Origin of the sequence: Pseudomonas sp. 31-12 (assembly GCF_003151075.1) — a bacterium.
In the GTDB taxonomy this organism is placed as follows: Bacteria; Pseudomonadota; Gammaproteobacteria; order Pseudomonadales; family Pseudomonadaceae; genus Aquipseudomonas.
In genome coordinates, this window is the sequence record NZ_CP029482.1 from 5602493 (window position 1) to 5660163 (window position 57671).

General features: G+C 58.7%; 41 protein-coding genes (1 of these 41 cut by a window edge). 19 read left to right on the forward strand and 22 right to left on the reverse strand.

Features of this window, described 5'->3' with window-relative positions:
• Positions 1–862, forward strand: partial view of an ATP-binding protein gene (locus DJ564_RS26410; RefSeq protein ID WP_109634518.1) — the 3' portion only. The gene continues 545 nt to the left of window position 1, outside the view; only the last 862 of its 1407 coding nucleotides appear in the window; its start codon lies off the left edge, out of view; the stop codon is at positions 860–862.
• A gap of 123 nt (positions 863–985) precedes the next feature.
• On the opposite strand, the gene DJ564_RS26420 is transcribed toward DJ564_RS26410, so the two are convergent.
• Positions 986–2311, reverse strand: a complete 1326-nt coding sequence (locus tag DJ564_RS26420) for an APC family permease (protein ID WP_109634520.1) — start codon at positions 2309–2311, stop codon at positions 986–988.
• A gap of 241 nt (positions 2312–2552) precedes the next feature.
• Positions 2553–3374, reverse strand: a complete 822-nt coding sequence (locus DJ564_RS26425; protein WP_109634521.1) for a carbon-nitrogen hydrolase family protein — start codon at positions 3372–3374, stop codon at positions 2553–2555.
• Between the two features lie 124 nt (positions 3375–3498).
• On the opposite strand from DJ564_RS26425, the gene DJ564_RS26430 reads away from it, so the two are divergent.
• Both DJ564_RS26430 and DJ564_RS26435 read left to right on the forward strand, forming a co-directional pair.
• Entirely contained in the window at positions 3499–4299 is an 801-nt protein-coding gene (locus DJ564_RS26430) for a helix-turn-helix transcriptional regulator (protein WP_109634523.1), read from the forward strand.
• Positions 4300–4510: 211 nt separating this feature from the next.
• Positions 4511–6130, forward strand: coding sequence for an FMN-binding glutamate synthase family protein (locus DJ564_RS26435; RefSeq protein WP_109634525.1), 1620 nt, complete (start codon positions 4511–4513; stop codon positions 6128–6130).
• A gap of 50 nt (positions 6131–6180) precedes the next feature.
• Here DJ564_RS26435 and DJ564_RS26440 read toward each other — a convergent pair whose 3' ends face one another.
• Both DJ564_RS26440 and DJ564_RS26445 read right to left on the reverse strand, forming a co-directional pair.
• Positions 6181–6555, reverse strand: a complete 375-nt coding sequence (locus DJ564_RS26440; protein ID WP_109634526.1) for a GtrA family protein — start codon at positions 6553–6555, stop codon at positions 6181–6183.
• Between the two features lie 118 nt (positions 6556–6673).
• Complete coding sequence (locus tag DJ564_RS26445) at positions 6674–8179, reverse strand: glucosyltransferase domain-containing protein (RefSeq protein WP_109634528.1); 1506 nt, start codon at positions 8177–8179, stop codon at positions 6674–6676.
• 249 nt (positions 8180–8428) lie between these two features.
• On the opposite strand from DJ564_RS26445, the gene DJ564_RS26450 reads away from it, so the two are divergent.
• Positions 8429–9553 carry an OpgC family protein gene (locus tag DJ564_RS26450; protein WP_109634529.1) on the forward strand — a complete coding sequence of 375 codons (1125 nt, stop codon included), beginning with the start codon at positions 8429–8431 and terminating at the stop codon, positions 9551–9553.
• A 136-nt stretch (positions 9554–9689) separates the two neighbouring features.
• Here DJ564_RS26450 and DJ564_RS26455 read toward each other — a convergent pair whose 3' ends face one another.
• The 3 genes from DJ564_RS26455 to DJ564_RS26470 all read right to left on the reverse strand — a co-directional run bounded on the left by DJ564_RS26455 (position 9690) and on the right by DJ564_RS26470 (position 13433).
• Entirely contained in the window at positions 9690–10409 is a 720-nt protein-coding gene (locus DJ564_RS26455; protein ID WP_162556243.1) for a peptidase E, read from the reverse strand.
• An 11-nt stretch (positions 10410–10420) separates the two neighbouring features.
• Positions 10421–11416 carry a ThiF family adenylyltransferase gene (locus tag DJ564_RS26460; RefSeq protein WP_162556244.1) on the reverse strand — a complete coding sequence of 332 codons (996 nt, stop codon included), beginning with the start codon at positions 11414–11416 and terminating at the stop codon, positions 10421–10423.
• 595 nt (positions 11417–12011) lie between these two features.
• Positions 12012–13433: an amino acid permease gene (locus DJ564_RS26470; protein WP_109634535.1), complete on the reverse strand. Its 1422-nt coding sequence runs from the start codon at positions 13431–13433 to the stop codon at positions 12012–12014.
• 675 nt (positions 13434–14108) lie between these two features.
• Between DJ564_RS26470 and DJ564_RS26475 the strand changes: the two genes are divergently transcribed.
• The 3 genes from DJ564_RS26475 to DJ564_RS26485 all read left to right on the forward strand — a co-directional run bounded on the left by DJ564_RS26475 (position 14109) and on the right by DJ564_RS26485 (position 23240).
• Positions 14109–14567 carry a transposase gene (locus tag DJ564_RS26475; RefSeq protein WP_109634536.1) on the forward strand — a complete coding sequence of 153 codons (459 nt, stop codon included), beginning with the start codon at positions 14109–14111 and terminating at the stop codon, positions 14565–14567.
• A 329-nt stretch (positions 14568–14896) separates the two neighbouring features.
• Positions 14897–18013, forward strand: coding sequence for a transglycosylase domain-containing protein (locus DJ564_RS26480; protein WP_109634538.1), 3117 nt, complete (start codon positions 14897–14899; stop codon positions 18011–18013).
• A 151-nt stretch (positions 18014–18164) separates the two neighbouring features.
• Positions 18165–23240, forward strand: coding sequence for an NEL-type E3 ubiquitin ligase domain-containing protein (locus DJ564_RS26485; protein ID WP_109634539.1), 5076 nt, complete (start codon positions 18165–18167; stop codon positions 23238–23240).
• A gap of 49 nt (positions 23241–23289) precedes the next feature.
• On the opposite strand, the gene DJ564_RS26490 is transcribed toward DJ564_RS26485, so the two are convergent.
• The 6 genes from DJ564_RS26490 to DJ564_RS26515 all read right to left on the reverse strand — a co-directional run bounded on the left by DJ564_RS26490 (position 23290) and on the right by DJ564_RS26515 (position 29258).
• Positions 23290–24546: a hypothetical protein gene (locus tag DJ564_RS26490; protein ID WP_256597458.1), complete on the reverse strand. Its 1257-nt coding sequence runs from the start codon at positions 24544–24546 to the stop codon at positions 23290–23292.
• Positions 24547–24554: 8 nt separating this feature from the next.
• Complete coding sequence (locus tag DJ564_RS26495) at positions 24555–25055, reverse strand: CS1 type fimbrial major subunit (protein WP_109634541.1); 501 nt, start codon at positions 25053–25055, stop codon at positions 24555–24557.
• 3 nt (positions 25056–25058) lie between these two features.
• A complete protein-coding gene (locus DJ564_RS26500) occupies positions 25059–25799 on the reverse strand; it encodes a pilus assembly protein (protein WP_109634543.1) in 741 nt (246 codons plus the stop codon).
• 43 nt (positions 25800–25842) lie between these two features.
• On the reverse strand, positions 25843–26109 hold the full coding sequence (locus DJ564_RS26505) for a hypothetical protein (RefSeq protein ID WP_109634544.1): 267 nt from the start codon (positions 26107–26109) through the stop codon (positions 25843–25845).
• 31 nt (positions 26110–26140) lie between these two features.
• Complete coding sequence (locus tag DJ564_RS26510) at positions 26141–28663, reverse strand: TcfC E-set like domain-containing protein (protein WP_109636206.1); 2523 nt, start codon at positions 28661–28663, stop codon at positions 26141–26143.
• A 109-nt stretch (positions 28664–28772) separates the two neighbouring features.
• Positions 28773–29258: a CS1 type fimbrial major subunit gene (locus DJ564_RS26515; protein ID WP_109634546.1), complete on the reverse strand. Its 486-nt coding sequence runs from the start codon at positions 29256–29258 to the stop codon at positions 28773–28775.
• Between the two features lie 509 nt (positions 29259–29767).
• Between DJ564_RS26515 and DJ564_RS26520 the strand changes: the two genes are divergently transcribed.
• On the forward strand, positions 29768–30346 hold the full coding sequence (locus DJ564_RS26520) for a PadR family transcriptional regulator (RefSeq protein WP_109634547.1): 579 nt from the start codon (positions 29768–29770) through the stop codon (positions 30344–30346).
• A complete protein-coding gene (locus DJ564_RS26525; protein WP_109634549.1) occupies positions 30343–31125 on the forward strand; it encodes a siderophore-interacting protein in 783 nt (260 codons plus the stop codon). The genes DJ564_RS26520 and DJ564_RS26525 overlap by 4 nt, the downstream gene beginning before the upstream one ends.
• A 199-nt stretch (positions 31126–31324) precedes the next feature.
• Here DJ564_RS26525 and DJ564_RS26535 read toward each other — a convergent pair whose 3' ends face one another.
• Both DJ564_RS26535 and DJ564_RS26540 read right to left on the reverse strand, forming a co-directional pair.
• Positions 31325–31981 carry a Pr6Pr family membrane protein gene (locus DJ564_RS26535; protein ID WP_109634553.1) on the reverse strand — a complete coding sequence of 219 codons (657 nt, stop codon included), beginning with the start codon at positions 31979–31981 and terminating at the stop codon, positions 31325–31327.
• Between the two features lie 2 nt (positions 31982–31983).
• On the reverse strand, positions 31984–32214 hold the full coding sequence (locus tag DJ564_RS26540; RefSeq protein WP_007903672.1) for a VF530 family DNA-binding protein: 231 nt from the start codon (positions 32212–32214) through the stop codon (positions 31984–31986).
• Between the two features lie 283 nt (positions 32215–32497).
• On the opposite strand from DJ564_RS26540, the gene DJ564_RS26545 reads away from it, so the two are divergent.
• From DJ564_RS26545 to cmoB, 8 genes are all read left to right on the forward strand, one after another.
• Positions 32498–33880, forward strand: a complete 1383-nt coding sequence (locus DJ564_RS26545; RefSeq protein ID WP_109634555.1) for a carbohydrate porin — start codon at positions 32498–32500, stop codon at positions 33878–33880.
• Between the two features lie 213 nt (positions 33881–34093).
• Positions 34094–36505 carry a glucose/quinate/shikimate family membrane-bound PQQ-dependent dehydrogenase gene (locus DJ564_RS26550; protein WP_109634557.1) on the forward strand — a complete coding sequence of 804 codons (2412 nt, stop codon included), beginning with the start codon at positions 34094–34096 and terminating at the stop codon, positions 36503–36505.
• 495 nt (positions 36506–37000) lie between these two features.
• Positions 37001–37378: a DUF6124 family protein gene (locus DJ564_RS26555; RefSeq protein WP_109634558.1), complete on the forward strand. Its 378-nt coding sequence runs from the start codon at positions 37001–37003 to the stop codon at positions 37376–37378.
• An 845-nt stretch (positions 37379–38223) separates the two neighbouring features.
• Positions 38224–40641, forward strand: coding sequence for an endopeptidase La (gene lon / locus DJ564_RS26565; RefSeq protein ID WP_109634562.1), 2418 nt, complete (start codon positions 38224–38226; stop codon positions 40639–40641).
• Between the two features lie 214 nt (positions 40642–40855).
• Entirely contained in the window at positions 40856–41248 is a 393-nt protein-coding gene (locus tag DJ564_RS26570; RefSeq protein ID WP_109634564.1) for a protease inhibitor I42 family protein, read from the forward strand.
• 2 nt (positions 41249–41250) lie between these two features.
• Positions 41251–41880, forward strand: coding sequence for a lysoplasmalogenase (locus tag DJ564_RS26575; RefSeq protein WP_109634566.1), 630 nt, complete (start codon positions 41251–41253; stop codon positions 41878–41880).
• Between the two features lie 212 nt (positions 41881–42092).
• The gene (gene cmoA / locus DJ564_RS26580) at positions 42093–42872 is read left to right on the forward strand and encodes a carboxy-S-adenosyl-L-methionine synthase CmoA (protein ID WP_178082324.1); all 780 of its coding nucleotides are present in this window, start codon (positions 42093–42095) and stop codon (positions 42870–42872) included.
• Positions 42869–43825 (forward strand): tRNA 5-methoxyuridine(34)/uridine 5-oxyacetic acid(34) synthase CmoB, encoded by a 957-nt coding sequence (gene cmoB, locus DJ564_RS26585; RefSeq protein WP_109634569.1) that lies wholly within the window; start codon positions 42869–42871, stop codon positions 43823–43825. The genes cmoA and cmoB overlap by 4 nt, the downstream gene beginning before the upstream one ends.
• 131 nt (positions 43826–43956) lie before the next feature.
• Here cmoB and tadA read toward each other — a convergent pair whose 3' ends face one another.
• The 7 genes from tadA to treP form a co-directional block, all read right to left on the reverse strand.
• Entirely contained in the window at positions 43957–44454 is a 498-nt protein-coding gene (tadA, locus tag DJ564_RS26590) for a tRNA adenosine(34) deaminase TadA (RefSeq protein ID WP_109634571.1), read from the reverse strand.
• Complete coding sequence (locus tag DJ564_RS26595; RefSeq protein WP_109634573.1) at positions 44454–45830, reverse strand: multicopper oxidase family protein; 1377 nt, start codon at positions 45828–45830, stop codon at positions 44454–44456. Before DJ564_RS26595 ends, tadA begins: the two co-directional genes overlap by 1 nt.
• Positions 45831–46125: 295 nt before the next feature.
• Positions 46126–46425 (reverse strand): PTS transporter subunit EIIB, encoded by a 300-nt coding sequence (locus DJ564_RS26600; RefSeq protein WP_109634574.1) that lies wholly within the window; start codon positions 46423–46425, stop codon positions 46126–46128.
• Between the two features lie 2 nt (positions 46426–46427).
• Positions 46428–48962, reverse strand: coding sequence for a phosphoenolpyruvate--protein phosphotransferase (gene ptsP / locus DJ564_RS26605; RefSeq protein ID WP_109634576.1), 2535 nt, complete (start codon positions 48960–48962; stop codon positions 46428–46430).
• A gap of 62 nt (positions 48963–49024) precedes the next feature.
• Positions 49025–50248: a carbohydrate porin gene (locus tag DJ564_RS26610; RefSeq protein ID WP_109636208.1), complete on the reverse strand. Its 1224-nt coding sequence runs from the start codon at positions 50246–50248 to the stop codon at positions 49025–49027.
• Positions 50249–50353: 105 nt separating this feature from the next.
• Positions 50354–52000 carry an alpha,alpha-phosphotrehalase gene (gene treC, locus DJ564_RS26615; protein ID WP_109634578.1) on the reverse strand — a complete coding sequence of 549 codons (1647 nt, stop codon included), beginning with the start codon at positions 51998–52000 and terminating at the stop codon, positions 50354–50356.
• 118 nt (positions 52001–52118) lie between these two features.
• On the reverse strand, positions 52119–53561 hold the full coding sequence (gene treP / locus DJ564_RS26620; protein WP_109634579.1) for a PTS system trehalose-specific EIIBC component: 1443 nt from the start codon (positions 53559–53561) through the stop codon (positions 52119–52121).
• Between the two features lie 236 nt (positions 53562–53797).
• Here treP and treR point away from each other — a divergent pair, with 236 nt between their 5' ends.
• Entirely contained in the window at positions 53798–54502 is a 705-nt protein-coding gene (gene treR, locus DJ564_RS26625) for a trehalose operon repressor (RefSeq protein WP_109634581.1), read from the forward strand.
• Positions 54503–54602: 100 nt separating this feature from the next.
• Complete coding sequence (locus DJ564_RS26630; RefSeq protein WP_109634583.1) at positions 54603–57650, forward strand: membrane-targeted effector domain-containing toxin; 3048 nt, start codon at positions 54603–54605, stop codon at positions 57648–57650.
• Positions 57651–57671 lie beyond the last annotated feature (21 nt).

Genomic DNA, 57671 nt, shown 5'->3' on the forward strand with positions numbered 1-57671 from the left:
CAAACAGGCCAGCGTGGCGTTGCAGCGCGAAATCGACGAGCGCAAACAGCTTGAATCGCAACTGGTGCAATCGGAAAAACTCGCTTCCCTGGGGCAATTGGCGGCCGGTGTCGCCCATGAGATCAACAACCCCATCGGCTTCATTTCCTCCAACCTCGGCAGCCTCGACGGCTACTTCAAGCAACTGCAGGAAATGCTCGACGCCTATCGCGAGGCCGAAGAGGCGATTGCGTCGAGTGAGGTGATCGAGCGGCTTGGGCAGTTACGTGAGCGGATCGAACTGGAGTTTCTGCGCGACGACATTCCGTTGCTGATCAAGGAATCCAAGGAGGGCATCAACCGCGTCGGGCAGATCGTCAAGGACCTGAAGGACTTCTCCCGCGTGGACTCGAACCTGGAATGGCAGTGGACCAATCTGCAACAAGGCATCGAATCGACCCTGAACATCGTCGCCAATGAACTCAAGTACAAGGCCGATGTGGTGAAGGTGTATCAGCTGCTGCCCGACATCGAATGCCTGCCGTCGCAAATCAATCAGGTGATCATGAACCTGATCGTCAACGCATCCCAGGCGATGGGCCCACAACGGGGCACCATCACCCTGAGCACCGGGGTTGAGGGTGAACGGGTGTGGATTGAAGTGGCAGACACCGGGTCCGGCATTGCGCCGGACAGCCTGCAGAAAATCTTCGACCCGTTCTTCACCACCAAACCGGTGGGCCAGGGCACAGGGCTTGGGTTGTCCCTGTCCTATGGCATTGTGAAGAAGCATCGGGGGGATATTTCGGTGCGCAGTGAGGTGGGCGTGGGCACTACGTTCCGGGTCGAGTTGCCGGTGCACCAGACACACTCCGCCGCCTGAACACCTATCAACTGTGGGAGCGGGCTTGCCCGCGATGACGGAGTCACATCCAACATACATGCTGGCTGACCCAACGCTATCGCGGGCAAGCCCGCTCCCACAGGTTGCTCAACAGTCCAGAGGTCAGGTGGCCTCCTGGAAATCCATCTCCGGTGGCTGGCGGCGGAATCCACCGGTCAGCACCGCCAGATACACCACGCCAATCGCCAGCCAGCTCAGGCCCAGATAAATCGCCAGGTGATCGAGGCTGACCATCAGCCACAAATCGGCCGCCAGGCCAATGAACGGGAACAGCAGGAACAACACGAACTCACGCAGGCCTTTGTTCTCGCCGCCGATCCAGTAATGAAAGATCACCGACAAATTCACCAGGCTGAACGCCAGGAACGCGCCGAAGTTGATGAACGAGGTTGAGGTGGTGACGTCCAGTTTCAACGCCAGCAACGCGACCACAGCGCACAACAGGATGCTGTTGACCGGTGTGCCAAAGCGCTCATGCAGGCTGCCGAAAAACGATTTTGGCAGCACGCCGTCGCGCCCCATCGCGAATAACAGACGCGAGCCGCTGGCCTGAGCCGACAGGCCCGAGGCGAACTGGCCGACGATCAAGCCGATCAGGAAGATCGTCACAAACAGGTCGCCACCGATGTTGCGGGCGATTTCATAGGCTGCCGAGTCAACGCTGTCGAACTGGAACGAGGGATGGGCGATCTGCACGAAGTACGAGACGCTGACGAAGATCAGCCCGCCGATCAGGGTAATCAGCATGATCGCCCGCGGGATGGTGCGGCGTGGGTCGCGGGTTTCTTCAGTCAGGGTGCTGACCGCGTCGAAACCGAGGAACGAGTAACAGGCGATGGCCGCGCCGCTCATGATCAGCGGCATCTGCATGTCACCGTTGAAGAACGGCTTGATCGACCACAATGGCGTGCTCGCATCGCCGCCGACGTAATGGATGCACAATGCGACGAAGGCGATCAGCACAAGGAACTGCACGAGCATCAGCATGGCGTTGATGCCGTTGGCCAATTTCAGACCGACGATGTTGATCGCGCTGGTAATGCCGATGAAGGCCAGCACCCAGATCCACTGCGGCACAGCCGGGAATGCGGAGTTGAGGTAGGCGGCGCCGATCAGCCAGATCGCCATCGGCAGGAACAGGTAGTCGAGCAGCACTGCCCAGCCGGCGATGAAGCCGAGTTTCGGGCTGATCGCCTTGCGTACATAGCTGTAGGCGGAGCCGGCGACGGGGAACGCCGAGGCCATTCGTCCGTAGCTCATGGCGGTGAAAAACATCGCCACCAGCGCCGCCAGATACGCGGCCGGAACCATGCCGGCGGTGGATTGAGCGAGGATGCCAAAGGTGCCGAGCACGATGATCGGCGTCATGTAGGCGATGCCGAACAGCACCACCGAACCCAATGACAGGGTGCGTTGCAAACGAGCCATGAGCGACTACTCCGAATTTATTAGATTTATGGCAGAGCCGAGTTCGGCGTTAAATTTCGGGTGTTTCGTTGTTGTTTTTGGTTCATGGGCAAACAGATGTGTTGCCTGCAAGGCCGTCATCGCGAGCAGGCTCGCTCCCACAGTTGGTTTCTGTCGTTCACACATTTAGTGTCCGCTGAAGATCCCCTGTGGGAGCGAGCCTGCTCGCGATGGCGTCAGCCCGGACGACACAGAATCCGGATCAACGCGAAGGAATCAGCAACTCCCGCACGCCAGAAGCCTGCTCGACGATTTCCCCCGGCAACTTCAAACGCTGATCATCCAGATACCGATAGTCCTTGCGTGCCGCCTCCAGCCGGCTGAAATCCAGTTCAACCGCAAACTGCCCTTCATCGCGCCCGGCCTCGAACAACAAGGTGCCCAGCGGATCCACCAGTGCACTGCCACCGGCAAACACCAACCCGTCATCGCTCTCTTCCACGCGGTTGACCATCAGCGCAAACGCTTGGTTTTCCTGGGCGCGGGCCATGATCGCGGTGCGGTGAGTCGGGCCGTAGGGGTCCATGTTGCCGTTGGTGACGATCAGCAATTCGGCGCCCAGTTGCGCCAGGGCGCGGGCGGTTTCCGGGAACTCGATGTCGTAGCAAATCAGCAGACCGACCCGCACGCCGTTCCACTCGCAGGTGGCGTAACGGTCGCCCGCTTCGAACACCCCGCGATCCGACGCCCACAGGTGCGTCTTGCGGTATTTCAGGGCGATGCCATCCGGAGTAATCAGCAGCGTGGTGTTGTAGAAGCGGCCGTTGTCGTTCTCGGCCATGCCGATCACCACGGCGATGTTGCGTTCGCGGGCAGCCGCCACGATGGCGCTGACGGTGGGTCCGTCCAGCGGTTCGGCGGTCTGGGCCACGGTGGCGGCGGACGGAAAGCCCATCAGGTGGGTTTCCGGGAAGACGATCAGCTGCGTGTCAGCCTTGCAGGCAGCGATGGCCGCCAGGGCGCGTTCAAGGTTGTACGCTGTGCCGTTGTCACGGCCCGCCAACTGGGCGAGTTCGACTTTCATGAGTAGTCCTTGTTATGGGCCGGGCGGCAGAAAGATTGCCCGGTCTGTGTCTGTGCGCCAGTATGCGCAGCAAGCCACCGGCCGGGGAATCACGCCGCTGGGGTAACCCGATAGGGGTAGAGGCATGACACTTTCATTAGACGATATCGCTTGGCACCGCTCGGTCGGGCAACTGATCGACGCCCTGGACAAGCCCAATTTCTGGACGCAGCTGGTGCGCCTGCTGGACCAGTACGTGACCTTCGACAGCTGGGTGGCGCTGCTTTTCAGCGCGGACCAGCACCCGCAAGTGTTCGCCGAATGCCCGGGCGAGGGCGGCAGCCCCGACCAGTTGTTCCAGGATTATCTGCGTGGGCTCTATTTGCTAGACCCGTTCTACATCGCCTGCCGCGAGCAATCGCGCACCGGCCTGTATCGCCTGTCGGAAGTGGCGCCGGAGCATTTCGAGCTGACCGAGTATTACCAACGCTACTTTCGTCTGAATGTGGTGGCCGATGAAATTCAGTTCAATTGCCAGCTCGAAGGCGATCGCACGCTGTGCCTGTCGCTGGGCAGCAAGCAGCGTTTCAGCGGCCAGCAGATTGCCTTGCTGTCGCTGATCCAGCCGTGGGTGCTCGGCCTGTTGCGCCAGCGCCTGCCCTACGAAATCAACGAAGTCGTGGCGCTTGCACCGGCACCGGTCCAGGGCGATTGGCGGGTGCAGCTGGAGGCGTCGGTGCAGCAACTCAAGGGCGCGCAATTGACCGCCCGGGAGCTGGATGTCGGGCGCTTGATGCTCAGCGGTTGCTCCAGTAAAGAAATCGCCCGTAAGCTGGAAATCTCTGCTGAAACCGTGAAAGTCCATAAGAAACACATGTACAGCAAACTGGGGATCAAATCCCAGTCGGAGCTGTTTTCGATATTTCTCCAGGCGCAAAATGCCTGACTGCTGTTGCAGCGCCGCAGACTTCTGTGGCGAGGGAGCTTGCTCCCGCTGGACCGCGAAGCGGTCCCCATACAGGCACCGCGTTCAGTCAGACAGAGCCCGTCAGCCGGTTTTGCGACTGCTGCGCAGCCGAGCGGGAGCAAGCTCCCTCGCCACAAAAGCCAAATGCAGCATTGCCAAAACATAACCGAGTCCGAACCAAGGAACCCGTATGAGCCTGTCACTCCTGAGCCGCTACGCCTTCTTTGCCGCTTGCGTGATCTTCACCCTCGCCAGCCTGCCCTTCCTCGAACACGACTGGCTCTGGCCGATCACCGCGGTAACCGGCGTCTTGAGCCTCGTGGGCCTGTTCGATCTGCTGCAAAGCCCTCACGCGGTGCGGCGCAACTACCCGATCCTGGGCAATATCCGTTATCTGGTGGAGGGCATTCGCCCGGAGATCCGCCAGTACCTGCTCGAATCCGACAGCGACGCCCTGCCCTTCTCCCGGGCCCAGCGTTCGCTGGTCTATTCGCGGGCCAAGAATGAAAGCGCCGACAAACCCTTCGGCACCCTGATCGATGTGTACCAGTCGGGTTTCGAATTCATCGGCCACTCGATGCGCCCGGCGCCGTTGAGCGACCCGAGCAGTTTCCGGGTCATCGTCGGCGGCCCGCAGTGCACCCAGCCGTACTCGGCCTCGGTGTTCAACATCTCGGCCATGAGCTTCGGCTCGCTCAGCGCCAACGCCATTCGCGCGTTGAACCAGGGCGCCAAACTCGGCAACTTCGCCCACGACACCGGCGAAGGCAGCATCAGCGCGTACCACCGGGAAAACGGCGGCGACCTGACCTGGGAACTGGGCAGCGGCTACTTCGGTTGCCGCACCGCAGACGGACGCTTCGATCCGGAACGCTTCGCCGCACAAGCGCAAACGCCACAAGTGCGGATGATCGAAATCAAGATGTCGCAAGGCGCCAAACCTGGTCACGGCGGCATCCTGCCCAAGCACAAGGTCACCAAGGAGATCGCTGAAACCCGCGGCATCCTGATGGGTGAAGACTGCATCTCGCCGTCGCGACACAGCGCGTTTTCCACGCCGATCGAACTGATGCATTTCATCCAGCAACTGCGCGAGCTGTCCGGCGGCAAACCGGTGGGTTTCAAGTTCTGCCTCGGTCATCCGTGGGAATTCATGGGCATCGCCAAGGCCATGCTGGAGACCGGCATTCTCCCCGACTTCATCGTGGTCGACGGCAAGGAAGGCGGGACCGGCGCCGCCCCTGTGGAATTCACCGACCACATCGGCGTGCCAATGCGCGAAGGCCTGCTGTTCGTGCACAACACGTTGGTCGGCCTGAACCTGCGCGACAAAATCAAACTCGGCGCCAGCGGCAAGATCGTCAGTGCCTTCGACATCGCCAGCGTCCTGGCCATCGGCGCCGACTGGGCCAACTCGGCACGCGGCTTCATGTTCGCCATCGGCTGCATCCAGTCGCAAAGCTGCCACACCAATAAATGCCCGACCGGCGTCGCCACTCAAGACACCCTGCGCCAGCGTGCGCTGGTGGTCCCGGACAAGGCCCAGCGCGTCTTCAACTTCCACCGCAACACGCTCAAGGCGCTGGCGGAAATGCTCGCGGCGGCCGGCCTTGATCATCCATCACAGCTGTCGGCCAAGCATCTGGTGCGGCGTATGTCAGCGACCGAAATCAAGTTGTTCTCGCAGTTGCATGTGTTCCTGAAACCGGGGGAATTGCTCACCGGTGAGGTGAACGGCGAGTTTTACTCGCGGATGTGGCAGATGGCGCGGGCGGACAGTTTTGAGCCTAATGAGGTGGTTGCCGCGTAAAAATTGTCCTGCATGCCAGCCTTATGGGAAGGCTGGCATCAGCGACACTTTCACGCTTCGCGCTCTCCATACAGGACAAATCCCGAAAAGAAGAGCCCGCAGATCATACTCAACAACGAGAACGACCCTACGGTCACCAGCCCGTGGATTTTCCATACATCGGCGTAATGCCCGACCACAAAACTCATGACCCCCACAAAGAACACATACAACAGATAACGAAGGACCGATGCCCCGGCCTCAAACGTGTAAAGCGCATGCACATAGAATGAGAAGGTCGCGGCCACACAAAACGCAGCAAAATTACTGGCGGCCTGACTCAGCTCGGCGGCGACGGTGAGTACGTAAAAGATCTGCCAGTGAATCAGCGTATTGGCCACGCCAACGACCGCATAGGTGGAGAATGCTTTCCATAAGGCTTTCATGTCCGTTCCTTGAACTGTTCCCGTTTCAGGTGCGGTTCAAACCTAAAGTCGGAGACCGTTGCGCGTCTACTGTAAGAACTAACAGGTAGCGCGGCATTCCAGACCAACGGTCATGGGTTCACCACTGCAGCGAGGGGACGCGGACGGGTTCTTTGATAACGATAAAGCCGTAATCCCCCAGCAGATAAATGCGATAGAACAGGCTGTCCACCAGCGGTGGATAACCCTGGTATCCCACTCGCGTGGCGTTGCGCCGTTCCTTTTCCCTGACCACATTGGTAATGCCTGCCTTGGGCAGGTTTTCCGCGAGCATGTAAAAGTCGGTGTTCAGCAGGTAATGCAAAACCGGCATCTGCTTGAACGACCCGGCTGCGCTCACCAGCCAGTGATCCGAATACGTCACCGACATATAAATACGCTTGGCGTCGCGCAATGCCGGGCGCGAAGCGATGTCGGCACTCAAGGCATACAGCGCATTCGTCGCGAAGGTTTTTTGTAACGTCAGCACACGTCCATAAGCAAAGGACAGCGAGAGCATCGCCAACAGCGGAACCAGCAACAGCAACGGCAGTTTTCCATGCACCGACGCCAACGCCCGATGGCTCAGGTAGAACAGCAGCACCAGCACCACAGCAAAACCCATCAAGGTGCGGGCGCCTTCATTGAAGTCGCGGAAAAACAACGAGGCCCCCGGCACCAGCACCATCAGGACAGGCAAGAGCAAAAGACACAGCAGGCCGATGGTAGTTTTTTCCAGGCCTGTGTCCGCACGCTCCACCACACGCTGCCCCACGCACACGGCACCGGCGACGGCGCACAGCAAAAGCGCGGCGAACACCCAGGCAAAGCCGCCATGGAACAGCAGCACGATTTTTTCCAGCACTCGGCCCGCATTGATTTCAACTTGCAGCAGCGGCGTCGCTGCCCAATTCAACAACGAGGTACGGCTCTGATTCATGAAGGAATAGGCGGTGGCGTAATAGATCAACCCGGCCAGACCTATTTGAACGACTTTGCAGCCGATCAAGCGCCACCACGCGGGCCATGCCAATTTGTCGCTCGCCCCCCGCAGCAACTCCAGGCAACAGAGCCCGAGAAACACATTGAAGCTGACCTGATAAAGCCCGATGGCCAAGGCAATCAGCGCGGCGGGTATCAGCAGTTGCTGGACGCGCGAGGGGCTTTGAAACGTGATCGCGTAGATCACCGCCACCAGGCTCAGGGCCATGGTCGGTCCGTCGTATTGGTACGACAGGTTTTGCAGGAAAAACGGGTTGTACCAAAGCGGCAGCAGCACCAGGCAATGGGCAAACGTCGGTTCGGGGAAGTAGTGAAATGTCAGCCGGGTCAGGGCCCAACTCATTGCCAGCGTGGCGATCAACAGCGGCAACGGGAAGATATTCGGCGCGGCACCGCTGAAAGTCAGCAGGTTGTAGAACCATTGCGCGAACAGCCGGCCCTCCTGCGCCCAGCCGGTACCGGCGGCCAGGGCACGCCAGTTGTCATCGATGTAGGGGAAATCCGCGAGGAGCAGCGGCAGGACGTAAATCAGCGTCGCAAAAAGAAATATCAACCCGACCTGACGGCCTGTGAGCTCTTTGTCGAGCCATTCGCTGATCTTCATGCCGGCGCCTCATGGGAATTCCGCCTTCAATCGATAAGGCTTTGAACCCGACGGTAGCCAGAGATCACGGACCTGCGCGGCTTTTAGACAGGCGGTGGTCACCTCGGCGATGCACAGAGACATTCCGTAATACCCGCACTTTGCAAATGGCGGCGAATCCCTGCACCCTGCGCGCCGCCAATGTGCGGCGCGCAACCTGTTGTGGCGCCGGCCGCTCCTATTTCAAAACCCGTTCAAGAGCCCCCAGCCATGACGACTGAACGCGATCACCGGATCGATTTTTTCCGGGGCCTGGCGCTGATCTTCATTTTCTGGGATCACGTGCCCCACAACCCTTTAGGTCAAATCACCCTGCGAAACGTCGGTTTCAGCGACGCCGCGGAAGTCTTCGTTTTTCTCGCCGGTTACGCGGCGGTCCTGGCCTACGGCAAGATCCTTGCGCGCGACGGTTACTTGATTGCCTGCGTGAAAATCCTGCGCCGCGCCTGGGTGCTGTATGTGGTGCATATTTTTCTGCTGGCGATGCTGATGGGCATCGTGTTCTTCGCCAACAGCCACGTGGAGACCCGCGACCTGGTCGAGGAAATGGGCATGCACCACTTCATCAGCAACCCGCAGCAAGCCTTGATCGATGAGTTGCTGTTGCGCTTCAAACCGAACCTGATGGACCCGCTGCCGCTCTACATCGTACTGCTGGCAGGTTTGCCGCTGGTGCTGCCGATATTCGTGCGCAAACCATGGGTGGTGGTGGCGATGTCGTTTGCGGTGTACCTGACGGTGCCGTTGTTCGGCTGGAATCTGGCCGCCATCAAGGACGGCGTGTGGTACTTCAATCCCGTCGCCTGGCAACTGTTGTTCGTACTCGGCGGTGCCGCTGCGATTCACGCGCAGCGCCCACGCTTGCCCGACAGGCGCTCATTGCTGCGCCAGCCATTGTTTGTGAGTGCGGCGTTATACGCAGGCGTTGCCGGTGTACTGACCGTATTGTGGCGATGGCCGCAACTGCATGATGCGGTGGTACCGACCAGCCTGAGCAACCTGTTGTACCCGATCAGCAAGACCGACCTGTCGCCGGTCCGACTCCTGCACTTTCTGGCGCTGGCGTACGTCACGGCGAAACTGTTGCCGGACACTGGCTGGACGCAGAACTGGCTGGCGCAGCAATGCAGTCGCATGGGGCGTTATTCGCTGGAAGTGTTCTGCCTCGGGGTGTTGTTGGCGCCGTTGGCGGACATGGTCAACGCCCTGACCGACGATGCGTTTGCCATGCAAATCTTCACGGCGTTGGTGGGGGCGGGGTTGATGGGGTTGTTGGGGGTCTGGCTGGATTTCAATAAACGCCTGACCCGGTCGGCTCACGTCGCCGCCGCGTGATATCGGCAAAGTAACCATTGTGGCGAGGGAGCTTGCTCCCGCTGGACTGAGCAGCAGTCGCCCACCAGTCGGCCCCGCTCCCGCCGCATGACCGTCTACACAAAACCGGTTACACCAGATCGAAAGTCCGACAGGCTTACAGCGGCAGGTTCTGCCCCGACGTAAATCGCTCGATTCTTACCTCCCCAGCGTGTTCCCTGTAGACATAGGCATATGCATCAGGAAGAGAGGCAAGGACTTGAGCGACACCTCCTTCCCAAAAGATTGCAGCGCCGTTGTCGCAGGCAATAGCCCTTACACCGGACGAGCGCACGAGTTCCTGCAGGGGGGCATGCCGCTGCTCTTTATCGAGGTGAGGACAGAAAGCACCGGGCAGAAAACCCAATGCTTCCAGCCGCGTCAGACTCCAGCTTGAGCCCGAATCAGCGGAGAATCGGTCCGAGTCACTCAGTCCTGCTTCATACCAGCAAATGGCTCCAGCGCTTAGCCCCGAAAGGATGGTGCCATTCGCTCCCGCTAGGCGCAGAGCCGTATCGATCCCAAAATCTCGCCATATGGCGAGCATCTTTTGTGTATTCCCTCCCCCGACATAGACGAGATCGGAGTACAGGATTTTCTGCAGGACGTCTTGTTGCGTAAAGTCAGAACGCGTAGCCAGCAGGAAATCAACTTTGCAGCCCAGGCGCTCGCCATAGACGTGATGAAAAGTTTTGCAGTATCCCTCTGCATCGCCACTTGCCGTAGGGATGAAAAGGGCTTTGGGGCTGCTCTTTCCTGTTTGGTTACAGATAAACGAATCCAGATCCAGAGTTTCCAATTCAGAAATCTCACCGCCACCAATCGTTACGATTTTCACGTTCAAGCACCTCAGTTCAAGAATGCACCGCAGCGCTCAAATGGAACCCATGACAGGCTGAGCCCACTGTTATCCCTACGCCAAGATGTGCTTTCAGGAAACCCAAGCGCGTGAATTGCAGAGGATGCAACGACACCCGCTATCTCTACATTCATTGGCCCAAAGCTGGGCCCAATAAAGTCAGGAGTTCTTGCCCACTTAACTGCTGGGAATTCATCATCTGCCTGAGATTCTGAGTTACCGAAAATTTTAACCAGAGCCTTATTCTGAAAATACCCACAAGAAATTGTCAGAAAACCATTTCTCTGCGACAACTCTTGAAGTTTTACTTGTGCGACCCCCAACGGTTCATCAGCCGACAGTACAACCAAATCCACTCCTTGCGTTAGCTCTTCAAGGTGTTTGTCATTAACCTGTTCCATCAGCGCGCGGCAACTTCTCAAAGAATATCTTCGCTCAAGAACGACTTTAAGCACTTCGACTTTTGACCGACCAATATCATTCCTTTCCCACAAAAACTGACGGTTAAGATTACTTGCCTCAATTGTGTCCGGGTCCACAAGGATCAGCTCCTCAATCCCTGCTCCGGCAAGCTGCATAGCAACGAGGGAGCCAATTCCGCCACACCCGATGACTAAAACCCGGGCATTCTGAATACGATCAAACGCATTGATCAGCTCTTGGCAATTGCGGGATATGCAGCAAAAATAAGACGCGGTCCTGCTAGTTCTCTCGTCTCGTAGTAGCCTGCGTGTTGCAATGACTTGATCCTCTTCACCGAAAAGAATCGAGTTAGAAGAAACCAGAGCTTCAAACAAATTATTCTGAGAAGCAGGGTTTGGTAATTGTACAATTCCTGCCGGCCCGGCGATGTAGGCACCCCTTGCGCCATCAAGCCCTTCAACAACAGCTGGGCGCATTAAGCCAACAACTTTGTTTTGCGCGTAGACGATAGAGTCAGATACCCGCTCTTCTCCAGCGGTTAGAGATTCAAATAGAGAGTCCATTCCAAATTCCCAGTGTTGCGGAGGGACAGACCAGCGATGTTACTGCTGATCTTGTGTGGTGCAGATTAGTTGCAAGCCAGAGGGTGTGGCCTCATGAAAAGCTTGCACGCCCTTGTAGCAACTATCAACTCGACTGGCTGCACTATTAGGGAAGAAGTTGAAGGAGTGGGCTTAGTAATCAAAAACTGCGCATGTTCCTTTGCGAGATTCATGTCTACAATCACAGGCTTTTCTGTCATCGCGGCTGCGTGAGCGGAAAGAAGGAGGGTTGCCGCGAACGTTACCGATTTAACATGCATATTTTCTATCTCCTGATAGCGCGTAGTGTGTCAATGACACGTCCTTTGCGAGGCTGCCTTGCCTCGCCGTCGATGCTACGAATTCTCATTTTCATTTGCAAACGATCAAGAGTTACGAGCCATGACCGGGCACTCCCAAAAGATTCACGAGTCTGCTCGCTACCGCAAAGCATTTTCGTTTTCTGAGAATTGCTTCCCACGCAAATCCGGCATTGGGGAACAAGTGGGGAGCAGACACCAGCCAATAAAAAGCCCCGGCCAATGGACCGGGGCTTTTGCGTTTCAGGCGTTACGACTTACGAAGCCGAACTCACCGCCCCTTGCGACACGTTGGTCGGTTGCAGCTTGAACACGTAGAACAACACCGTCAGCAGCACCAGGAACGCAGGTCCCACGTAAAGCGCCACGCGGGTTTCCGGGAAGTAGGCCATCAGGCCGACCACCAGCACCAGGAATGCCAGCGCCAGGTACGAGCTGACCGGGTACAGCCACATCTTGTACTTCAGGCCGGCACGTTCGCTGGCACTCAAGCCTTGGCGGAACTTGAGCTGGGCCAGCAGGATCATCACCCAGGTCCAGATCGCGCCGAAGGTGGCAATCGCCGTCACCCAGACGAAGACTTTTTCCGGGACCATGTAGTTGAGCAGCACACCCAGCAACAGCACGAAGATCGACAACAGCAGCGCCCGACGTGGCACGCCGTTGTTCGAGGTCGTGGCAAAACCGGCCGGGGCCTGGCCATTCTGCGCCAGGCTGTAGAGCATGCGCCCGGTGCTGAAGATGCCGCCGTTGCAGGATGACAACGCGGCGGTGATCACCACGAAGTTGATGATGCCGGCGGCGGTCTTGATCCCCAGGCGTTCGAACGTCATCACGAACGGACTGCCTTGGGTGCCGATTTCGTTCCACGGGTAGATCGACAGGATCACAAACAACGCGCCGACGTAGAACAGCAGAATCCGCCAGAACACCGAGCCGATCGCATTGGGAATGGTCTTCTGCGGGTTCTTCGCTTCACCGGCGGTCAGGCCGATCATCTCGACGCCGAGGTAGGCGAACATCACCATTTGCAGGGACATCAGCACGCCTTGCACGCCGTTGGGCATGAAGCCGCCGTGAGCCCAGAGATTGGAGATCCCCAGCGCCACGCCGTCGTTGCCGAAACCGAACGCGATCACGCCGATGCCGCCGATCACCATCGCGATGATGGTGACGATCTTGATCAGGGCGAACCAGAACTCGAATTCACCGAAGGCTTTTACGGCAATCAGGTTGATCGAACCCATGCTGATCAGCGCGGCGAGTGCCCAGATCCAGCGCGGCACATCGGGGAACCAGACGCCCATGTACACCGCCACCGCGGTGATTTCCGCGACACAGGTCACCAGCCACAGGAACCAGTAATTCCAGCCAGTCAGGAAGCCCGCCAGGGGGCCGAGGTAGTCTTGGGCATAACGGCTGAAGGAGCCGGCGACCGGGTTGTGCACAGCCATTTCGCCGAGGGCGCGCATGATCACCAGGATCGCCAGACCGCCGATGATGTAGGACAGCATGATGGCAGGACCGGCCATCTCGATGGCCTTGGCCGAACCAAGGAACAGGCCGACGCCGATACAGGCACCGAGCGCCATCAAGCGAATATGCCGTTCGCCGAGTTCGCGTTTAAGCGGGCCGCCCTGAGCGGTCTCGCCGTGAGGCAGGTGATTGCCGACTGGCATAGGGGTACAACCTCGTCTTGTTATTGGATATGACCACCGAGTAACAAAGCGCTGACCGGTAAGCCATTGCTTCTGAGAAACCGGACCTGCTTCGTGAGCAAACCCGTCTTGCAGGACCACACCTGCAAGATCAGCGGGGCGTGCAGTATAAAAAGCTTCGTAAAGGGTTTTTCACTCTATAAACCCCAACATTCAGGCAGAACTCTCGGGAAAAGCCCGGTTTGCGGAGGGGCATTACCTGGCTTTTGTAGGATTATTCACCAGCTGAAGCGCCGCCGAGTATTGCACAGCATTGGTGCATCGTCATGCCCCTGCCCTGACCTTATTTACTGTTCGATGGCTCTAATCCAAGCTTTTCAGGCGCACTCACGCGTCCTTAGGCAAAAGAGCTGTTGTGGCGAGGGGGCTTGCCCCCGTTCGGCGGCGCAGCAGTCATAAATCCATTGCACTCGGTACACCTGATATACCGCGATTGCTGGTTTTGGGGCGGCTGCGCCACCCAACGGGGGCAAGCCCCCTCGCCACAAATGCCACAAAGCCACAAAGGCTTTGCCAGTCACTTCGCTGGATCCTGCACAGGAATCAGAAATTTCACTCAACAGTCTCAGCGTCGACACAGATCACTGCCCACTAGCCTGAAAGCGTCACTTAATCATCATGCAAGGAAGCAATGGATTGCCAACTCAACCAAACTCCCATCGCCTGCGTTTTGGCCGACATTCCGAAACCGGTCGTGCCTATCTCATCACCGCAGTCGTTCATGACCGCCAACCCCTGTTTTCTGATTGGCGAGTGGGTCGGTTGCTTGTCGCAGAGCTGCGACGAGCACACGATGCAGGGCTAGTGGACTCAATGGCTTGGGTTGTAATGCCTGATCACTTTCATTGGCTTATGCAACTGAAAGAAAACGATCTGGGTGGTGTCGTCGGTTCCATCAAGTCACGTTGTACTCAGACATTGAACAAAATGACTGGGAGGCAGGGGCCTCTATGGCAAACCGGCTATCACGACCGTGCAATCCGTGACGGGGAAGAACTTCTTCCGTTCGCTCGTTACATTATTGCCAACCCATTGCGCGCAGGGTTGGTAGAAAAAATCGGTGATTACCCGCTCTGGGATGCCAACTGGCTATAAATCCGAACACCCTCTTCCTGAAGAACGAGTCCCCTGTGGCGAGGGGGCTTGCCCCCGTTGTACTGCGCAGCAGTCCTGAAAGACTTCCTGTCCCCCCATTCATCAGGCATACCGCATGCATCGCTCCAGCGGCTGCTACGCAGCCGAACGGGGGCAAGCCCCCTCGCCACAAAAGCCCCATTGCCACAAGTCTCCTGGCCACAACAGCACCCCAGCCAAAAAAGGCAATGCGTTCTCGAATTTGTGTATCCACAATTTTTTCACCATCGCCAACCACCGACTAAGCTTCAGACAAGTCCGATCAATCTGCGTGAATGGATCAATCGACTATGGGCGCTTTATGGCAAACCGATTCGAGTAAAACTGTGGTTCCGACTGAACGTGTGGATGAAGCGCCTTTACCTGAAAAACCCCCTCGCAGTCGAGTGACGCACGGATGGGGGGCGTTCTGGTTGTTGCTGGTGATTATCCTGATTGTCCTGGGGCTTGCCGCTGCCAAGGAAATGCGCACCTCGAAGTTTCAATCCCGCGAGGCCAGCAAATTCGCCGCCTCCCTGAGTTATGAAATGAAACCCGGCCCCAGCGACGCGATTCGCTATCCGGGCGCAGGCCCGTTCGACTTACGTCTGGGCTACAGCTCGCTGGACGAGTTTCTGCCGCGGTTGCTCAAGCGTGACTACGTCATTGCGTCACAAACCCGTTTTTCCCAAAAGCTGATGGACTACACCGACAACGGCTTTTTCGTGCCCTACGCGGAGAAAATCCAGGCAGGACTATCGATTACTGATTGCCGTGCGGCACCGCTGTACCAGTACAAATACCCACAACAGCTGTATTCAAGCTTTGAGTCGATTCCGCCAGTGGTAGTCAGCAGCCTGCTGTTTATCGAAAACCGCTTTTTGCTCGACCCCAAGCAACCCTTGGCCAACCCCGCCGTGGACTGGCCGCGTTTCGGCATGGCGATCTGGTCCCAGGTTGCCAAGCTGATTCACCTGCCGGGCCAGTCGGCGGGCGGCAGTACGCTGGCGACGCAACTTGAAAAGTATCGGCACTCGCCCGATGGCCTGACGGCGTCGGGCCCGGAAAAGATCCGGCAGATGATTTCCGCCACCGTGCGGGCTTATCAGGCGGGCCCGGAAACCTTGCAGGCCCGGCAAAACGTGGTTCGCGACTACCTCAACAGCGTGCCGCTGTCGGCAGTACCGGGCCACGGTGAAGTGCATGGCATGGCCGAAGGGTTGCGCGTCTGGTACGGCGCCGATTTCAACAAGGCCAACGAACGGCTGGCCAGCACCGACACGGACCCCAAGAGCATGGCCGAAAAAGGCCTGGCCCTGCGTGAAATGCTCTCGCTGATGATCGCCCAGCGCCGCCCGTCTTACTACCTGACCAAGGGTCACGATGAACTGGCGGAACTCACCGACAGCCACATTCGCCTGCTGGCAGCCAATGGCGTGATCGATGCGCCCTTCGCCGCAGCCGCCCTGGCCAGCCAGGTGACCTACCGCGACTGGCAGACCCAGCCGACCATTCAGCCAATTGAAACCAACAAAGGCATCAGCGTGGCGCGCAGCCGTCTGGGCGGGTTGCTCAACCGTCCGCTGTACGACCTCGACCGCCTCGACCTGTCGGCCACCAGCACCCTGCAAGGCGATTTGCAGACCCAGGCCACCGAATACCTCAAGCATCTGGCCGACCCAGTGTTTGCGACACAAATCGGCCTGATGGGCGAACGCTTGCTCACCCCCACCAGCACCACCCAGGTGCGCTACAGCTTCACGTTGTTTGAGCTGACACCGGACGGCGCACGCGTGCGGGTACAGACCGACAGCACCGACCAGCCGTTCGACATCAATGAAGGCAGCAAGCTGGAACTGGGCTCGACCGCGAAAATGCGCGTGCTCACCACCTACCTGCAAATCATGGCCGAGCTGCACGATAAATACGCCACGATGACCATCCCGGAACTGAAGAAAGTCGACATCCCGGATCAGGATCGCCTGAGCCGCTGGGCCGTTGATTACCTGATCCAGAACAAGGACCGCAATCTGTCAGCCATGCTCGGCGCCGCGCTGGATCGTAAATACTCGGCCAGCCCCGGCGAAGCTTTTTTCACCGGCGGCGGGTTGCACACCTTCGTCAACTTCCGCAAGGAAGACAACGGCCGCATTCCGACCTTGCGCGATGCGTTGCGTGAGTCGATCAACCTGCCCTTCATTCGGCTGATGCGTGACGTGGTGCGCTACACCACGTATTCCGGCCCCAACAACAGCGCCGAATTGCTCAAGGATGATCGCGACCCACGGCGTCAGGAATACCTGGCCAGTTTCGCCGACCGCGAAGGCACCTCGTTCCTGTTGAAGTTCTGGAAAAAATACAAAAACAAGGACACCCAGGCGCGGCTCGACACCTTCCTCGACAGCATGCGCCCAACGCCTATTCGTATGGCCGCCGTGCACCGTTATCTGCTGCCGCAGGCCAGTCAGGAAAGCTTCAACGCCTTTGTGCGCGCGCACCTCAAAGGCGCGAAGCTCACCGAAAAACTCACCGACGAACGCCTGCAACGGCTCTACGAGAACTACAGCCCCGGCGCCTACGACCTGCCCGATCAGGGCTTCATCGCCAAGGTTCACCCGCTGGACCTGTGGCTCATGGGCTACCTGCTGAACAACCCGGATGCCAAGTGGAGCCAGATCGTCAAAGCCAGCCAGTTCGAGCGTCAGGAGGTCTACAGCTGGCTATTCAAGAGTCGTCACAAGGGCGCCCGCGACAGCCGTATCCGCACCATGCTGGAGATCGAAGCCTTCCTCGACATTCATCAGCGCTGGCAGAAAGTCGGTTACCCGTTCGATCACCTGGTGCCGTCGCTGGCCACCGCCATCGGCAGTTCCGGCGACCGTCCGGCAGCCTTGGGCGAGTTGATCGGCACCATCCTCAACGACGGTGTGCGCATGCCCACATTGCGCATTGACACCCTGCATTTCGCGGCCAATACGCCATACGAAACCAAACTGATCAATGACCCGGTCGCCGGCAAACGGGTGATGCCGTCCGAAGTCGCCACGGCCATGCGCGAGGCCTTGTCGCAAGTGGTGGATGCCGGTACGGCCAAACGTGTTTCCGGCAGTTTCATCACACCCGATGGCGAACCCTTGGCCATGGGCGGCAAGACCGGAACCGGCGATAACCGCATCGAAGCCATCGGGTCCGGTGGGCGGATCCTGAGTTCGAAGTCGATCAACCGCACGGCGACCTTTGTGTTCTTCATCGGCGACAACCACTTCGGCACCTTGACTGCGTTTGTACCGGGGCGCACGGCCGAAGCCTTTAAATTCACCTCGGCATTGCCGGTGCAAGTGCTTAAAGGCATGGCGCCGATTCTGACACCGTACCTGCAACCGGGAGGTCACACCGGATGCCTGCCGGTTGAGGTCGCACGGCGCTGATCGCGGGTGGTAATTAATTATTTTCGGCATGGATAATTCAAATGCTTTCGGCACTGTCCACAGGAACCTGACAGCAATAATTCAGACTTTTACTTTGAGCGATGAAAGATAGGCTGTTGTCTTCTATCACTGCTCAAGGCTTATAAAAACAATGTCAGATTTACAAGGACGTAAAGCTGTTCACCTGTCGGTGACAGACGACAATAAGGGCCGTCACTACGATTTCATCAACAGTCGAATTCACCCAACGTTCAAGGACGCCTCATTGCGAAGGGCGCGGGAGTTGGGCCTCACGGAAGTGATGTCCGGACAATGGTTAAAGACGGCTAACACATACGATCACACGCTATTACAAGAAGCCAACCTCGAACTCTGGTCCGCTCAGAACAAGGTGGATCGGTTTATTGAAGCGTTACAAAACGTTGATGACTTTGCCGAACCCTTACTCACCGATGCATTGAAGAAACAGTACGGCGTCGATGTCGATGTAAGAACAACGTACTTACATCTTTATTTACCCAAAGAGCGCCCCTGGTATGCCATCGACATTTCCGGCGGCGTCGTCACCCGAACCGTCTCACTGCTGAACGCCGCCCTACACAACTTCGCACGGACCGAAACCTGTGAGGCGGATTCCGACTTCATCAGTCAGCCCGATGAGCGCGGTCACTTCGACGTTTTGCCGGTCAAACGCAAAATGTCCATCGCCGAGTTCCAGACCCTGTGTCGCAAGCTGGACATCGGCGCGCGTTATGCCCGTTATCTTGAAGACCGCTTGCTGCCTCGCGATGCCGTCGCGAAGCGTTTTTTGCAACTCAAAATCATCGAGAGCGAGAAAGCGGCCTTCAAGGCAGCCGTTCAATTAGCGCTGATGACCGGCGACATTGATGCCCAGGCGAGCGATCTGATCCTGAAGATGCTCGATGGCCAGCGCAACCTCACCCGCAAAGGCCGGGTGATGCATTTCGCTGAATTGTCCGTTCTGGATAGCCGACTGGCCGGGATCGTGTTGATTACGCCGCAGCTGTATCGCGAGCACAAGGGCGAGCGAGAGCGTGAAGCCGTACCGATATTCGCGTATGTCCCGCAAGACCCTGAACATCCGCTGAAAGAGTATCCGTCCACTGTTGCCTTCATGAATGAACTGACTCGCCAGCTGCGTGACAACAAGATCATCTCGTCCGCTGGCATGACTTATCGCCAATACTTCAGCCGGTTCGTCGATCAGTCAGAACGAGGGCATTTTTTCGGCGGGCTGCAACAGCGACTGTTCGAGGTGAAATGGCATCAGAAAGATCCGCTGGATCCAGGACCCAGCTGGCGAGAAGTCCCGGTCGACCCACCCAGTCTTCGTTTCAGCGCCACACCGATCCGCGGCGAATTCTGGGAATACCGCTTTGAGCAGAAGCTGAACAAGATCCTCGATGACGCCCGACACATTGCCGTGTCCACCGCCGACACCGATCGCGATGCCCGATGGGCCTGGTGGGAGAACTTCAAGAAAATAGTCTCGGACATCTTCAACGTCGCCCTGATGGTCATCACACCGTTCGTGCCGGGGTTGGGGGAATTGATGATGGCCTACACCGCCTATCAGATCGCCAGCGATGTCATCGAAGGCATCGTCGACATGACGTTGGGGCTGTGGACAGAAGCCGCTGAGCATATCGTCGGCGTGGTGACGGATGCTATTCAATTGGCGGCGTTTGCTGCCGGCGTGAAGATTGGCGAGATCGCTCGCTTGAAACTTTCACCGTTGTTCGAAGGCATGAAACCGGTGGAGCTGCCCAATGGCCAGCAACGCTTGTGGCATCCCGACCTCAAGCCCTACGAGCACCCGAACGTCGAGTTGCCAGCCGATTCCAGGCCTGACGAATCGGGTTTGCATACTCATGAAGGTCAGCAGATTCTGCCGCTGGAGAAAAAACATTACGCCGTGCAAAAAGACCCGAAAACGGGCAACTATCGTGTCAAACACCCCCATCGTGGCGAGGCCTATTTACCCGAGGTGAAACACAACGGTTTCGGCGCCTGGACACATGAAGCGGAAAGCCCGCGAGACTGGGACCACCCGACACTGATGCGGCGTCTCGGTTACCGCGTCGACGGTTTCAATGATGCGCAGCTGGAGCAAATTCGCATTGCCAGCGGCACCGAAGCGGCTGCATTACGCCAAATGTACGTCGAAAACACCGCCCCGCCCCCGTTGCTTGCCGACGGCCTTGATCGCGCAGACATTCAGCAGCAAACCGAGCAGACGATTCATGACATCCGCTCCGGACGGCCTATCGATCCCGCTTCTTACTGGTTCGAACCGCTGGCGACTTACCTTGAAGGCTGGCCCTCGGACAAAGCCCTGAGAGTCTACGAAAACGCCGACCTGAGGGGCCGCTTTCGCACCTACGGAAATGCCTGGGCGAGCGACGAACAGACGCTCGCCACCAGTCTGTCCCGTCTCATGCAGGGTGACCTGCCAAAGCAGCTCACCGAGTTTCTGAGCGAAGACGAACTTCAAGCGCTGCTCGGCCCGGGTGTCGCCCGGGAAGAACAGCTTCAGGCGCTGCGCAATCAATTGGCTGACGAGGCAGACCGCCTCAGACCCGATATCTTCAATCAGCGCTATCAAGCCGCACAAGCGAGCGCCAACCCGCAGGTTCAACAGCTGCGCGAGGTGGCTCCAGCGTTGCCGACCCGCGCGGCAACCGTACTGCTCAACAGTGCCAACGGCGCTGAGCTCGAACGCATGACACAGGACAAACGCCTGCCGCTGAACCTGAAAAACCAGGCACGTGAAGCGGCCTTCGAAACCCGGGCCAACCATGCCTATGAAGGTTTCACCGATGATGCGCGCTGGATACCAGAGACCGAGCGATTGGTGCTGAACGCGCTCAGGATTCACACCGACGCGTTCGGCGATTTGCGTATCGACGTTCGTCAGGGCACCGACATCGGGCCCATACGGTGCAGCGTGGGAGCAGAAGACGCTTCGGTCATCCGGGTTTTGATCAAGGATGACGGGGCACGGTACGAAGTGTGGAACGCCGACAACCACAAATTGCACGAAGCCGACGACTTCTACGAATCGGTGCTCAACGCGCTGCCGGCCGGCAAACGCCTGCAACTGGGATATCGCCCCGGCCAGGGAGCCTCGTTCAGGCAATGGGTGCTGGTCAAAACCGAAGCCCCCGCCGAGCGCCGGATCGCGTTGGCGCAGCCGCCGATTCGCCCGATCGGCGACCCGGACACCCTGCTGCTGTTGCGCGGTCCGGGCTTTTCCATACAAAGGGCTACCCTGGCGGAACGGGTGCAGGGAACTTACCCACACTTGAGCGAGCGGGAGGTCAGCATTTTTGTTCGATCGCTAGGCGAAGAAGCTCAGGCGCGCAAGACCCTCGATCGACTTGACCGCGAACTCTATGAACTTCAAGTGAAGCTCAATAAATGGCGGAATCAGCAACCGGATGCCTGGGGTCCGGATCGTAACGGATTCGTGAATGGTGGCGGGTTGCACATTTGCGAGCGGCTCATCGAGTGCTTTCAAAGAAAGTCGAGGGCCTTTGGCGAGCGCAATGACACGCTGGAAGGCGGGTATGTGCTGGACCTGTCGATGGAATTCAACACGATTGACCTTGAGTTGTGGTGGAGCAAACTGCCGAATCTGAAGTACTACCTCGACCAGGTCAGCACGCTAAATCTGGACCGTACTGCCTTTTCCACAACCTCCACGGGGCTGCTGGAAGACTTCACCGGACTTCGGCAACTGAGCGCCAGGGGCTGTGAGCTGAAGGAGCTGCCGGTAACGATTGGCAAAATGCATTTTCTTCGCACGCTGCGCTTGATGAACAACCAGCTCCGCTTGACCCGGTCGGCCGTCGAGCAATTGCGGCATTTGACCCATATGGAAACGCTCAGGCTCGATGACAACCCACAGTTGGATTTGCTGCCGAACGTCGAACGCATGCCGAAACTGAAGATTTTGAGTTTGAGCAACACCGGCGCAACCGCCTGGCCTGAAGGCCTGTTCGCAAGGCGCCGCCCGCGCGGGTTTTATCTGGACCTGATGCAAAACCCGTTACGCGACATCCCCTTGGTGGTTCCCGGTTCGGAAGCCGCGCGCCTCGTGGCCCGTACGCGATTGTTTCCGACAGACCTTTCGGACGCCAATCTGATTGTTTACAAAGACTACCGAAGATCAGTGGGCATCAGCCCTGATCGCCCTTATTCGGCCATTGCAGAGCATGCGATCAATCAGTGGCCCATGTCCGACGATTCCCAATGGTGGAGCGACAAGGCCGCCGGCGTGGGCATCTTCAGGGTAGAAGCCTGGCACGACCTGGTGACAGAACCACACTCCCAAGGGTTCTTCAGCTTGATCCAGAAGCAGACAGAGTCTGCCGACTACCGCGCCGGTGGCGATCGGCGCAAGCAGCTGAGTGATCGCGTATGGCGAATGATCGAGGCCATCGACCTGGACACGGCACTGCGCAAAGAGTTGTTTGAAATGGCAACCGCACCGACCACGTGCGCTGACGCCGGTGCTCAGGTCTTCAACAACATGGGCATCAAAGTCTTGGTCAGCGAGGCGTATGCCCAGTCGACTTCGGCCGCGATCCTGGAAAGCAGATTGGTGGCCCTGGCAAAAGGCGCCGCGCGTCTCGAACGGGTGGATGACATCGCCCGGGCGGATTTCGCCAGCCGAAAAGGTCATCCCGATGAAGTCGAAGTGTTCCTCGCTTACGAGACCGGCCTAGCCCAGCGACTCGGTTTACCCTGGCAATCAGAGACCATGCTCTATCGACCCATTGCCGGCGTGAGTGCCAAAACACTCGATACAGCCTTCGATACCGTGATGTCGATGGAAGCCGGTGACGGTTTGATCAATCACATGATCGAGCAGTCGTTCTGGGAAAAATACCTGCATGACACGTATCCCGCGGAGTTCAGGCGCAATGCCCGGACGTATGAAATCAGAACCGATCAATTGGATGAATTGCGCGAGGCCCAGCGTTCCTGGGCGAACGCCAAAGGACGGGTGATTGCGCAAAGACAGGCGATCAAGAAGCGACTGCTGGACCTTGCCAATCAACTGAACGTCCAGGAAAACCGTGTGCTCACCGATAAAGAAATGACCGACGAGGTCTACGACGGATTGCTGAACGACATCGGCTACGAGGAAAAACAACTGAGCAGGCGGTTGACCCGACAGGCGCTGCTCAACGCCGGGTAACAGCCAGTACCCTGAAGGCAAACAAACGCCTTCAGGGCATGCTACGCGCTTATTCGATTTCCGAATCCCAAACCACGGTGAAGTTCGCGGAATATTTGGAGGCCTCGCCCGGCTTCAACATATAGTTCACGTAATAAGGTGCAATCTCGAAATGCAGGATGCCCGGCGCACGATCCACGTAAAAACCAGGTTTGAATTGTTGTGCATTCACGTGCCCGACATGCAACGGACGACGCTTGACCGGTTGCCCGTTGGTGTCCGTCAGACCGTTCGGCAAGCTGACGCTGAGTTGCACCACCGCCGCGCGCTTCGAAACGGGGTCACGAATCATGCAATCGAACAATCCCGGAATGTCACACTCCAGATGCATCTTGAAGCGAGTCGATGACGAGATGTTGAATGTCTGATCACGAAACAACCGGGTCGGTTTACGCCCCTGAGCCAGCCAGGCTTGCCAGCCACCCTGCGGGGCCAGTTCCACACGATCGCCACCGGGAGGGATTTCCACCTTCAAGGTGTGCTCGACATTCAAAGCGAAGTTGAGCGTGATCAGGTTATCGTCCGGCAACATCACATCACCCATGTCGAAGTCGCCACCGGGCCCGACGCGATAACTCATGGTCCCCGTATAAAGCCCGGACGACATTTTCAACGGGTTCGGCGTACGAAGCTCGTAAGCAAAATCTACATAGTTATAAGTCATTGCCGGTATTGGATATCGGGTCGATTTGACACAAACGCCTTCAACAGGCGTTTTCCAGAAAAAGGTATAGCTCCAGGGGTCGTAGGAGCCGACACCACTGTATTCGCAGGGGGGCGGTGAGTAGACCCAACTTGAGCCCCATAAGGTCTGATGCCCTTCGAGCCAGTTCGAGGCACCTGTCAGGCTGATGGTCGTCTCACTGAGCTTATATTGAGACCCCATACCGGCAATGCGTACCTCGACCTGCTCCAACTCCCCCGTAGCTTCATTCTTCACGGACAGGGACCGCCACTGAGCCGGGACTCTGAACATTGAATTATTACGTGGCTCGGCATCAGGCAGCATGGGCCTGACTGACTCGAATTTCAGTGGTAGCCGAATGCTGAACATGTTCTGGTTCTTGCACTCGGAAGGATACGACGCGCAATAACCACTGCTTGGCGTTTGGTTGATGAATTTGTTGTCTGCAGGCTTCGATGGATCAGGCCGAAATAGCGCCGTAATGTCCATTGACGTCGACATCGCCGGCTCAATGCTCCATCCGAATGCCACAATGGCCCAAGCCAACCGACTCGGAATTTTTTCAGTGCTCAGGATGTTCATCGCCTCTCTCAAGCCCCCGGAAGAATCGCATTGAAGATCATGTTGACGCTGCCAAAGTAACTGCCAGGCTTGTAAACCCCATCGGCAGGCGGCATCGGGACGATTTCGAGCAACACGCGTTTTCCGGGTGCTGCCTCGGTCAGCGAAACCACTTCGCTGTTTTCGTGCTCGCTTAACAGCTTGCCGTTGAACAGCACTCGCAAGGCAATGTCATGGGCGTCGGTGCCGTTGGACAGATAGGGACGACCGTCAAGTCGCGCCTCGATCGAGCCCGCTTCGTTTTTCACGTCGAAATATTTGCGCAAGCCACCCAATGTCGACGACCTCAGATTCCACGGCAGTTGCTGCTCACGGTGGATCCAGCCCGCGTCTGATGGAATGACATAAAACGCCTGGGTCGGAATCGTCACGAACACTTCGAAGGTGTGCACTTCCCTGGCGGCGAAGGCACCAGCGCTCGACCCCATCACCACGGCCGACAAAAAAACCTGGATCAGCTTCTTGCTCATGGGTTATCCCTTCACGTCCAGTTTTTTGCTGCTTTCACCTTCAATCAGGGTAAAGCGATATTCGCGACCGGCCTGCTTGTCGAACTGAAACGTGCGGCCGGCCAGAATGTGATGCTTGGTCGTCGGCTGGCAGTCCTGCTCGTTCTTGGCCGAGCAATCCTTGAACTCGTCGATCACCACCACGGTGTTGCCGTTGTTGCGGATCCGGTAGTTGCCGGCCTCGTTCTCGATTGCGCTGTCGAAACGCGTTTCTTTGGGCCGCACGAAAAACACCGCGCCGTAACCTGCCAGCACGGTGACCCCGGCGGACAAGGACTTTTTGTAGTCTTCGCGCTCTTCGCTGGAGACGGCGAATTCATCTTCCTTCTCCGGTACGACCGGCACGAAACGCACCCTGAAATACCGCTCTCTGTCGCGTTTGCCCATGTACAGCAACCGTGTGCCCTGCATGCCATTGGCCGGCACAATCAGCCGCGCCGGACTGGCCATCAAGCCATCCCGGGCATTGCCGTCGGCCTGGGTCTTGAGCGGAACTTCGCGTGAGGTGCCATCGGCGTCATACAGGATTTCAAGGATGTTGACCTTGACGAAGGCCGTGCTGTCGCCGCCATTGAACACGCGTTTCAAATACGTACTTTTGTCACCGTCCAGATAGTCGTAAACGGTCCCGATATTGATGCTCGGTGCGGCGTGAGCCAGTTGCGCGAAAAGATAAAAACCAAACAGTGCCAACAGGTGTTTCATCGTACTGAACCTCGTTGAATTGAATGCTGCAAAGGGCGGCCTGCTAGATGTCTGAATCCCAGATCACCGTCACATTCCCGGAGTACTGCCGTAGTCGCTCGGGCCGTATCATTTCCGCGACTTCGTCGGGAGGAATCTCGAAGTGCAGCGTTCCCGGTCTTCGCTCTACATAAAAAGCCGCTCGGGTCAGGGTGAAAGTGGCGGTGATCTGCTTAACCACCGCTCCCGCCTGCAACGGCGTGACAACCAGGCAGGCCGCGATGAAAAACGTGCTTGCCGAGCGCCATGGCGCAGTCAATAAACGCGTCATTTTGCGGACTCCAGAGATTGAGTAACCCACATCAACCGGCGCTCTGCGCGGCATCACCAACGTCCGCCAACGTGTCTGGAGTGCAACGCAAATCCCCGATCATCAACACATTGTTTTCAGTACGCCCCTGGCTCGGGTCCAGCCGGAACTGGCACAGCAACTGGTTGCCGTAGCGCACTTCCAGGGTCGGTGCGCCGGCGTTCATTTCCATGGAGAAGAACCCGTCCACCTCGCTCACCCCGCGACTGGCGTGGTTGATGATGTGATGGCCCTTGAGCGGATTGCCCTGGGGGTCGATCAGGCGACCGAGTACGGTGAGGGTTTGCATCACGCGAATCTGCCGATAACCCACGCCGCCCTTGTTCAGGTGGTAGCTGGAACGGGCAGGTTGAATGGTTGCGGCGGGGACGTCGGTGCCCTCGAAATCGAAACTCACCGAGCTGCTTTTGTACGCCGTGATCGGCACAAAATTGCGCCCGGGTTTGAGCACCGCGCTGCCGCCGCTCAAGTCGTCGGCACGCAAGGCGATACCGTCGATGTCCGATTCGACATCGATGATCATGCCCGCGCCGTTGCGGTGGAATTGACTGGTCATGACCATTTTTTGCCCGCCGACGGCCACCGTGCTGTCCAGGTTCAAACCGCCAGTGAGATCGTTGTTGAACGACGAACGCTGGATAAACCCGTCACCGTTGACCCGATCCGATTGCATCGTCGCCATCGCGTTCAGACCGATGCCGTAGGTGTCGGTGATGGCCGTGGCCGAGACGCTTTGCAGCAGGTGATCCTGCAAGGTTTTGCGGTAGGTGAGCGAGGCATTGTTATCGCGCCCACCGTCACGGGCGGTGCGCGTGCCGATGCTGCCGGAGATCTGCTCACCGGGGCCGCCCAGCGCGATGTTCACGCTCAGGTCGAGGCCGCGATTGCGATCATTGCCCGAGCTGAAACTGCCCGGACGGTCGAACAGCGACAGGCGCCAGTTGGCGTCGCTGCCGAACAGTCGAGTGCGTTGGGTCCATCCCAGATCCAGGCCGACGCCTTCGGTATTGCCCTCACTGTGAGACACCCGGGCATTGACCGAACTCTTACTGGTGAGTCGATGATTCAACGATAAGGACGAGTTGCTGGTCTGGCCGATAAATACGTTGCGCTGCCGCACGCGCGTGCCATCGGGCAGGGTGTCGTAGAGCCGGGTGGTGTCGAGCCAGCTGCGGTTATGGCTGGCGACGAGGCTGCCGCTGCCGTAGGAATAAAGGCCCTGCACATCGAGGCCGGTGCCGTAGTCTTCGGTTTTGTAGACGTTGGCGAAGAGGCTGGCGTTGTTGACAATCGCCCAGTCAACCGACGTGCCGTATTGCAGAGAGTCGCGCACCTGCCGCCCCGTCAGGCCGAGAATCACTCGTGGATGCAACAGGAAGTTGAACGCCGCGCCGGCGGTCATGTCGCCGTCAGCCTGCTCTTCCCAGTTGCTGAGCAATTTGGACTCGCGGCCGGCGAACAGGTTGTAGCGCCAGCGCTCGTCATGATTGCGCCAATTGTTCGGTTTGTAGACCAGCTCCAGCGTGCTGGAAGTGATTTGGCCGTCTTCGATCAGGCGCACTTCCACTTCATAAATGCCGCCGGGCAGCGGACGCGTATCGAGGTTCTGCAAACCGGCTGGAACGGCCTGAGTGTTGATCAGCAAACCGTCGCGGTAAATCTCCACGGAACCCTGGCGATTGGCCGTGACGTAGATCGGATAAACCGCCGGTTTCGGATTGTTGATGGCCAGGCTGTCGGAGCTGCCATACATGACGCCCAGCGCGTTATCAGGGCTGGCGCCAAACGCACGCGGCTGACGGGTCAGGCCTTCGGAGTTGGGCGTGAAATAGCCCAGGCGCACAAAGTTGCCTTGCAATTCACGCTGGGTAAAAAGCTCATGCACGGCGTGATAGGTCTGATTGTCCATACCGCCGAGGCGCGACAGTTGCAAATTGACCGCCTGGGTCCAGTTGCCCAGGCTGCTACTGGCTTCCAGACCGTAACGGCCACCGAGGTCCTGGTTCTGGCCACCATTGAGGTTCAACTGGTTGCGCACGATCAAGCCCGTGCTGCCACCTTCGGGCAGGCTGTAATACTGCTGCGCCTGATCGTCCCGCTCGGCGTTCTCCGTGAGGATCGACACCAGCGAGTTTTCGAGGCTGTAGTGCACAGCCAACAGTTGTTCGGGGCAGTTGGCCTGGCAGCCGCCCAGCGCCACGCCTTGTTTCAGATGGTTGGCCCAGATGTCACGCTCGCTGGGCTTGATGGTGCTGTCGCTGACATCATTGAAGTCAACTAAGGTGATTAGATCGTCGCGGGTTAATACGACCATCGCCTCGCCGAGAAACTGTTGATCAAGTTCCACCCGCACCGCCAATGGCACATCAAAGAAATGCTCTTCGAAGTCGGTCGGCAAACCCTTGGCTTGCGCAAGCAAACTTCGAGGTGTGTGGCCGTTTTCCGTGGGCGCGGCCAGGGCGGTTGCACAAAAACATAGGGCAAGCGCCGTCGCGATGGGCGTCATCGGGAACATGAACGGGATACTCTGAAAGTAAGTGCGTTGAAACCCGATCGACAGGCAGTGATTACCCATCGACCGGTAAGTGCTAACGAATAAGGCCGAGCCTTAAGTCATGGCTGACTTAGATGCGCGGAACGGCATCGAAGATCACGACTGGATTGGCCGTGTAAAGACCTGTCTGACCGTTAGCAGGCGGGCCGGCAGTAATCACCAGATCAGCCCGCATACCCCCGTTGGATGCAGCATCGCTGACCACTTCTTTGGAAGAAGCGGTCAAGGTTACGCCGTTGAAGGTGTAGTACAGCGGAATGTTGTTGATGCCGTTGAACAGCGGTTGCGGACCACCTTCCATATACGCATGGACCGAACCGAGAGTGTGGCGGATATCGTAAGTCGCACGCAGCGGGCTCAAGGTCTCAGATACCACGTTCCAGGCCATTTTTTCATCTTTACCGAAGTTGGGATCCACCGGTTGGGCGTGAAAATCATAGGTGGGGATATTAGCGCTGATGTTGATGGACGAACGCGTTTGTTCCGCAGCGAACGCCATCGAAGCGCTGAGGGCCAGGAGGGTCATCGGAACGGCGATTGCAAGCTTCTTGAACATTATTAAGTACCTGTCAATTTCAAGGGATTGGGCCGAGGAAAGTCTTGTAACGCGAATACCACTCAATACGAAGATGGCGATTTCGCTTAACTTTCGACGCCGGAGAATGATCGACCAATCCCTTGAGAAAGTAAGTACGTAACTTCCGAAGAACATGTAGTAACAACGGCCTCCGAACAGCAGGAAAATAGTTAAAAAAACACCAATTGAATTGTTTTACCCTCAGAGAAATACTACACACAGATTTAACTGAAAAAGCACACAGACAATAACTAATTAAACTTCCGTAAGACCGGTACTACTTATCACGATAACGAAGTAATTATCAACTGGCGAACTTCCATGATTAGTTTAATTACTCTAAAAGAGCAACCAATGCCTCATTCCCGATCGCTGAGTGCGTCTGTTCTCCCAGCGGCGATCGAAGCCGACCGCTGGTCAAGAAAGCTTGCACAAGGCTAAAGATATATCTTAAGTTGTATCTAAACACGACGAGAGAAGACGCAAAAATGAGAGACCATCATTCCCATCGAGACCACGGCGACAGCCGCGACGGTTTCGAAAAACGTCCTGGCCCCGGTCGCGAACGCGGCGGTCGTGGCCCGCGCGTATTTGCCCCTGGCGACCTGAAACTGCTGCTACTGGCGTTGATCGCCGAACAGCCTTGCCACGGTTATGACCTGATCCGCCAGATCGAAAGCATGTTCGACGGCGCCTACAGCCCCAGCCCCGGCGTGATCTACCCGACCCTGACCTTTCTCGAAGAAAGCGAAATGATCCTGGGCGATGCCGAGGGCGGCAAAAAGCGCTACAGCATCACCGACGCCGGACGTCTGTCGTTGACGGACCAGGCCATTGCGCTGGACGGCGTGCGGATGCGCATCGAGGTCAGCAAGCGCTCATTGCGCGGCCATGATCGTCCCGCCGAGATCCACGAGGCGGTGCATAACTTGCGTCACGCCTTGCAGATGCACCACGGCCGCTGGAGCCCGGAAGAAATCCTGCGGGTGCGCGACCTGCTCAACAACACCGCCAAAGCCATCGTCGACGGCCCCGCCATTCCACCCGTTCAGGAGCAAGCCGAATGACTGAAGTTGTGCACACCATTCACCGCGTCATGCATGAAATCAAACGCCGTCGCCTGCAAGTGCTGCGCGTGGTCGACCTGACGCCGCGGATGCGCCGGATCACCCTGGGCGGCCCGGAGCTGGCCGGTTTCGTCAGCCTGGGCACGGACGACCACGTCAAACTGCTGTTCCCACAGAACGCGGCGGAACACGCGGCGCTGGAAACTCTGGTGCTCGGCGCAGGCAAAGACAACGGCCCCATGCCGGCGATGCGCGATTACACGCCCCGTCGTTATGACCTCGACACGCTGGAACTGGACATCGACTTTGTGTTGCACGGTGACGGCCCTGCCGCGACATGGGCCGAGCAGGCCCAACCCGGCCAGTTCCTGCACATCGGCGGGCCACGCGGCTCGATGATCGTGCCGGACATGTTCGACAGCTACCTGCTGATCGGAGACGAAACCGCCCTGCCCGCCATCGCCCGCCGCCTCGAAGGTTTGCCGGCCAATCGGCGTGCGCTGGTGATTGTGGAAGTGGAAAACGGCGCAGAGCAGCAACGCCTGGAAAGCGCCGCGCAGGTCAATGTGATCTGGGTGTTGCGTGACGGTGGCAAAGACAATTTGCTGACCACCGTGAAGCAGCTGCAAGTGCCCGGCGGCAATCTGTATGCGTGGGTGGCGACCGAGACCAAGGTGTCACGGCAGATTCGTCGGGTGCTGCTTGATGAGCATGGTCTGAATGAGCAATTCGTCAAAGCCGTGGGTTACTGGCGGGCGGATGGCAGCGACGAAGAGTGACTGCGGCTTTTATGCCTGCCAGTTTTCCTGTGGTTAAGAGGCTCCTGTGGTGAGGGCTTTTGTGGCGAGGGGACTTGTCCCCGTTGGAGTGCGAAGCGCTCCCCAAAATCTTCGACAACTGCCGAGATTTTGGGGCTGCTGCGCAACCCAACGGGGACAAGTCCCCTCGCCACAGAAGTCCCCTCGCCACAATGGGTGTTCACTTTTGGCCCGGGCGCCACCGATCCAGCCCGATTAATACGAGTGAAATGAGGATAAACCCAACCAACAATCCCCCCGCATTCAAAAACACCTGTGGATAACCCAGCGTGCCGACGTCAATGAACGGATAGGGATAAACCGCCAATTCATGCCCACGCAGCAATGAATAGGCGAAATACACCAGCGGATAGATCACCCACAACCCGATATGCCGCAGGCGCAAGGTGCCTTTGGGCACGCACCACCACCAGTACGCCAGAAACAGCAGCGGCATGACGTCGTGCATCAACTCATCGGCCAGCAACTGCCAGCCTTCGGGATGCCACAAGTGGCGCAACAACAGGCTGTACGCCAGGCCGACGACCACGATGCTCACGGCAATCGCGCTGCTGACCCACGGCTGCAAGAACCAGCGTCGCGCCGCCGACTCACGGGACGTCCATTCACAGGTCAACACGGTCGCCACCAGCGTATTGGTCAGCACGGTGAAGTAGCTGAAAAAGCTCAGCAGCCCACCGATCAAGCTCGCTTCCAGTGCCCAGCGTGAGTACAGAATCAGGTACAGCTGAATGGCCAGCCCCGCCCAACCCAGCACCGCCGCCACCGCCACAAAACGACGCCTCGCGGCAGAACCTGGTGTCGACAGGTTGACCATGTTCAGAGCGGGCGCTTGGTGCGCATCAGCTTCACGTACAAGCGTTCGACCTTCTCCCGCGCCCATGGGGTTTTACGCAGGAAGGTCAGGCTCGACTTGATGCTCGGGTCACTTTTAAAGCAGCGGATATCAATACGCTCGGCCAGCCCCGACCATTCGTAATGTTCAACCAGGGCGTTGAGGATTTGCTCCAGCGTCACGCCGTGCAGCGGGTTGTTGTTCTGTTCGGTCATGCCGGGCCTTCGAGCGATGTCAGGAGGGGAAGCCGCGCACCTTAGCCGAGGGGATGGCCGGGTGGAAGCGCTCTGTGCGCTCTCTGGTAAATGTAGGTGACCTTGAACAGATCGCTGCCTGGCACTGTTACCAAACAGGAAATAATTCATGTCACGAAAAGCGCTTTCTCTATTTGTAACAGGACATTATCCTTGCGCCCGTCAAGCTGAAACGCTTCATCTGCCCGCGACATAGTGCCGCTTTCCGTTCACCCCCCAGAAAAAGATCAAGAATTCCTTCTCTATGCCTGATTTCCCAACTCCGCGAGACAGCGCTGTCTGCACCGCTATTGCCAGCCGAAAAGCCCTGAACCTGATCGGTGGGTTCACCGCCCTGGGCCTTGCAACCTGCACCCAGGCCGCTCCCGCCTTCGATAGCGAATCGCCCTGGATGCTCGGCGACTGGAACGGCACGCGCACCGAACTTTCGGAAAAAGGCTACGACTTCAAAGTCGATTACACCGGCGAAATGGGCAGCAATCTGCACGGCGGCTACGACCACGATCGCACCGCGCGCTACAGCGACCAGTTTGGGTTCGGCACACATCTGGATTTGCAGAAAATCCTCGGCTGGGACGACGCCGAATTTCAGTTGACGATCACCGAGCGCAGCGGCAACAACATCAGCAACGACCGGATCAACGACCCGCGTGTGGGCGGTTTCACTTCCGCCCAGGAAGTCTGGGGCCGTGGGCAAACCTGGCGCCTGACGCAGATGTGGTATCAGCAGAAATTCTTCGACCAGAAGCTCGACATCAAGGTCGGCCGCTTTGGCGAAGGCGAGGACTTCAACAGCTTCCCGTGCGACTTCCAGAACCTGGCGTTCTGCGGTTCCCAGGTCGGCAACTGGGTCGGCGGCATCTGGTACAACTGGCCGGTCAGCCAGTGGGCGATGCGCGTGAAATATCACCTGACGCCAGAGCTGTATGCGCAAATCGGCGCGTATGAGCAGAACCCGTCGAACCTCGATCGCGGCAACGGCTTCAAGCTCAGCGGCAGCGGCACTCAGGGCGCGATTTTACCGGTGGAGCTGGTGTGGTCACCGAAGCTCAACGGCCTGCCGGGTGAATACCGCGCCGGTTACTACTACAGCAACGCCAAGGCCACCGATGCCTACAAGGACAGCAATGGTCAGCCCGCCGCCCTGAGCGGTGAGGCTTACCGCAGCGCGTCGAGCAAGCACGGCGTGTGGCTGGGCGTGCAGCAGCAAATCACCAGCCGTGCCAGCGACAATTCTCGCGGTTTGAGCGTGTTCGCCAACGGCACGATGCACGACAAGAAGACCAACGCCATCGACAACTATGTCCAGGCCGGCGTCGTCTACAAAGGCCTGTTCGATGCACGCGCCAAGGACGACATCGGCTTTGCCCTCGCCCGGGTCCACGTCAACCCGGCCTATCGCAAGAACGCCGAGGCGACCAACCAGGCTCGCGCCGTCTTCGATTACGACGATCCCTCGTTCCTGCCACCCCAGGACACCGAATACAGCGCTGAACTCTATTACGGCGTGCACGTCACGAACTGGCTGACCGTGCGCCCGAACCTGCAATACATCCGCCACCCCGGTGGCGTGGACAAGGTCGATGACGCGTTGATTGGCGGAATAAAAATCCAGTCATCCTTCTAACCCACACCACAAAACCCTGTGGGAGCTGGCTTGCCAGCGATGGCGGTATGTCAGTCAACATCTGCGCCGGCTGACACACCGCTATCGCTGGCAAGCCAGCTCCCACAGGTATCGCGTCAACCGAACCATTTTTATATGAACCATGCCCGCACAGGATCGTCATCTACAGTGAACTTGCGCGGGACTACTTAAAACGTCACGGAGAACCACACTATGAGCACTGATGGTGCTTTGAGTCGAAGCCGTCTGTTGCCGACCCTGCTCGGCATTCTGCTTCTGCTAATGGGCCTGGCCATGCTGGCCGGCGGGATCAAGCTGAGCATGCTCGGCGGCTCGCTGTATTACCTGCTGGCCGGTATCGGCCTGACGCTGACCGGCGTGCTGCTGATCCTGGCCCGCTGCGCTGCGCTGGGCCTTTATGCATTGGTGCTGTTTGCCAGTACCGTGTGGGCCTTGTGGGAAGTCGGCCTCGATTGGTGGCAACTGGTGCCGCGTCTGGCGATGCTGTTTGCGCTGGGCCTCGTCATGTTGCTGCCGTGGTTCCGCCGTCCGCTGCTGATCACCGGCCCTGCGCCGATGGGCACTGGCGCGTTGAGCGTGGCCGTGGTGCTCGCTGGCGTTACCGCGCTGGCCAGCCAGTTCACCAACCCGGGTGAAATCAAAGGCGAACTGGACCGCGACAGCGTGCCGGGCATGACCAACACCGCCCCGGCCATGCCCGACGGTGACTGGAATTCCTACGGCCGTAGCGCCCACGGTGATCGTTACTCGCCACTGGCGCAGATCACCCCGCAGAACGCGAACAAACTGGTTCCCGCCTGGACCTACCGCACAGGCGACCTGCCTGGGCCGAACGACCCGGGCGAAACCACGGCCGAAAACACCCCGCTGAAAGTCAACGGCATGCTCTACGTCTGCACGCCGCACAGCCAGGTGATCGCCCTTGACCCGGACACCGGCAAGGAAATCTGGCGGTTCGATCCGAAGCTCTCGACGCAAAACGCGGCGAACTTCAAGGGTTGGGCGCACATGACCTGCCGTGGCGTGACCTATCACGATGACGCCGCTTACGCGTCCGAGCAAAGCCCGACCGGCACCGCCAGTCCTGCGCCGGTCAGCACGGTCTGCCCGCGCCGGATCTTCCTGCCGACCGCCGACACCCGTCTGATCGCCCTCGACGCCGACACCGGCAAGATGTGCGAAGACTTCGGCAACAAAGGCCAGGTCGACTTGACCGCCAACATCGGCGGCTTCAACGCCGGCGGTTACTACTCCACCTCGCCTCCAGCGGTCACTAAAGACCTGGTGGTGATTGGCGGCCACGTCACCGACAACGTTTCCACCGACGAACCCAGCGGCGTGATCCGCGCGTTCGACGTGCACACCGGCAAACTGGTGTGGAACTGGGACAGCGGCAACCCGGACGACACCACGCCGATTGCCGAAGGCCAGGTCTACACCCGCAACTCGCCGAACATGTGGTCCATGTTCGCCGTCGACGAAAAACTCGGCATGCTCTACCTGCCGATGGGCAACCAGACCCCGGACCAGTTCGGTGGCGATCGCACACCTGAATCGGAGCTGCACGCCGCCGGCCTGACCGCCCTCGACATCGCAACCGGCCAGGTCCGCTGGCACATGCAGTTCACCCACCATGACCTGTGGGACATGGACGTCGGTGGCCAGCCAACCCTGATGGACCTGAAAACCGCTGACGGCGTGAAGCCAGCGGTGCTCGCGTCCACCAAGCAAGGCAGCATCTACGTGCTGGACCGCAGCACCGGCAAGCCGATCGTGCCGATCAACGAAGTGCCGGTGCCACAAGGCGCTGTCGAAGGTGATCACACCTCGCCGACCCAACCAAAGTCCGACCTCAACCTGATGCCGCCGCCGCTGCAAGAGCGCGACATGTGGGGCGTGACCCCGTTCGACCAACTGATCTGCCGGATCGACTTCAAATCCATGCGCTACGACGGCCCGTTCACGCCGCCATCGCTGCAGGGTTCGATCGTTTACCCCGGCAACTTCGGTGTGTTCGACTGGGGCGGCATCTCGGTTGACCCGGTGCGTCAGATCGCTTTCATGAACCCGGACTACATGGCGTTCAAATCGAAAATGATCCCGGCCGCCGAAATCGCCGCCCAAGGCCCGCGCAAAAGCGAAACCGAAGGCGTGCAGCCGAACAAAGGCGCGCCATACGGCGTCGTCCTCGAACCCTTGCTCTCGCCTGTGGGCCTGCCATGCCAGGCACCTGCCTGGGGTTACGTGACAGCGGTCGACCTGACCACCAGCAAAATCATCTGGAAACACAAAAACGGCACCGTGCGCGACAGCTCACCAGTGCCGATCCCGCTGAGCATGGGCGTGCCTAGCCTGGGCGGTACCTTCGTCACAGCTGGCGGCGTTGGCTTCCTGAGCGGCACCCTCGACCAGTACCTGCGCGCCTACGACGTGAAAAACGGCAAGCAGTTGTGGGAAGGTCGCCTGCCAGCAGGTGCACAAACCACACCGATGACTTACACCGGCAAGGACGGCAAGCAATACGTGCTCGTCGTGGCTGGCGGTCATGGGTCGCTGGGCACCAAGCAGGGTGACTATGTGATTGCGTACAAACTGTCCGAGTAAGGTTTAGCGGCGGTTGAAGAAGGCGACTCCTGCGAGGGGGTCGCCTTTTTTGTCGGAATTTTCCGCCACACCGCCTATCACTTGTGGGAGCGGGCTTGCCCGCGATGGCGGTGTATCAGTCAGCACATGCGTTGAATGTTAAACAGCCATCGCGGGCAAGCCCGCTCCCACATTGGGTCGCGTCAGGCCTGAATTTATTTGCCAACGTCCTACAGCCGTTGCTGTTTTGGCGGAGGATTCCGACAAGTTCTATCGGTTGTCGTGTCAGAAGCCGGAGGGATAGGCTTTTGTGGTCGCTGCAAATTCAGCGGCCGGGTTTGGTCGCCCAGGTTTAGAATGACGCACTTTTCGTGATTGCTTCATGGCGAGCTGTGCGTGGGAGGGCTTCGGCCCTGCCGGGTTCCATTCCCTGGTCGACCAACCTGCGTACGGTTCGCCACCCAACTGCTTGGTCGCAGTCGTGGCGAACTCCCTGTCCCCGAATGGAGCTTCACCATGTTCAAAGAAACCCCGAATCCGCCACAAACCGACGACGTTTCCCCCTACGAATCCCTCGATTCCAAAAAACTCAACGACGCCGCCGAACGCGCGCTGGATCACTACCTCAATCCCGCCGCCCTCAAATCCCCCGCTACCCGCAAACCCAGCACGATGTTTTTGATTGCGCCGGATATCAAAGACGAAGACCTGCTGGCCCATACCTGCGAATCGTTGGCCCAGGCCAGTGTGATGGCGAGTGATTTCGCGGCCTATCTGGAAGGACCGCACCGGCACAAGGCGATGGCCATTCAACAGATCGTCATGCTGGCCGAGCTGGCAGCAAACCGGATGCTCGATAACGTCGCTATACCAAAACCTGCGCCGCACAGCTGATCCCCAGTGGAAGCAAATCCCCTGTGGGAGTGAACCTGCTCCGGGCGGCGCTCCGACGATTGCTGTCCGACATCCGGCATTGATGTTGGCTGACACTCCGCCATCGCTGGCAGGCCAGCTCCCACAATTGGATTGGGTACTTCAGCAAGAGATTGGTCGGCTGTCAGGCCGCCTTCGCGGGCAAGCCAGCTCCCACAATTGAATTGGGTACATCAGCAAGATGTTGGTCGGCTGTCAGGTCGCCATCGCTGGCAGGCCAGCTCCCACAATTAAATTTTGTACATCAGTAAGAGATTGGTCGGCTGTCAGGCCGCCATCGCGAGCAGGCTCACTCCTACAAGGGCCCGGCGTACATCCGCTTCTAACCACTCAACAGGCCGAGCGTTAGCTCGCCTGCAGCTCTTGATCTTGATCCACCCGCCCCTTTCGGGAGGCTGAGTGGAGGTGTTCATCCGGGGAGTGGCGCGCAGCGCCGTTCGACGCAGTCGAACACGCTGCATGTAGGTCGTCGCGAAGCAGACCGGAGGGCAGTGTCCCCGGATGGATACCGGAGCGAAGGTACGCCGAGCCTTAGCGAGGGGCCGGACGCTTGGGGCGAGCGTTTTTTTGCTTACTTTTTTTAGGCGCTTGTAAAAAAAGTGAGTCGCCGTAAGGGCGAAACCGCCAGCCGCCATTACCGCAGAAACGGATATGTACACAACCACCAAGAACATGGTCGGCCCAAAGGCCGCCAAGTCAAAAGCACCTGTCCAAACCCTGAACACACACCCAGAAATATCCCGCCCCATTGAAACCACCCCCCACCTGCCCCATCTAAGACCCATACCCCATTGCGCAGGTGCCCCATGAGCGACCAGCAAGAATTCCCCGAAGACCCGAGCGAATACGCCGACCCAGAGAACGCCGAACACCATTCCACCGGCAAAGGCCTCGCCCTGCCCGGCCAGAACCTGCCGGACAAGGTCTACATCATCCCGATCCACAACCGCCCGTTCTTCCCGGCCCAAGTGCTGCCGGTCATCGTCAATGAAGAACCGTGGGCCGAAACCCTCGACCTGGTCAGCAAATCCGATCACCACTCCCTGGCCCTGTTCTACATGGACACGCCCCAGGAAGATCCGCGCCATTTTGACACCTCGGCCCTGCCACTGTACGGCACGCTGGTCAAGGTGCACCACGCCAGTCGCGAAAACGGCAAACTACAATTCGTCGCCCAAGGGCTGACCCGCGTGCGCATTCGCACCTGGCTCAAACACCATCGCCCGCCATACCTGGTGGAAGTCGAATACCCGCACCAGCCCACCGAGCCGACCGACGAGGTCAAGGCCTACGGCATGGCGCTGATCAACGCGATCAAGGAACTGCTGCCGCTCAACCCGCTGTACAGCGAAGAGCTGAAAAACTATCTCAACCGCTTCAGCCCCAACGATCCGTCGCCGCTGACCGACTTCGCCGCTGCCCTGACCTCGGCCACCGGCAACGAGCTGCAAGAAGTGCTCGACTGCGTGCCCATGCTCAAGCGCATGGAAAAAGTCCTGCCGATGCTGCGCAAGGAAGTCGAAGTCGCGCGGTTGCAGAAAGAGATTTCCGCCGAAGTTAACCGCAAGATCGGCGAGCATCAGCGCGAGTTCTTCCTCAAGGAACAACTCAAGGTCATCCAGCAAGAGCTGGGGCTGACCAAAGACGACCGCAGCGCCGACATCGAGCAGTTCGAGCAGCGCCTGGAAGGCAAAGTCCTGCCGGCCCAAGCGCAAAAACGCGTCGAAGAGGAAATGAACAAGCTGTCGATCCTCGAGACCGGTTCGCCGGAGTACGCGGTCACCCGCAACTACCTCGACTGGGCGACCTCGGTGCCGTGGGGCGTGTACGGCGAGGACAAACTCGACCTCAAGCACGCGCGCAAGGTGCTCGACAAACACCACGCCGGCCTCGACGACATCAAGGACCGCATCCTCGAATTCCTCGCGGTCGGTGCCTACAAAGGTGAGATCAGCGGCTCCATCGTGCTGCTGGTCGGCCCGCCGGGCGTGGGTAAAACCAGCGTCGGCAAATCCATTGCCGAATCCCTCGGTCGGCCGTTTTACCGCTTCAGCCTCGGCGGCATGCGCGACGAAGCCGAGATCAAGGGCCACCGCCGCACCTACATTGGCGCACAGCCGGGCAAACTCGTCCAAGCGTTGAAAGACGTCGAAGTGATGAACCCGGTGATCATGCTCGACGAGATCGACAAGATGGGCCAAAGCTACCAGGGCGACCCGGCCTCGGCGCTGCTGGAAACCCTCGACCCGGAACAGAACGTCGAATTCCTCGACCACTACCTGGACCTGCGTCTGGACCTGTCGAAAGTGCTGTTCGTCTGCACCGCCAACACCCTGGATTCGATTCCCGGCCCCTTGCTGGACCGGATGGAAGTGATTCGCCTGTCGGGTTACATCACCGAAGAAAAAATCGCCATCGCCAAGCGTCACCTGTGGCCCAAGCAACTTGAGAAGGCAGGCGTGTCCAAAGGCAGCCTGAGCATCAGCGACAGCGCCTTGAAAGCCTTGATCGATGGTTACGCCCGCGAAGCCGGGGTGCGCCACTTGGAAAAAGAACTGGGAAAACTGGTGCGCAAAGCCGTGGTGAAGTTGATCGACGAGCCGAAAGCGGTGATCAAAATCGGTCCGAAAGACCTCGAAGCCTCGCTCGGCCATCCAGTGTTCCGCAACGAGCAAGTGCTGTCCGGCACCGGCGTCATCACCGGCCTGGCCTGGACCAGCATGGGCGGCGCCACTTTGCCGATCGAAGCCACGCGCATCCACACCTTGAACCGAGGCTTCAAACTCACAGGGCAATTGGGCGATGTGATGAAAGAGTCGGCGGAAATCGCCTACAGCTACGTCAGTTCAAACCTGAAATCGTTTGGCGGCGATCCGAAGTTCTTCGACGAAGCCTTCGTCCACCTGCACGTCCCGGAAGGCGCCACTCCGAAAGACGGCCCGAGCGCCGGCGTGACCATGGCCAGCGCCCTGCTCTCGCTCGCCCGCAACCAGGCGCCGAAAAGAGGCATCGCCATGACCGGCGAACTGACCCTGACCGGACATGTCCTGCCGATTGGCGGGGTGCGTGAAAAAGTGATCGCGGCGCGGCGGCAGAAGATCTTTGAGTTGATCCTGCCGGAGCCGAACCGAGGGAGCTTTGATGAACTGCCGGACTATCTGAAGGAAGGGATTACCGTGCACTTTGCCAAGCGGTTTGCGGATGTGGCGAAGATTCTGTTCTGACGGTCACCTAGCGCCCTTCTACCGCTATCGCTAGCAGGCTAGCTCCCACAAGGATGGGTGGTGTTCACAAATTTTGTGTTCACTGCAACCACTGTGGGAGCTAGCCTGCTAGCGATGGCGTCATTACTGACACCCCCATTTCTGAACCCGTCACACTTTGTCTCATCTTCAGTTATGCTCGCCGTTCGTCGTGAACGCCGGAGCCACTGACCTTATGTCCCCCACCCGCCTGTTTGTCCCCCTCGCCCTCTCCTTGCTGGCCGCCTGCGCCACGCAACCGAAACAGAACGTGACCGTGGAAAAACAAGGCGAATGCCCGCTGCAAATGCGCAACGGACAGATCCTGATCCTGACTCTGCCGAGCAACCCGACCACGGGTTATCGCTGGGCGATCCAGGATTCGGCCGGCGGTGTGCTGCATGCGCTCAGTCCTGAGGTGTACAGCAACCCGGAAGATGCCGGGATCGTCGGCAGCGCCGGGATTTCGACTTGGCGCTTTCAGGCGTTCACTGCCGGTACGGGCCGTTTGCGTCTGACCTATTCACAGCCTTGGGCACCGGAAGTGCCGGCCGTGAAAACCTTCGACTGCCCGATCGCGGTTAACTGATCGTGGGCTGGCTGATTCTGGCGCTGATGGGCGCGGTGACTTTTCTGTACGGCCTGAGCGTGCACGCCGCGCTGCTGTGCCTGCTGGTCAAGCCGTTGCCGGTGTTGGCCTTGCTCGGTTGGTTGCATGACGCACCACCCAGCGAATACCGGCGCTGGATCAGCCTTGGATTGATTTTCTCCCTGCTCGGCGATGTGTTGCTGGCGTGGCCGGGGGATTTGTTTGTGTTTGGTCTCGGGGCTTTTTTGGTCGCCCACCTGGCGTATCTGAAGGCCTACTTGAGTGATTGCCGACGGTTGGCGTTGTTGCCGCTGATCATCGCTTTGGGCGTCGGCGCGATATTGCTGGGGATCTTGATTTCCAATGGGCTGGGTCCGCTGCTCATCCCGGTGATCGTCTACGGTCTGGCCATCAGCGCGATGCTCTGGCGGGCGCTGGCTCGACTCGGCACTGACGTGCCCAAACGCTCGGCGCTGTTGGCAGCGGCTGGCGCCGTGGCGTTTGTGTTTTCGGACAGCGTGATTGGCATCAACCGGTTTGTCTTGCCGTTTAACGCCGCGCCTTACGTGATCATCCTCAGTTACTGGCTGGGGCAATGGGGAATTACAGCGTCGGCGTTCTCCCAAAAATAACGCTGCCCCTGTGGCGAGGGGGCTTGCCCCCGTTCGGCGGCGCAGCCGTCGCAAAACCGGCAATTACGATCTTACTGATACACCGCAATGGGACGGCTTCGCCGTCCAACGGGGGCAAGCCCCCTCGCCACAACAGCCCTTTCACCATTCAAATTGCATGAGCCCAGCGGTTTATCAGACAACCCGCGCATCCCCCCGTCAATTTGGCTAAAATGCCGGCCTTTTCCACCTATGCCGCTGGAACCGCCGTGAGCAAAGACCCCGATCGCCTTTTCGCCCAGCCTTTGGCCCAGGTGCCTGACTTCGCCTTCAACGAGGACGTGGTGCGGGTGTTCCCGGACATGATCAAGCGCTCGGTGCCGGGTTATCCGACCATCGTTGAGAACCTCGGCGTGCTCGCCGCGCAATTCGCCCAGCCCAACAGCGTGCTCTACGACTTGGGCTCGTCCTTGGGCGCCGTGACTCAAGCATTGCGTCGTCACGTGCGCACCGATGGTTGCCGAGTGATCGCTGTGGATAACTCGGCGGCGATGGTCGAGCGCTGCCGCGAATACCTCAACGGTCAGGACTCGATGTTCCAGGAATTGCTGCCCGTGGAAGTGATCGAGGGCGACATCCTCGCCCTCGACTTTCAGCCCGCCTCGGTGGTGGCGCTGAACTTCACCCTGCAATTCATCGCCCCGGACCAGCGCACCGCGTTGCTCTCGCGTATCCGCCAATCGCTACTGCCCGGCGGCGCGCTGATTCTGTCGGAGAAGCTGCGCTTCAACGACCTTGAAGAACACGCGCTGCTCACTGATTTGCATGTCGCGTTCAAACGCGCCAACGGCTACAGCGAGCTGGAAATCGCCCAGAAGCGCAGCGCCATCGAAAACGTCATGAAGCCCGACAGCCTCGAAGAACACCGTGAGCGCCTGTTGGCCGCCGGGTTCTCGAAAGTCGTGCCGTGGTTCCAGTGTCTTAACTTTGCCTCGTTGATTGCCTTGCCATGATTGATCTATCCCCCCTCGCCCGCCGATTGGCCGGCACACCGCTGGCCGACTGGGCCAACACCCTGCAAGCGCAACTCGACAAGAAAATGGAAAAGGGTCACGGCGACCTGGAGCGCTGGCAAAGTGCGCTGGATGCATTACCGAAGATTCAGCCGACTGAAGTCGACCTGCTCAACGGTCTGACGCTGGACACTGATTGCGATGACGAGACCCGTGCACAAATGCGCACGGCGTTGATGGGTTTGTCGCCATGGCGCAAAGGCCCGTTCGACCTGTTCGGCGTGCACGTCGACACCGAATGGCGCTCGGACTGGAAGTGGTCGCGGGTCGCTCCGCACCTGGATTTGAAGGGCAAACGCATCCTCGATGTCGGGTGCGGCAATGGCTACTACATGTGGCGCATGCTCGGTGCCGGGGCCGACAGCGTGATCGGTGTCGACCCGAACTGGCTGTTCTTCTGCCAGTTCCAGGCGGTGCAGCGTTACTTGTCAGAACCCAATGCCTGGCACCTGCCGTTCCCTTTCGAAGACCTGCCGCCAAACATGGAAGGCTTCGACACGGTGTTTTCCATGGGCGTGTTCTATCACCGTCGTTCGCCGATCGAGCATTTGCTGGCGCTGAAGGATTGCCTGGTCAAGGGTGGTGAACTGGTGCTGGAGACGCTGGTGATCGAAGGCGATCAGCAGCAGGTGCTGGTGCCGGAAGACCGTTATGCGCAGATGCGTAACGTGTGGTTCCTGCCGTCGGTGCCGGCGCTGGAATTGTGGCTGCGGCGTGCCGGGTTCACGGATGTTCGCTGTGTTGACGTGAGCGTGACCACGGTCGAGGAACAGCGCGGGACGGAGTGGATGAAGTATCAGTCGTTGAGTGATTTTCTGGATCCGCAGGATCACAGCAAGACGGTGGAAGGGCTGCCGGCGCCGATGCGGGCCGTCATTGTTGCTCGTAAGTAGAACTCCAATTTCCCAGACACCAGATAAACCTGTGGGAGCGGGCTTGCCCGCGATAGCGTTGGTTCAGTCAAAATCAATGTTTGATGTGCCGACGCCATCGCGGGCAAGCCCGCTCCCACAGGGGCCGGTGTTTATTCTGAAGGTTTGGCTCTGCGGGCCTTGAAGAATTCGCTCAATACGGCGCCACACTCCTCGGCTAACACCCCTCCTTCATAGAGCACCCGGTGATTCAGGAAGCCCTGGGTAAAAAACTGCCCCTGACTCTGCACAATCCCCGCTTTCGGCTCCAGAGCGCCATACACCACCCGCGCAATCCGTGAATGCACGATCAGCCCGGCGCACATGCTGCACGGCTCAAGGGTCACGTACAGCGTGCTGCCCGGCAGCCGATAGTTGCTGGCGGCCAACGCTGCGGCGCGGATCGCGACCATCTCGGCATGGGCACTCGGGTCGTTGCCGCTGATCGGGCAGTTGAAGCCGCGACCAATAATTTCGCCGTCTTGCACCAGCACTGCGCCCACGGGCACTTCACCCAGCGCCGCGCCTTGTGCGGCCAGGGCCAGGGCTTCGCGCATGAAGTCGCGGTCGCGGCTACGGTCGATGATCGCGGCGGGACGAATCTGACGCATCAGGCCACCTCGATGGCGGCCATCAGGCCGGTTTCCATGTGATCGATCACGTGGCAATGGAACATCCACACGCCGGGGTTATCCGCCACCAACGCAACTCGCGCGCGCTCGTTCTTGCCCAGCAGGTAGGTGTCGGTGAAGTACGGAATGACCTTGTGCCGGTTCGAGGCGATGACCTTGAAACTCATGCCGTGCAGGTGAATCGGGTGCTGATACTGAGTCATGTTCTTCAATTCGAAAATGTAGCTCTTGCCCTTCTCGAGCTTGGCAATCGGCCGGTCAGCACAGGTCTTGTCGGTGATGTCCCAGGCCTTGCCGTTGATCTGCCACAAGCTCGGCGGCTTGCCGTTGTCGACGTTGACCGACACCGAGCCTACCCATTCGAAATTGAAGTTGAGTTTCTCGGCATTGGCCAGGTCCGGTTCTGCCACCGGGTTGGCGGGCAGCGCGGGCGGCCATTCGGTGGGTGCATCGGTATTCGCTACCGAGCGCAATGTGCCCAGGCGAACCGGGCCGTTGCGCAGGGACAATTCCACACCGACGGGCGGCGCCTTGATCGCCAGGCAGATGCGCATGCCCGGGCCGAGCCAGTATTCCTTGCCCATGGGCCGCGGTTCTACGGGATTGCCGTCCAACGCATAGATCTGCGCTTCGACGCCGGGAATGTTGAGGCGATAGGTCAGCGTGTTATCGAGGTTGAGCAGGCGCACACGGGTGATTTGCCCGGCGGGCAAGTCAATCACCGCTTGCGAGACACCGTTGATGGTCGAGAGGCGCCCCGCCGTGCCACCACGGGCGGCCTCGCGAGGAATGCTGAACGCTACGAAAGCGCCCTCTTCATCAACGTGCCAGCTCTTGAGGCTCAGGGTTTTCTCGTACTTGAAACCGGTAGGCTCGCGCTCTTCGACGATCAGCGGGCCGACAAGGCCACGGCCGAGTTCTTCGCTGCTGTTCACGTGCGGGTGATACCAGTAACTGCCGGCGTCCGGCACGCGGAATTTGTAGTCGAAGTATTCGCCCGGCAACACCGGCAATTGCGAAACGTACGGAACACCGTCCATCTCCAGTGGCAGGCGAATGCCGTGCCAGTGAATGGTGGTCGCCACCGGCAGATGGTTGATGAAGCGCACCCGCAGCCATTCGCCCTGACGCACCCGCAACTCGGTGCCTGGCGCCGACGGGCCGAACGCCCAGGCTGGGGTCTTGTGCCCAGCGACCAGTTCGACATCCAGCGGTGCTGCGATCAGTTCATAGTCGTGGCCGGCGTCAGCGTCAGCCATCTTGCCCAGCCAGTACCGCGACGCGCCCCCCGCTCCGACACCAACGACAACAAGACCGGCCAGGCCACCGAGGATTTGGCGACGGGTAAAGGACATGAACTCAACTACCTCACGTATCAGCGACAGGCCCGAGGGCCTGTAAAAGGCGAATACGATACACCTGCGGATGAGAAACGGTAAGGGTGGGGCGGCGGATGGCCGCAGAGAGCCACCCCTCACCCTAACCCTCTCCCCAGGGGGTAGAGGGGACTGACCGAGTTGTTCCTGGAGCTACATCGACCTGAAAAATCGAGCCGAACTCAGGTTTGAAAAGCTTGAAGATCTGCTCCCTTTCCCCCTCTCCCCCGTGGGGAGAGGGCTGGGGTGAGGGGTGGCTCTTGAATCTGATCAACTAACGTCCGGCAGCTACCAATCCCATCAACAAATGCACAACGCCTTCGCCCAGCATCATGACTCCTGGCACCCCAGCCACATTCAATGCCTGCCGATCCATCCGCGACACATCCCGCAACTCCACCCGCACCCGGGTCAGCGCCACAGGCTGCTGCGACTTGAGGTTATCCACACCGCCCAGCGCGGCTACGACTTCTGGCGCCAGCCCGGAAACAGGCTGAGCAATTACCTTCGGCTCATCAACCACCAGATCCGGCGTCAACGCTTTCCAGAACGCTCGCTGCATTTTCTCGAACATGTTCAGTTCTCCAGAACCAGTGAAGTATCGACCGTCGCCTCGTGATACAGGCGCAACGCCTCGCGCACCTGCCCGGCACTTTCCAGACCCAGGACCTGTTGGGCAATGGCCTGGCAGTCCACCAGATCCACTTCGCGAACGGCCGCCTTGATGGCCGGAATCAACGGCACACTCACTGACAGCTCATCCACCCCCAGCCCCAGCAACAGCGGCACGGCCAGCGTCTCGGAGGCCATGGCGCCACACACACCGACCCACTTGCCGTGGGCGTGCGCGGCCTTCACGGTGCTGGCAATCAAGCGCAGCACCGCCGGATGAAAGCTGTCGGCCTGACTGGCCAGACGAGGGTGATCGCGATCCATGGCCAGGGTGTATTGCGTGAGGTCGTTGGTGCCGATGGAGAAGAAATCCACTTCGGGCGCAAACAGATCAGCCATCAGTGCCGCCGCCGGCACTTCGATCATGATGCCCAGCTTGGGAAGTTCCGTGAGGCCCAACGCCAGCACCTCCTCTTCAAGCAGTTGCCGAGCCAGACGCAACTCCGAAAGCTGCGTCACCATCGGCAGCATGATGTGCAGCCGGGCCAGCCCGGCGCTGTTCAGAATGGCCTTGAACTGATCGCGCAAAAGCTGCGGGCGCTCCAGGCATAAACGAATCCCGCGCATGCCCAGGAACGGGTTGGTTTCGCTGTCCATCGGCACGTAGGCCAGAGGCTTGTCACCGCCAACGTCCAGGGTGCGCACCACCAGATTGCGCGTCGGCCCAAGTGTCTTGGCGATGGCGCTGTAGATAGACGCCTGCTCGTCATGGCTCGGTGCATGGTTGCGATCCAGATAAAGAAACTCCGAACGCAGCAAACCGACGCCCTCGCCTCCCAGTGCCATAGCCTGTTCGGCTTCAGCCAGCGAAGCGATGTTGGCCGTGACTTCAAAGTGATGACCGTCGCGGGTACAGGCGGCCTGCGTTGCGTTCGCCAACTCATGTTGCTGGCGTTGCTGTTGCAGCTGCCGTTTGGCTTGCAGCTGTTCGATGGCCTGTAGATCCGGATCCAGCTGCAGCTCGCCCTTGTCAGCATCGAGCAGCACCTGGGTGCCGTTGACCAGCGCCAGCACTTGCACCGGCAGCCCGCAGATCGCCGGCAACCCGAACGCCCGGGCGAGGATCGCGACGTGGCTCGTGGCGCCACCGCCGACCGTGGCGAAACCCAGTACCTTGCGAGTATCGAGCCCCGCGGTCTGCGACGGTGTCAGTTGTTCGGCGATCAGGATCGCCCCTTCCGGCAGCTCCATTGCCTGATCCTGTAGGCCAAGGATCAACTTGAGCACCCGCTGACTCACATCGGCCAGATCCGCAGCCCGCTCTGCGAGCAACGCATTGCCCAGGTTTTTGAACAAGGTGGCGGCCGACTCGGTGGCCGTACGCCAAGCGAAACCGGCGCTTTTGCCTTCGTTGATCTGCACGTGAGCCACTTCCAGCAAACCCGGGTCTTCGAGCAGTTCCTGATGCGCCTTGAAGATGTCTGCCTGCGCGTCGCCAATGGCGCTGTCACGCAACTGTTGCAGATCCACCAGCGCCTCGGCCAAGGCGCGAGACAGATGATCGCGTTCAGCCTGCGGTGTAGTGCCGAGTTCATTCACTTCCAGGTTTTGTTCGGCTATCTGCACCACCTGGCCAAACGCCGATCCGGGTGATGCGCAAACCCCACGCAGCACCGTCGACGATGAAGCCTCGATCGCATTCGTCTCAACCTGCGCCGAAGCTTCCACCGCTTCACCGCATCCCGTCCTCAGCAGGTCAGTCAATGTCTTGATCGCCGCTTCAGCGTCCGGACCGGCCGCGCTGACTTGCAAAACGTCACCGTGAGCCGTCTGCAACGCCATGATCGCCACCAGGGATTTCCCGTTCGCACTCTCCTGCTTCTTATGCAGGCAAATGCTCGCCGAAAAACCTTTCGCCGCCTGGGCGAACACCGCGGCCGGACGGGCGTGCAAGCCATTCGGATTGGCCAGTGTCACCGGTTTGGAGAACACTGCTTCGTCTTCTTCCACTACCGGTGCATCCGTCCCCTGCTCAATCGGATTCAAACTCAGGAGCGGCTGACCACTTTCCACCAGGCCCGTTTCCGGCGTCACCCAGGCGAACGGCTCACCGCTGACCACCAGCATCAACGTCAGCAGGCTGCGGGCATTCGTCGCAACAAAATCGGCATCGAATTCGATCAGCGCCTGCCCGACGTCAACCTGCTGTCCCTCCTCGACCAGCCGGGTGAACCCATTGCCTGCCAGGTTCACCGTGTCGAGGCCGATGTGCATCAACACCTGCACGCCGTTTTCGTCGGTGATGCTGACCGCATGCCCACTGGCCTGCACATTGCTGACAACCCCGGCCAGCGGCGCACACAAGGTCGATGAAGTCGGATCGATGCACAGGCCATCGCCGATCACGCGGCTGGAAAACACTGGATCGGGCACGAGGTCCAGTGGCATCAATACGCCGGACAACGGGGCGTGCAGTTGCAATTGTTGGGGTGTGGCCATGACGTCACCTGCTGTTTTGTTCTTTGAAGTGCCGATGGAGCGCGATGCTCCGACAGCATCGCTTATTTCCACCAGTACTCGACCTGCAATCCGACATTCGAGCCGTGCCGCGCCGTGCCGAAGGCGCCGGTATCGGACAACGCCGAACCCGCCGCCAGTTCATTGGCCGCCCGTTTGGCCGCCTCGTTCCAGCTGGCATAGGTGTAATACAGACGCACCTCGGGGCGAGCCCAGAATTCCGGGCCTTTGGGCGACCACGTCGGAGCGAAGGTGAACTTGCTCAGCTTGCGTGTGCCGCCCTCGGCTTCGACCTGATCGTGACCCAGTTCGGTCACCAGCTTAAACTGCTCGGTGATCGCGTAGGCCGGGCGAATCCCCAGGGAAATCCAGTTCTGGTCGGCACCGTCCGGGCGAATGTCTTTCTGGTAAACCGCCTCGACTTGCCCACCGAACCGCGGTGTCACTTGCCAGTCGAAGAACTCCACCACCCGATAGCTTTTGTTGCTGTCATCCAGTTTCACGTTACCGGTATAGCCCAACCCGGTGCCGGGGCCTTCGCCATACTGGAAGGCCAGTTTGTTCTTGCCGCCCAGGAAACCTTTCTGCACATGCTGCGTGGTGATTGCCCAGCCGCGATGTGCATCGCTGCTGTCGGGTTTGTCGATGTAGCTCAGGCCGAATTCCAGTTCACCACCGGGGTTGGTGTTAAAACCGGCAACGTTGAAATCGTGACGATTGATGTAGTCCTTCTGGTACAGGTTGTCCTTGCGTGAAAAGGCATAGCTGTATTTCAGATCGCCGATCAGCACATCCTCGATACCGCCGCCGGTGGCGCTCTGGTTCCAGTAGTAGAAGTCGGAAATATGGATGTCGTTCCGCTTGTAGTAACGTCGACCGGCCCACAACGAGCCGCCGTTGAGGCTCGGCATGTTCGACCATTGCGCGTAAAGCTGTGGCAAGCGGATCGAGCCGTTATCCTCGTTGAACGTCAGGTCCTTGTCGTACTGGTTATACAGCGAAGCCATGCCGTCGACACTCAGCACCGAACCGTCGTCCAGGGTGTACAGGTCCTGGCGTAGTTCGAGTTCACCATACTGCTCACACTCGTTGCCCAAGCGGTATTTGGTCTGCGCGCCGGGCAGCTGGAAACACTGCTGTTTACCACTGTTGACCGACGTTCCGACGCCGCTGCGCAAGTAACCGCCGAACTCCAGGGCCTGCGCCGACAATGGCAACGCCAGGCATACGCTCGCGACAGCAAGGCTGCGATTTAGTGTTGTTTTCAAGAACCACCCCATTATTTTTATTGTGTTGTTCTGCAAATTCGGCGCGCAAAACTCCCCCGCGCAGCGTTCTGCGTGTTTTTAAAGTCGGTGTTTTTTAGTGGTCGGTCAGTCGGTCAGGTGCAAAACGAATGACTCATAGGGCCTGAGAAGAATCTGCCGATTTCGCTGCGGGCAGTCCGGGTAGTTGCTGATGACCAGACGCTGAGCCATCGCTTCGCTGATCACATCATCCGTCAGTTCGACTTCGCACGGCGTGCCATAGAAGTTGTTCAGTACCAGCAAACGTTCGCCATTCCCTTCGCGGACATACGCCCAGATCTGCGTGTGCTCCGGCAACAACTGCCGATAGACGCCATCGCAGATCAGCGCTTCACTGCGGCGCAGGGCAATCAACTGACGATAGTGATGCAACACGGAATCCGGGTCGTCGAGCTGGGAGGCGACGTTGATCTGCGTCGCGTTGGCCGGTACGCCGATCCAGGGTTCTGCGGCGCTGAATCCGGCGTTCGGCTCGGCGTTCCAGTGCATCGGCGTACGGCCGTTGTCCCGGGACTTCTGCATGATTGCCGCCATGTTGTCGGCATCGCTCGCACCGGCTTCGCGCTTGAGCCGGAAGATGTTCAGTGTCTCGACATCGCGATACTGATCGATGTGATCAAACCCCGGATTGGTCATGCCCAACTCTTCGCCCTGATACACAAACGGCGTGCCCTGAAGGAAGTGCAGCGCGGTGCCGAGCATCTTCGCCGACACCACGCGATGCTCGCCGTCATGGCCAAAACGCGAGACCACGCGCGGCTGGTCGTGGTTACACCAGAACAGCGCATTCCAGCCACCGCCGGCCTGCATACCGGTCTGCCAGTCCGAGAGGATGCGCTTGAGTTGGAGGAAGTCGAAGTCGGCGCGGATCCACTTCTGCAGGTTCGGGTAATCGACCTTCAGATGGTGGAAGTTGAACGTCATCGACAGTTCTTTTGAATCCGGCTTCGAGTAGCGAATGCAGTGCTCAAGGCTGGTGGAGGACATCTCGCCAACGTTGATCAGGTCGTGACCTTCGAAGACTTCGCGGTGCATTTGCTGCAAGTACTCGTGCACGTTCGGGCCGTCGGTGTAGAAGCGTCGCCCGTCGGTGTTGTCCTCGGGGAAATCCGCCGGTTTGGAGATCAGATTGATCACATCGAGACGGAAACCGCCCACGCCTTTATCGCGCCAGAAACGCATCATCTTGAAGACTTCGGCGCGCACCTTCGGGTTGTCCCAATTCAGGTCGGCCTGGGTGTGATCGAACAGATGCAGGAAGTATTGGCCGGTTTGCGCCTCGTATTCCCAGGCCGAACCGCCGAACTTGGATTCCCAGTTGTTCGGCTGATCGCGCCAGATGTAGAAGTCGCGGTACGGGTTGTCGAGGCTGCTGCGGGCCTGCTGGAACCAGGTGTGCTCGATCGAGGTGTGGTTGACCACGATATCGAGCATCAACTTGATCCCGCGCTTGCCGGCCTCGGCGATCAATAACTCGCAATCGGCCATGGTCCCGTAGCTTGGGTCGATGGCGTAGTAATCGCTGATGTCGTAACCATTGTCGCGCTGGGGCGAACGCAGGAACGGCGTGATCCACAGGCAACCGACACCCAGCCAGTGCAGGTAATCGAGCTTGGCCACGACGCCGAGCAAATCACCCGTGGGGTTGCCGGCGTGGCTGTGAAAACTCTTCGGGTAGATCTGGTAGATCACCGAACGTTGCCAGTCTTGCATGGCGCTATTCCTTCAATAAGTTTTGTAAGGGCCTTGAGGGCCCCTTCGCGAGCAAGCCCGCTCCCACATTGGAATGCGGTCAACCTGTGGGAGCGAGCTTGCTCGCGAATGCGATCTTTCAGGCGACCCGAAACCCTGGCCGGACAATCTTCATGCTCAACCCACAGGTCAGAACAAACGGCACCACCATCGCGATGACCATCCCGATCACGAACATCGGAATGAACTGCGGAATGATCGAGATGAAACCAGGCAAGCCGCCGACCCCGATGGCCGAGGCCTGGACCTTGTTCATCGACAGGAAGATGCAGCCCAGGGCCGAACCGCACAGGGCCGCATAGAACGGAAATTTGTAGCGCAGGTTGACCCCGAACATGGCCGGTTCGGTGATGCCGAAATAGGCGGAAATCGCCGAGGTCGAGGCCATGCTTTTATCGCGCACATTGCGGGTCATGTAGAACACCGCCAGTGCCGCGCTGCCCTGGGCGAGGTTGGACATGACGATCATCGGCCAGATGAACGTGCCGCCCTGGGTGGAGATCAGTTGCAAGTCGACTGCGAGGAACATGTGGTGCATGCCGGTGATCACCAGCGGCGCGTAGAGCAGCCCGAAAATCGCCCCGCCGACCATGGGTGCGAGGTCGAACAGCATGACCACGCCTTCGGTGATGAGAATCCCCAGATGACGGGTCACCGGGCCGATGACGGCCAGTGCCAGCACACCGGTGACGACGATGGTGGTAATCGGCACCACCAACAATTGCACCGCGTTCGGCACCCGCGCCCGCAGCCATTTTTCGATGACGCTCATCACATAGGCCGCCAGCAAGATCGGCAGGATCTGCCCCTGGTAACCGACCTTTTCGATCTGGAACAGCCCGAGGATGTCGAAGTACGGAAGGCTCTGGCCGTCGAGACCCGCAACAGCCTTTCCGTAGTTCCAGGCATTGAGCAGATCGGGGTGAACGAGCATCAGACCGAGCACGATACCGAGGATTTCACTGCCACCAAATCGCTTGGCCGCCGACCAGCCGACCAAGGCAGGCAGGAACACAAACGAAGTGTTGGCCATCAGGTTGATCAGGCTCCAGAGCCCGTCGAGTTTCGGGTAGGCGTCCAGCAGGGTCTGGCCCTCGATGAACATGCCCTTGGCGCCGATCAGGTTGTTGATGCCCATCAACAGCCCCGCAATGATCAGCGCCGGCAGGATCGGCATGAACACGTCGGAAAACACCCGCACCAGACGCTGCATGGCGTTTATCTTGTCGGCGCTTTTTTGTTTAACGTCGGCGATGGTTGAAGCGGCGAGACCGGTTTGACGGCGCAGTTCGGCGTAGACCTTTTCAACTTCGCCGGGGCCGATGACCACCTGGAACAAGCCGCCAGTGAAGAACGAGCCTTTGACTAGGTCGATCTGGTTCAGTGTGGCGCTGTTGACCAGGCTCGGGTCCTTGAGGGCCAGGCGCAGGCGTGTGACGCAGTGCGCGGCCTGCTCGAGGTTGTCGCTGCCGCCGAGGCTTTGCAGCAGCTCGCTGGCGATATTCGGATAGTCGTGGCTCATGCTTTTCTTCCGCTGTAGTTTTTTGTTTTTGGCAGCACGCCGAAGCGAAAAGTACTCGTCTGTACGAGTTAAAGCAACAACTCGTACAGACGAGTTTGATTTTGTTTATTCTGAACCCGACCGGCGGCGAAGTTTCCTACTCCTAGAAGGGATGAAACCTAAAGCTGCATGGACAAACCCCTACCCTGCCCTTAAGGTTCGAAACCTTGAGTACATCGCGGCACAGAGCCATCCCCATGAGTAAATACAACCAGATCTACAGCGATCTGCTTGCCAGTATCACGACCGAACGTCTGGAACGCGGCGCACGGTTGCCTTCTGAAACCGAATTGATGGACAGCTACCATGCCAGCCGCGGCACCGTGCGCAAGGCCATCGAGCAATTGCAGGAGCGTGGTTTCGCCCAGAAAGTCCACGGCAAAGGCACCTTCGTGCTGTCGACCAACCCGATCGAGTTCCAGTTAGGCGGCATCGTCAGCTTCCAGGAGACCTATCCGCGACTGGGCAACGACGTCAGCACCGAGGTGGTGGAATTCACCCAAATACCCCTCGAAGGCCCGCTGCTCGAACACATCAAGGCTGAAGAAGGCAGCCTGATCACGCGGATCAAACGCGTGCGGCGCATCGACGGCAAACGCGTGATCCTCGATATCAACCATTTTGTCAGCGACGTGATTCCCGACCTGTCCCGCGACATCGCCGAGCAGTCGATCTACGCCTTTATCGAGCAGACCCTGCAACTGCAAATCGCCTACGCCCAGCGCACTATCGAAGCAGTGCCGCGGAGCAAGGACGACCAGCACCATCTGGACCTCGACGGCCAAAGCCATGTGATCGTGGTCAGCAACCAGACCTTCCTGCAGGACGGTCGCCAGTTCGAGTACACCGAATCTCGGCATACCCTCGACAAATTCTACTTTTCGGATGTGGCACGGCGCTGACCCTACACGCTTCAGAATCGCGTTTGGGCATAACTATGTAGTGCACTTGCCTTGAGCAAATGGGCCATTCTCACCGCCCATTTTCTCAAGGAGCGAGAGCATGCCTGTTGATCAACAAATTGAAGTGCCCACCACTGCCGCCGATAAGGATCAGCTGAAAGTCATCGCGCCCGTCATCGTCACGGCCTGTCCCGACTTGCAGGAAGAAGCCCATGCGATGGCCACCGAAATCCTCGCAAAGCATGGCATTACCGGCCTGGACCCGGATCGGGTCTGGTGGCATCGGTTCAACAATGTGTCAGCCAGCAGCACCAAGGCCTTCCTCGGCTGGGAACACGGTCCTAAACCCAGTGAATCAATGACCCTGACTCAACTGGTCATTCATCGGTATTACGTCACCGATCAGGACTACGCCGACCAACTGGACGCTTACGGCGGGTTTTACACCGCTGACGCTACCGCGAGCATTTTCAACGAAACCAATGAAGTGCGGATGTACCCCAGCGAAGTGCTCAAGGACTTCTGGCACGAGACCTTCAGCGACCGTTATCTGAACAAACTGAACGCCTACTGGAGCGCACATTTCGATGACTACCGGGCCTTGGCGAAATGCAATTTCCTGAGTAAAGCCGTCGAGGCACGGGAAAACGGTACGCTCCAGGAGGAAGAGTTTCAAACCCTCATCCGGGCCGTCGCCGCTGACAAAAGCTGGCCGATCACCCTGGAGACCTTGCGTGCGCAAACCTCTGTTCCCCCCGACCTGCGGGTGTGCGCCCTTGACGTCGCCGGGCATGTCGCCACGGATATTCTGCGCATTGTCGACAGCAGTGGCCGGCAAATCACCTACGTTCCCGGCGCCGCAGAAGCCTTCCATGTGCATCCGACGCTGACGGACATGCATTGGTGGATCTTGCTGCAAATGAACGATGACGCGCGCTATGCCGAATTCATGACCCATTTCCCGCTGTCGGTGCGTCAGGAAATCCACGACAACATCACGCCCCTGATGAATCAGTTGGTGGGCACGTGGGGCAAATACGACCACCATTTGATCAATCAGAAGAACATCACCATCGGCGGCGACGCGTTTACATGGCTGAGCGGCAATGTCCGGAGCGCGATGTCGGAAGAAGCGGATCTGTCCCTGGTCACCAATGGACAACTGCGCAAAGGCATGTGGCTCGGCTACCTGACTGCCGGGCTGCACGTCTTCGGACCGCTGGCACTGCTCGGCTGGCCGATTGCGCTGCCGGTGATTGGAGCCAGCATCGCTTCAATGGGCTTGAACATCGACAAGGCCGTCAACGGCAAAACCGTGGCGGAGCGCAAGGCCGGCGTCAAAGGCGCCGTGCTGGATGGCATCAACCTCCTGTTCAACCTTCCGCTGCTCAAGGAGGTCGAAGTTCTGGAGGAAGTCGGCGCTTCAGCCGAGGCCGCCGAAGCCGCCGAAATGGCCAGGCTGCAGGAGGCCAACAACCCTTCTGAGCCGATCGGTGCACAAGACCCGGAGGTATCTGACGGTTCAGAGCGCGCAACCACTCAACTTCAAGAGTTCATCCCCCTGAGACCGGCACCGGCACAGCACCTTGAAGTACCAGAGAACTGGCAAAGCAACGAGATTCTGGAAAGTGAGGCGCCACTCGCCACCAGTGGCAAGTTCCAGGGCATCTACACACTCAACTCCAACCCCTCGACGGCCATCATGATGAACGACGTGGCTTACTACGTGCGCTACGAAGCCGACATCAACGGCGGCGGTAACTGGGCCATCATCGACCCGGCAAATCCTCACGCCTCCTCAGGATCGATACCCGTCCGTTTGAATGGCGAAGGCAAGTGGGAGCTGATACCGAAATCCGGTTTAAAGGCTGGCGGCAACGACGACCTCGCCGCTGTTCCGGGACCGTCCCGGTTGCCCGCCCCTGTCCGACCACCGGAAGAACTTCGCGTACCCTCGACGAAATACGATACCCCCAATGGGCGGTCACTTAACGTCCTGGCGCTAGGTAAAAAAGAAACGCATATAAAAGTCATCAACCTTCCCGATGGGCGCCTAAAAGGGATGACTCCGTATGAAGAGTTCGTCGCTGGACGTCGCGCAACCCTATTGAGCGATACTCGCGCCGCGCTTTCGAAAAAGAACTTTTTTTCCTCATTACCAGCACGTCCGGTACAACCCGTCATTACGCCATCCATGACCGTGCAGGAACTCATCGAGAAGATATTCGACGCCGCGCCCGGGTTAGTGATTGGTGAAAGCCAGGATCGAATTGCCAGCATGCAGTTCCTGATCGAGAACATGCAGACATTGGCCCGGCAAGGCGTCAAGACAATCTATATGCATCGCTTGCTCAACGATTTCAATCAGTTAGACCTGAATACTTTCGCCAGAAGCGAAAAGATGGACGGCATGCTCGAAAAGTATCTGAAGCAGTTACAAAGCGATCCGACCGGACAGTTCACCCCCCTTGAGGTCGTCAAGGTGGCTCGCGAGAACGGTATCCGGATCCAGGCGATCGACTGTCTCGCAAGTTACCGCTATCCAGCATCGTCCTTCATTGACGTTCAGGAACAATCCATTAAAAACTACCTCACCACTGCGATCATGCGTGCCGATGAAGCGCTTGGCAGATCAGGTAAATGGGTCGTACTGACAGGCCAGGAAAACACCAATACCTTTAGAGGGATGGCCGGCATCAGTGAAATGAATGGCGGTATCGGTTTGCGTATTGAGGAGGTACTTCCCGAACACAGCCTGCAAATAGAGATAGATCACGGCGTAGAGGTGGGCCGTAATGCCAGCCCGCTTCCCGTCAACTTTCATGGAGATTTCGACACCTTGTATGCCGATATCAACCTGCAGGTCCCCTTGCCCATGCTGCAACGAACCCCGGTTGAAATAGATCGCATCCTGTTCCGTCAGGGAATGTTCTCCTTCAAGGAATCCAATGGAGCCTGGACACTGATCCATCGCAGCAGGACCGGTCTGATCACCGAAACGCTGGTTGAACGAACAGCCGATGGGCAATACCTGGTCAATCGCCCCGCCTGGGCCGATATCCATCAAAAACCTTACCCTGGACTGGTCGATCTCTCGCACGCCCTCACCCGCATGGGCATGAAACTCGAAGGACGCTTGCCCGTGTAGGAAAACACCGTACCGCGATAC

Excerpts from the sequence above, each read along its gene's own strand:
- DJ564_RS26420 (WP_109634520.1), bottom strand. The coding sequence starts at position 2,311 with ATGGCTCGTTTGCAACGCACCCTGTCATTGGGTTCGGTGGTGCTGTTC.
- DJ564_RS26425 (WP_109634521.1), bottom strand. The coding sequence starts at position 3,374 with ATGAAAGTCGAACTCGCCCAGTTGGCGGGCCGTGACAACGGCACAGCG.
- DJ564_RS26430 (WP_109634523.1), top strand. The coding sequence starts at position 3,499 with ATGACACTTTCATTAGACGATATCGCTTGGCACCGCTCGGTCGGGCAA.
- DJ564_RS26435 (WP_109634525.1), top strand. The coding sequence starts at position 4,511 with ATGAGCCTGTCACTCCTGAGCCGCTACGCCTTCTTTGCCGCTTGCGTG.
- DJ564_RS26440 (WP_109634526.1), bottom strand. The coding sequence starts at position 6,555 with ATGAAAGCCTTATGGAAAGCATTCTCCACCTATGCGGTCGTTGGCGTG.
- DJ564_RS26445 (WP_109634528.1), bottom strand. The coding sequence starts at position 8,179 with ATGAAGATCAGCGAATGGCTCGACAAAGAGCTCACAGGCCGTCAGGTC.
- DJ564_RS26450 (WP_109634529.1), top strand. The coding sequence starts at position 8,429 with ATGACGACTGAACGCGATCACCGGATCGATTTTTTCCGGGGCCTGGCG.
- DJ564_RS26460 (WP_162556244.1), bottom strand. The coding sequence starts at position 11,416 with ATGGACTCTCTATTTGAATCTCTAACCGCTGGAGAAGAGCGGGTATCT.
- DJ564_RS26470 (WP_109634535.1), bottom strand. The coding sequence starts at position 13,433 with ATGCCAGTCGGCAATCACCTGCCTCACGGCGAGACCGCTCAGGGCGGC.
- DJ564_RS26480 (WP_109634538.1), top strand. The coding sequence starts at position 14,897 with ATGGGCGCTTTATGGCAAACCGATTCGAGTAAAACTGTGGTTCCGACT.
- DJ564_RS26485 (WP_109634539.1), top strand. The coding sequence starts at position 18,165 with ATGTCAGATTTACAAGGACGTAAAGCTGTTCACCTGTCGGTGACAGAC.
- DJ564_RS26490 (WP_256597458.1), bottom strand. The coding sequence starts at position 24,546 with ATGAACATCCTGAGCACTGAAAAAATTCCGAGTCGGTTGGCTTGGGCC.
- DJ564_RS26495 (WP_109634541.1), bottom strand. The coding sequence starts at position 25,055 with ATGAGCAAGAAGCTGATCCAGGTTTTTTTGTCGGCCGTGGTGATGGGG.
- DJ564_RS26500 (WP_109634543.1), bottom strand. The coding sequence starts at position 25,799 with ATGAAACACCTGTTGGCACTGTTTGGTTTTTATCTTTTCGCGCAACTG.
- DJ564_RS26505 (WP_109634544.1), bottom strand. The coding sequence starts at position 26,109 with ATGACGCGTTTATTGACTGCGCCATGGCGCTCGGCAAGCACGTTTTTC.
- DJ564_RS26510 (WP_109636206.1), bottom strand. The coding sequence starts at position 28,663 with ATGTTCCCGATGACGCCCATCGCGACGGCGCTTGCCCTATGTTTTTGT.
- DJ564_RS26515 (WP_109634546.1), bottom strand. The coding sequence starts at position 29,258 with ATGTTCAAGAAGCTTGCAATCGCCGTTCCGATGACCCTCCTGGCCCTC.
- DJ564_RS26520 (WP_109634547.1), top strand. The coding sequence starts at position 29,768 with ATGAGAGACCATCATTCCCATCGAGACCACGGCGACAGCCGCGACGGT.
- DJ564_RS26525 (WP_109634549.1), top strand. The coding sequence starts at position 30,343 with ATGACTGAAGTTGTGCACACCATTCACCGCGTCATGCATGAAATCAAA.
- DJ564_RS26535 (WP_109634553.1), bottom strand. The coding sequence starts at position 31,981 with ATGGTCAACCTGTCGACACCAGGTTCTGCCGCGAGGCGTCGTTTTGTG.
- DJ564_RS26540 (WP_007903672.1), bottom strand. The coding sequence starts at position 32,214 with ATGACCGAACAGAACAACAACCCGCTGCACGGCGTGACGCTGGAGCAA.
- DJ564_RS26545 (WP_109634555.1), top strand. The coding sequence starts at position 32,498 with ATGCCTGATTTCCCAACTCCGCGAGACAGCGCTGTCTGCACCGCTATT.
- DJ564_RS26550 (WP_109634557.1), top strand. The coding sequence starts at position 34,094 with ATGAGCACTGATGGTGCTTTGAGTCGAAGCCGTCTGTTGCCGACCCTG.
- DJ564_RS26555 (WP_109634558.1), top strand. The coding sequence starts at position 37,001 with ATGTTCAAAGAAACCCCGAATCCGCCACAAACCGACGACGTTTCCCCC.
- lon (WP_109634562.1), top strand. The coding sequence starts at position 38,224 with ATGAGCGACCAGCAAGAATTCCCCGAAGACCCGAGCGAATACGCCGAC.
- DJ564_RS26570 (WP_109634564.1), top strand. The coding sequence starts at position 40,856 with ATGTCCCCCACCCGCCTGTTTGTCCCCCTCGCCCTCTCCTTGCTGGCC.
- cmoA (WP_178082324.1), top strand. The coding sequence starts at position 42,093 with ATGCCGGCCTTTTCCACCTATGCCGCTGGAACCGCCGTGAGCAAAGAC.
- cmoB (WP_109634569.1), top strand. The coding sequence starts at position 42,869 with ATGATTGATCTATCCCCCCTCGCCCGCCGATTGGCCGGCACACCGCTG.
- tadA (WP_109634571.1), bottom strand. The coding sequence starts at position 44,454 with ATGCGTCAGATTCGTCCCGCCGCGATCATCGACCGTAGCCGCGACCGC.
- DJ564_RS26595 (WP_109634573.1), bottom strand. The coding sequence starts at position 45,830 with ATGTCCTTTACCCGTCGCCAAATCCTCGGTGGCCTGGCCGGTCTTGTT.
- DJ564_RS26600 (WP_109634574.1), bottom strand. The coding sequence starts at position 46,425 with ATGTTCGAGAAAATGCAGCGAGCGTTCTGGAAAGCGTTGACGCCGGAT.
- ptsP (WP_109634576.1), bottom strand. The coding sequence starts at position 48,962 with ATGGCCACACCCCAACAATTGCAACTGCACGCCCCGTTGTCCGGCGTA.
- treC (WP_109634578.1), bottom strand. The coding sequence starts at position 52,000 with ATGCAAGACTGGCAACGTTCGGTGATCTACCAGATCTACCCGAAGAGT.
- treP (WP_109634579.1), bottom strand. The coding sequence starts at position 53,561 with ATGAGCCACGACTATCCGAATATCGCCAGCGAGCTGCTGCAAAGCCTC.
- treR (WP_109634581.1), top strand. The coding sequence starts at position 53,798 with ATGAGTAAATACAACCAGATCTACAGCGATCTGCTTGCCAGTATCACG.
- DJ564_RS26630 (WP_109634583.1), top strand. The coding sequence starts at position 54,603 with ATGCCTGTTGATCAACAAATTGAAGTGCCCACCACTGCCGCCGATAAG.